This is a genomic window from Micromonospora sp. NBRC 110038 (assembly GCF_020884815.1).
GTDB classification, from domain to species: Bacteria; Actinomycetota; Actinomycetes; order Mycobacteriales; family Micromonosporaceae; genus Micromonospora; species Micromonospora haikouensis.
Genome location: NZ_BBOL01000008.1, coordinates 274,095 through 331,765, shown reverse-complemented (window position 1 = coordinate 331,765; position 57,671 = coordinate 274,095). Strand labels below are relative to the sequence as shown.

Annotated in this window: 40 protein-coding genes (1 of these 40 only partly in view); 18 read left to right on the top strand and 22 right to left on the bottom strand. The window is 74.8% G+C overall.

The window, feature by feature from the left end:
- Positions 1-1,472: part of an amino acid adenylation domain-containing protein coding region (locus LPU61_RS25525; protein ID WP_229406387.1), annotated on the bottom strand (this coding region is incomplete at its 3' end). 1,183 nt of the annotated region lie to the left of the window's left edge; the window shows 1,472 of its 2,655 annotated nt.
- 117 nt (positions 1,473-1,589) lie between these two features.
- On the bottom strand, positions 1,590-5,261 hold the full coding sequence (locus LPU61_RS25520) for a non-ribosomal peptide synthetase (protein WP_229406386.1): 3,672 nt from the start codon (positions 5,259-5,261) through the stop codon (positions 1,590-1,592).
- Positions 5,262-5,981: 720 nt separating this feature from the next.
- Here LPU61_RS25520 and LPU61_RS25515 point away from each other — a divergent pair.
- A complete protein-coding gene (locus LPU61_RS25515) occupies positions 5,982-7,148 on the top strand; it encodes an ATP-grasp domain-containing protein (protein ID WP_229406385.1) in 1,167 nt (388 codons plus the stop codon).
- A gap of 119 nt (positions 7,149-7,267) precedes the next feature.
- Here LPU61_RS25515 and LPU61_RS25510 read toward each other — a convergent pair whose 3' ends face one another.
- The 3 genes from LPU61_RS25510 to LPU61_RS25500 form a co-directional block, all read right to left on the bottom strand.
- Complete coding sequence (locus LPU61_RS25510; RefSeq protein ID WP_043963328.1) at positions 7,268-8,080, bottom strand: ABC transporter ATP-binding protein; 813 nt, start codon at positions 8,078-8,080, stop codon at positions 7,268-7,270.
- 96 nt (positions 8,081-8,176) lie between these two features.
- Positions 8,177-9,202: an iron chelate uptake ABC transporter family permease subunit gene (locus LPU61_RS25505; protein ID WP_043963329.1), complete on the bottom strand. Its 1,026-nt coding sequence runs from the start codon at positions 9,200-9,202 to the stop codon at positions 8,177-8,179.
- Positions 9,199-10,308, bottom strand: a complete 1,110-nt coding sequence (locus LPU61_RS25500) for an iron ABC transporter permease (RefSeq protein ID WP_043963330.1) — start codon at positions 10,306-10,308, stop codon at positions 9,199-9,201. The genes LPU61_RS25505 and LPU61_RS25500 overlap by 4 nt, the downstream gene beginning before the upstream one ends.
- A 68-nt stretch (positions 10,309-10,376) precedes the next feature.
- Between LPU61_RS25500 and LPU61_RS25495 the strand changes: the two genes are divergently transcribed.
- From LPU61_RS25495 to LPU61_RS25475, 4 genes are read left to right on the top strand one after another with little or no spacing between them, the layout of a single operon-like run.
- On the top strand, positions 10,377-11,405 hold the full coding sequence (locus LPU61_RS25495; protein ID WP_043963331.1) for an ABC transporter substrate-binding protein: 1,029 nt from the start codon (positions 10,377-10,379) through the stop codon (positions 11,403-11,405).
- 4 nt (positions 11,406-11,409) lie between these two features.
- Positions 11,410-12,900: an aspartate aminotransferase family protein gene (locus tag LPU61_RS25490; RefSeq protein WP_229406384.1), complete on the top strand. Its 1,491-nt coding sequence runs from the start codon at positions 11,410-11,412 to the stop codon at positions 12,898-12,900.
- 45 nt (positions 12,901-12,945) lie between these two features.
- Complete coding sequence (locus LPU61_RS25485) at positions 12,946-14,238, top strand: lysine N(6)-hydroxylase/L-ornithine N(5)-oxygenase family protein (RefSeq protein ID WP_229406383.1); 1,293 nt, start codon at positions 12,946-12,948, stop codon at positions 14,236-14,238.
- Positions 14,235-16,628 (top strand): GNAT family N-acetyltransferase, encoded by a 2,394-nt coding sequence (locus tag LPU61_RS25475; RefSeq protein WP_308102609.1) that lies wholly within the window; start codon positions 14,235-14,237, stop codon positions 16,626-16,628. The genes LPU61_RS25485 and LPU61_RS25475 overlap by 4 nt, the downstream gene beginning before the upstream one ends.
- Before the next feature lie 83 nt (positions 16,629-16,711).
- Here LPU61_RS25475 and LPU61_RS25470 read toward each other — a convergent pair whose 3' ends face one another.
- From LPU61_RS25470 to LPU61_RS25430, 9 genes are all read right to left on the bottom strand, one after another.
- Positions 16,712-18,154 (bottom strand): arabinofuranosidase catalytic domain-containing protein, encoded by a 1,443-nt coding sequence (locus tag LPU61_RS25470; RefSeq protein WP_043963334.1) that lies wholly within the window; start codon positions 18,152-18,154, stop codon positions 16,712-16,714.
- A gap of 168 nt (positions 18,155-18,322) precedes the next feature.
- Positions 18,323-19,018: an aspartate/glutamate racemase family protein gene (locus tag LPU61_RS25465; RefSeq protein ID WP_229406382.1), complete on the bottom strand. Its 696-nt coding sequence runs from the start codon at positions 19,016-19,018 to the stop codon at positions 18,323-18,325.
- Positions 19,019-19,053: 35 nt separating this feature from the next.
- On the bottom strand, positions 19,054-20,364 hold the full coding sequence (locus LPU61_RS25460; RefSeq protein WP_229406381.1) for an FAD-binding oxidoreductase: 1,311 nt from the start codon (positions 20,362-20,364) through the stop codon (positions 19,054-19,056).
- Positions 20,365-20,373: 9 nt separating this feature from the next.
- Complete coding sequence (locus LPU61_RS25455; protein WP_043963336.1) at positions 20,374-21,249, bottom strand: family 3 encapsulin nanocompartment shell protein; 876 nt, start codon at positions 21,247-21,249, stop codon at positions 20,374-20,376.
- Positions 21,250-21,304: 55 nt separating this feature from the next.
- Positions 21,305-22,150, bottom strand: coding sequence for a methyltransferase domain-containing protein (locus LPU61_RS25450; protein ID WP_043963338.1), 846 nt, complete (start codon positions 22,148-22,150; stop codon positions 21,305-21,307).
- A 57-nt stretch (positions 22,151-22,207) separates the two neighbouring features.
- On the bottom strand, positions 22,208-23,038 hold the full coding sequence (locus tag LPU61_RS25445) for an SDR family NAD(P)-dependent oxidoreductase (RefSeq protein ID WP_043963339.1): 831 nt from the start codon (positions 23,036-23,038) through the stop codon (positions 22,208-22,210).
- A 5-nt stretch (positions 23,039-23,043) separates the two neighbouring features.
- Positions 23,044-23,985 (bottom strand): sulfotransferase, encoded by a 942-nt coding sequence (locus LPU61_RS25440; protein ID WP_229406380.1) that lies wholly within the window; start codon positions 23,983-23,985, stop codon positions 23,044-23,046.
- A complete protein-coding gene (locus LPU61_RS25435; RefSeq protein ID WP_229406379.1) occupies positions 23,982-25,232 on the bottom strand; it encodes an MFS transporter in 1,251 nt (416 codons plus the stop codon). Before LPU61_RS25435 ends, LPU61_RS25440 begins: the two co-directional genes overlap by 4 nt.
- Positions 25,229-26,605 carry a DegT/DnrJ/EryC1/StrS aminotransferase family protein gene (locus tag LPU61_RS25430; protein ID WP_043963342.1) on the bottom strand — a complete coding sequence of 459 codons (1,377 nt, stop codon included), beginning with the start codon at positions 26,603-26,605 and terminating at the stop codon, positions 25,229-25,231. The genes LPU61_RS25435 and LPU61_RS25430 overlap by 4 nt, the downstream gene beginning before the upstream one ends.
- Positions 26,606-27,500: 895 nt before the next feature.
- On the opposite strand from LPU61_RS25430, the gene LPU61_RS25425 reads away from it, so the two are divergent.
- The 7 genes from LPU61_RS25425 to LPU61_RS25395 all read left to right on the top strand — a co-directional run bounded on the left by LPU61_RS25425 (position 27,501) and on the right by LPU61_RS25395 (position 37,381).
- Positions 27,501-28,250 (top strand): lytic polysaccharide monooxygenase, encoded by a 750-nt coding sequence (locus tag LPU61_RS25425; RefSeq protein ID WP_043963343.1) that lies wholly within the window; start codon positions 27,501-27,503, stop codon positions 28,248-28,250.
- The gene (locus LPU61_RS25420) at positions 28,235-28,912 is read left to right on the top strand and encodes a DUF305 domain-containing protein (RefSeq protein ID WP_052503794.1); all 678 of its coding nucleotides are present in this window, start codon (positions 28,235-28,237) and stop codon (positions 28,910-28,912) included. Before LPU61_RS25425 ends, LPU61_RS25420 begins: the two co-directional genes overlap by 16 nt.
- Before the next feature lie 58 nt (positions 28,913-28,970).
- Positions 28,971-29,429 carry an ATP-binding protein gene (locus LPU61_RS25415; protein WP_229406378.1) on the top strand — a complete coding sequence of 153 codons (459 nt, stop codon included), beginning with the start codon at positions 28,971-28,973 and terminating at the stop codon, positions 29,427-29,429.
- Between the two features lie 176 nt (positions 29,430-29,605).
- Positions 29,606-34,126, top strand: coding sequence for a HAMP domain-containing protein (locus tag LPU61_RS25410; RefSeq protein WP_229406377.1), 4,521 nt, complete (start codon positions 29,606-29,608; stop codon positions 34,124-34,126).
- 372 nt (positions 34,127-34,498) lie between these two features.
- Entirely contained in the window at positions 34,499-35,854 is a 1,356-nt protein-coding gene (locus LPU61_RS25405; RefSeq protein WP_229406376.1) for a hypothetical protein, read from the top strand.
- A 200-nt stretch (positions 35,855-36,054) separates the two neighbouring features.
- Positions 36,055-36,660, top strand: a complete 606-nt coding sequence (locus LPU61_RS25400; RefSeq protein WP_043964638.1) for a LuxR C-terminal-related transcriptional regulator — start codon at positions 36,055-36,057, stop codon at positions 36,658-36,660.
- A 94-nt stretch (positions 36,661-36,754) separates the two neighbouring features.
- Positions 36,755-37,381, top strand: coding sequence for a response regulator transcription factor (locus LPU61_RS25395; RefSeq protein ID WP_228986855.1), 627 nt, complete (start codon positions 36,755-36,757; stop codon positions 37,379-37,381).
- Positions 37,382-37,418: 37 nt separating this feature from the next.
- Here the strand turns inward: LPU61_RS25395 and LPU61_RS25390 are convergent, their stop codons facing one another.
- From LPU61_RS25390 to pgi, 6 genes are all read right to left on the bottom strand, one after another.
- Entirely contained in the window at positions 37,419-39,191 is a 1,773-nt protein-coding gene (locus LPU61_RS25390; RefSeq protein ID WP_229406375.1) for an ABC transporter ATP-binding protein, read from the bottom strand.
- Complete coding sequence (locus LPU61_RS25385) at positions 39,188-40,909, bottom strand: ABC transporter ATP-binding protein (protein WP_043963345.1); 1,722 nt, start codon at positions 40,907-40,909, stop codon at positions 39,188-39,190. Before LPU61_RS25385 ends, LPU61_RS25390 begins: the two co-directional genes overlap by 4 nt.
- 77 nt (positions 40,910-40,986) lie before the next feature.
- Positions 40,987-41,106 (bottom strand): SapB/AmfS family lanthipeptide, encoded by a 120-nt coding sequence (locus LPU61_RS25380; RefSeq protein WP_043963346.1) that lies wholly within the window; start codon positions 41,104-41,106, stop codon positions 40,987-40,989.
- A gap of 39 nt (positions 41,107-41,145) precedes the next feature.
- On the bottom strand, positions 41,146-41,265 hold the full coding sequence (locus LPU61_RS25375; RefSeq protein ID WP_074476205.1) for a SapB/AmfS family lanthipeptide: 120 nt from the start codon (positions 41,263-41,265) through the stop codon (positions 41,146-41,148).
- Between the two features lie 6 nt (positions 41,266-41,271).
- Complete coding sequence (gene lanKC, locus LPU61_RS25370; RefSeq protein ID WP_229406374.1) at positions 41,272-43,938, bottom strand: class III lanthionine synthetase LanKC; 2,667 nt, start codon at positions 43,936-43,938, stop codon at positions 41,272-41,274.
- A 218-nt stretch (positions 43,939-44,156) separates the two neighbouring features.
- Positions 44,157-45,794, bottom strand: a complete 1,638-nt coding sequence (pgi, locus tag LPU61_RS25365; protein WP_043963349.1) for a glucose-6-phosphate isomerase — start codon at positions 45,792-45,794, stop codon at positions 44,157-44,159.
- A gap of 308 nt (positions 45,795-46,102) precedes the next feature.
- Between pgi and LPU61_RS25360 the strand changes: the two genes are divergently transcribed.
- From LPU61_RS25360 to LPU61_RS25340, 5 genes are read left to right on the top strand one after another with little or no spacing between them, the layout of a single operon-like run.
- The gene (locus tag LPU61_RS25360) at positions 46,103-46,609 is read left to right on the top strand and encodes a hypothetical protein (RefSeq protein ID WP_043963350.1); all 507 of its coding nucleotides are present in this window, start codon (positions 46,103-46,105) and stop codon (positions 46,607-46,609) included.
- The gene (locus LPU61_RS25355; protein ID WP_229406373.1) at positions 46,609-48,018 is read left to right on the top strand and encodes a hypothetical protein; all 1,410 of its coding nucleotides are present in this window, start codon (positions 46,609-46,611) and stop codon (positions 48,016-48,018) included. Before LPU61_RS25360 ends, LPU61_RS25355 begins: the two co-directional genes overlap by 1 nt.
- The gene (locus LPU61_RS25350; protein WP_082106334.1) at positions 48,015-49,514 is read left to right on the top strand and encodes a VWA domain-containing protein; all 1,500 of its coding nucleotides are present in this window, start codon (positions 48,015-48,017) and stop codon (positions 49,512-49,514) included. Before LPU61_RS25355 ends, LPU61_RS25350 begins: the two co-directional genes overlap by 4 nt.
- Positions 49,515-49,526: 12 nt before the next feature.
- Positions 49,527-50,639, top strand: coding sequence for an AAA family ATPase (locus tag LPU61_RS25345; RefSeq protein WP_043963352.1), 1,113 nt, complete (start codon positions 49,527-49,529; stop codon positions 50,637-50,639).
- Between the two features lie 38 nt (positions 50,640-50,677).
- Positions 50,678-53,650: a hypothetical protein gene (locus tag LPU61_RS25340; RefSeq protein WP_374199714.1), complete on the top strand. Its 2,973-nt coding sequence runs from the start codon at positions 50,678-50,680 to the stop codon at positions 53,648-53,650.
- A 258-nt stretch (positions 53,651-53,908) separates the two neighbouring features.
- On the opposite strand, the gene LPU61_RS25335 is transcribed toward LPU61_RS25340, so the two are convergent.
- Positions 53,909-55,102, bottom strand: a complete 1,194-nt coding sequence (locus LPU61_RS25335; RefSeq protein WP_229406372.1) for a helix-turn-helix domain-containing protein — start codon at positions 55,100-55,102, stop codon at positions 53,909-53,911.
- Positions 55,103-55,203: 101 nt separating this feature from the next.
- On the opposite strand from LPU61_RS25335, the gene LPU61_RS25330 reads away from it, so the two are divergent.
- The gene (locus tag LPU61_RS25330; protein ID WP_229406371.1) at positions 55,204-56,862 is read left to right on the top strand and encodes an FAD-binding dehydrogenase; all 1,659 of its coding nucleotides are present in this window, start codon (positions 55,204-55,206) and stop codon (positions 56,860-56,862) included.
- Positions 56,863-56,951: 89 nt separating this feature from the next.
- Here the strand turns inward: LPU61_RS25330 and LPU61_RS25325 are convergent, their stop codons facing one another.
- Positions 56,952-57,512: a hypothetical protein gene (locus LPU61_RS25325; RefSeq protein WP_043963354.1), complete on the bottom strand. Its 561-nt coding sequence runs from the start codon at positions 57,510-57,512 to the stop codon at positions 56,952-56,954.
- Between the last annotated feature and the right edge of the window lie 159 nt (positions 57,513-57,671).

Sequence of the window (57,671 nt, the reverse complement as noted above, 5' to 3'; positions counted from 1 at the left end):
GCCATCCGGGGCGGCACCGGCTCCCCGGCGAGCGTCAGGCACGACATGCTCGGGCAGTCGGCCGGGTCGACGGCCGCCAGGTTGGTCGGCGGGCAGAACGCGTGGGTCACCTGCTGCTTGGCGATCAGGTCGGTGAGGCGGCGGGCGTCGAGCAGCTCGTCGCGGGAGCAGACGACGACGGTCGCACCGGAGGTGAGTGCGGTGAAGATCTCGCCCAGGGCCACGTCGAACACGGGCGTGCAGCTGTGCAGCATTCTGCTGTCGGGGCCGATGGCGCACTCGTCGGCCATCCAGGCCAGGAAGTTCGTCAGCTTCTCGTGCGTCAACACCACACCCTTCGGGGTGCCCGTCGACCCCGACGTGTAGATCACGAACGCCGGCCCATCCACCCCCACCGTCGGCAGGTCCACCGGACCGGCAGCCTCGATCTGCGGCCACTCCTCGTCCAACGCCACCACCCGCACCCCACCCGGGCACGGCACCCGCGACACCACCTCACCCACGGTCAACACCACCCGCGCACCATGATCAGCCAACAACACCCGCATCCGCTCCGCCGGCCACGCCACATCCATCGGCGTATACGCCGCACCCGCCCGCAACACCCCCAACGCCGCCACCAACGTCCACAAACTCCGATCCAACGCCAACGACACCACATCGCCCACACCGACGCCCGCCGACCGCAGAAACCCCGCCAGCAACCCCGACCTGCGCTCCAACTCCCCGTACGTCAACACCTCACCACCCGCCACACCCGCCACCGCCTCCGGCGACCGCTCCGCCCACCCCACCACCAACTCATGAATCGGCACGGTCGGCACCTCCCGCACCGGACCCCGACCCCACCCCAACAACCGATCCCGCTCCGCCGCCGACACCAGCGCCAACCCCGACAGCCCTCGGTCGGGCTCACCCGATCCCGCCGTCATCACCGTCACCACCGCGTCCACCAGCCCCCGCACCCAACCGTCCGAGAACTCCTCCACCGCGAAGTCCACCCGCAGACCCGAACCGTCCCCGGCCACCCACACCATCAGCCCCGCGTCCACGACGTCCGGCCCCACCTCGGCCACCGGCCCATCGGCCAACCCCACCACCACCGGACCCACCGACTCCGCAGCCGTCACCGACAACGGAGCCGCCAACGCCGCAGCCACCCGACCGAGCAGGTCACCGAACCCCGGATCACCGGCCACGTCCACCCGCAGCACGCCACCCGAGGCCAGCCCGAGGACCACCTCTACCTGACCCGTGTACCGCGCCAACACCCCCACCAGCCCCGCCACGACGGCAGCGCCCGACGCCGCCGCGCCGGCCGGCCATTGCACCGCCCGCCACACCGAGCCCGCCCGCGCCGGCCACCCCACCGGCCGACGCAGATCACCCACCAGATCGAGGGCCTCGAAGTCGGTGCCGGGGCCGGCGAGCCCCGGAGCCTGGGCCTGACCACCAACGGACCCGACAGACATGAGCCAAACCTCCGATCAGGACCGGCGTACCCGCAGGCACGGCCGGTTCGGCAGAACCAGGAACCCGGTGGGCGCGGCCGTCCGCGCCCACGGCACGAGAAGGGGTACGACGTTCGATCAGTGCCCAAGGGGCGGCACGGGACCGGCCTCGAGGAAGCGCAGCATGTGGCCGTTCAGCTCCTCGGCGAAGCGGTACGGCAGGTAGTCGGTGCGGATGGTGACGCGCAGGAGGGCGTGGTCGGCGCGGGGCAGCACCTCCACGGTGAGGCCGTTGGACACCTCCCGGGCGTACGGGTCGACGACCTCCTCGGTGCGGCAGCCGGGCAGGTCCAGCGGGAGCACCACGTTGTCCTGGTAGACGAAGGTCGGCAGGCTGGCGACCACCTCGCTGGAGAGCCCGGCCGCGGGATCGTCGGCGGTCTCCGCGAAGGGCACGTCCTGCGCCCGCATCAGGTCGGCGACCGTCTCGTGGACCCGCAGGACGAGCTTGTCGTCCTGCGGCCCGTCGAAGCGCACCCGCACGCAGTTGAGGTTGAGTCGGGTGGTGAACGCGGAGTCGAGCACCCGGCTGCCGCGCTTGGCGACCACCATCAGCAGGCCGATGTCGTCCTGGTGGTGGACGGCGCGCAGGGCGGTGGCGAAGGCGGCGACGAAGTAGCTGGAGCGGCTGAACCGGTGCTCCCGGGCGGCCCGGTCCCACCGCTGCATCACCTCGGGCGGCACCGTCACGGTGTGCCCGGCCTTCGGGCCCCAGGCGAGGGCCTGCTCCAGCGACACGGTCGGCCCACCGTCGCCCTGCCGGGGTAGGCCGTGGAGCTGGCCACGCCAGTATGCGCGTTGGGCGGGCAGGTCGGCGGCGTCGCGGAGCCGGGCGTACTCGTCGTGGATCTGGCGGAGGGTGGGCGCCGGATGGTCCCAGGTGGGTGACTGTCCGGCCTTACGAGCGGTGTAGGCGTGGGTGAGGTCGTGGACGAGGAGGGTGTGGGACCAGCCGTCGAAGGCGATGTGGTGGATGCCGATGCCGAGGAGGGTGCGGTTGGTGGAGCGGTCGCGGATGATGGCGGTGCGCCAGTTGCGGCCTTGGGTGTAGTCGAGGGGTTGTTGGACGGCGTCGGCGAGTTGGTCGAGGGCGTCCTGGGTGGTGGTGGCGTCGGTGAGCAGGAGCAGTTGCGGCATACCCGGGTTCGCCGGGACCAGCGCCACCGGCGGCTCCACCCGTCGGTAGCGGGCGTGCAGGGCCTCGTGCCGGCGGTGCACGTCGCCGAGCGCGGCCATCAACGCCCGCAGGTCGAGGTCGCCCTCGACCCACCAGCTCACCGGGACCACGACCTCCAGGGGCGACATCAGGCACTTGGCCACCTGCTGCGCGAGGGGCACCGGCCCGGGACGCTGGCGGCCCTGGCCGGCGGCCGGGGTGGTGCCCGTACGCCGCGGCGCGGTGGCGAGCCACGCGGCGAGCGCGTGCGGGGTCGGGGTGCGGTGGATCTGGGACACGGGGACGACCACGTCGGCGGCCTCGTCGATGCCGGTGGCCACGGCCGCCGACTGCAGGGACGTGCCGCCGAGGTCGAAGAAGCTGTCGTGGACGCCGACCCGGTCGATGCCGAGGACGGTGGCGAACACCGTGGCGACGAGTCGCTCGTGCTCGGTGCCAGGTGCGACGTAGTCGACGCCGAGATCGGGGCGGCGGCCGTCCGGGGCGGGGAGCGCAGCCCGGTCGATCTTGCCGGTGCCGCCGACGGGGAACCGGTCCAGGACCATGACGACCGCCGGGACCATGTAGGACGGCAGGATGGCGGCGGCATGCTCGCGCAGCGCCTCCGGCGTGGGGGTACGTCCGTCGCGTCCGGTGACGTAGGCGATGAGGCGGGGGGTGTTGTTGTCGTCGCGGCGGGTGACGATGGCGGTGGTGACGTCGGGGTGTTGTTCGAGGGTGGTTTCGATTTCGCCGAGTTCGATGCGGATGCCGTTGATTTTGATCTGGTGGTCGATGCGGCCGAGGATTTCGAGGGCGCCGGTGGTGTTCCAGCGGGCGAGGTCGCCGGTGCGGTAGGCGTGTTGGCCGGTGTGGGGGTCGGTGACGAATCGTTGGGTGGTGAGTTCGGGGCGGTTGAGGTAGCCGTCGGCGATGCCGTGGCCGGTGATGAGGATTTCGCCGGGCATGCCGGCGGGGACGAGGTTGAGGTGGGTGTCGACGATGTGGATCTGTCGGTTGGGCATGGGCCAGCCGATGGGTACGTAGGGTCCGCCCCAGCCGGTGGAGGCGTCGTACCAGGTGCACGCCACGGACGCCTCCGCCGGCCCGTACGCGTTCAGGACCCGGGCGCCCGCCGCCAGCCAGCGCTGGACGAGTTGCGGCGGTGCGGCCTCGCCGCCGAGGACGACGCAGCGCAGGCTGGGGCAGGCCGTCGGGTCGAGCGGGGCGACGTTCGTCGCGGGCCCGAAGGTGTGAGTGACGCCGTGCCGCTCGATGAGCCCGGTGAGCCGGCGTACGTCGAGCAGGTCGTCGCGGGAGCAGACGACGACCTGGCCACCGGAGATGAGCGTGGCGAAGACCTCCCCGAACGCGGCGTCGAAGACCGGCGCGGCCGAGTGCAGCATTCTGCTGTCGGGGCCGATGGCGCACTCGTCGGCCATCCAGGCCAGGAAGTTCGTCAGCTTCTCGTGCGTCAACACCACACCCTTCGGTGTGCCCGTCGACCCCGACGTGTAGATCACGAACGCCGGCCCATCCACCCCCACCGTCGGCAGGTCCACCGGATCGGCAGCCTCGATCTGCGGCCACTCCTCGTCCAACGCCACCACCCGCACCCCACCCGGGCACGGCACCCGCGACACCACCTCACCCACGGTCAACACCACCCGCGCACCATGATCAGCCAACAACAGGCGCATCCGCTCCGCCGGCCACGCCACATCCATCGGCGTATACGCCGCACCCGCCCGCAACACCCCCAACGCCGCCACCAACGTCCACAAACTCCGATCCAACGCCAACGACACCACATCGCCCACACCGACGCCCGCCGACCGCAGAAACCCCGCCAGCACCGAAGACCGCCGCTCCAACTCCCCATACGTCAACACCTCATCGCCCGCCACACCCGCCACCGCCTCCGGTGACCGCCGTGCCCAGCCCACCACCAACTCATGAATCGGCACGGTCGGCACCTCCCGCACCGGACCCCGACCCCACCCCAACAACCGATCCCGCTCCACCGCCGACACCAACCCCAACCCCGACAACCCCCGCCCAGGCTCACCCAACCCCGCCACCACCAGCGTCACCACCGCATCCACAAACCCCCGCACCCAACCGTCCGAGAACTCCTCCACCGCAAAGTCCACCCGCAGACCCGAACCGTCACCGGCCAGCCACACCACCAGACCGGTATCCACCACACCCGGCCCCACCTCGGCCACCGGCCCATCCACCAACCCCACCACCACCGGACCCACCGACGCCGCATCCGCCGCCGACAACGGAGCCGCCAACGCCGCAGCCACCCGACCCCGCAACTCACCAAACCCCGGATCATCCGCCACATCCACCCGCACCACACCACCCGAGGCCAGCCCGAGGACCACCTCCGACTGACCCGTATACCGCGCCAACACCCCCACCAGCCCCGCCACCACCACGACACCCGAACCCGCCACACCCACCGGCCACGACACCACCCCCGACACCGAACCCGCCCGCGCCGGCCACACCACCACCCGCCGCAGATCACCCGCCAGGTCCAGACCCCCGGCGTCCACCGCGCCATCAGCGAACCCAACAGGCATGAGCCCAACCTCCGAGTGAATGGGGACGACCGGGAGAGGCGCGGGCCGAGGCGGCCGGTCGGCCGTGGTGCCGTGGGGCGGACGTACCGCAGCACGACAATGCCGTGGCGGGGACGTGTCGTGGGTGGACGTACCGCAGGGTGCCGGGCCACCGCCGAACGACCCGCCCTCGCCATGTTCCGGTCGCGGGCGGGCCCACGATCGCCCACATCCGTTCCCGGTCCGGTGCGGTGCGGGGGAACGACGACCCGACGGGGCCCGACGCTACGGAGCCTGGCCAAGCGGCGTACACCCCTAGAATTCGGGTGGGGTGGACCCCTAGCGCGGCGGTGGCGAAATGGGCCGGTCCCACTCGGCTGTCCGGCCCATCCGCGCGCCCGCAGGGCGCTGACTATGCTTCACCGATCATGATGTCGATCATGACGCAGTCGGTGACTGGTTGATCACACATCGGCTGCTGGTGTGCATCGCGCCGGCGCAGCGCTGACCACAAGCCAGCCGCTACCTGACCGGCCCAGCCCGGATCCGTCCGGCCGGTGCACGCGGCACGCCCGACTCTCGCGGCCGAGCGGCCTCACCAGGACCGGTACGCCATGCCTCACCCGCCACGTGCTCCGCAGCTCGCGGCCGTGGCGTACCGGGCTTCTCGCCACACCCCGAGGCCCCCTGTGCGGGGCCGGCATGTCAGGAGATCCAATGGATGGGCCTATCCAAGTACAGGTGTTCGCGCACGACGGGGTGGTCCTGGCCCGGCCGCCCAGCCCGGTGGAGACCGCCGGCAGCCGCTATCTGACCAGCGCGGGCGCGGGCCTGCACAACGGGTTGGACATGGTCACCGGCCTCCACCTGACCCTGCCGCACCAGTCGGCGGTCATCTGCAGCAGCGGGGCCAGCGCCGACAAGTCGCTGCGCCTGCTCAGCCGGTGCGGCCTCAAGACGCCCAGCGACCTGCGTGAGTATCGCTCCGGCGAGCAGGCGGTGCGGCTCGCCCGGGAGGCCGCCGGGCGGGGCGAGCTGCTGGAGTTCCAGTTTCCCCCGCAGGACCCGCAGCTGCGGGCCGCGCCGGCCCGGGTCGCCCCGGACCTGCTGGCCCGCCTCAACAACAAGACGGTCCTGGAGACCCTGATCGCGCCGGACTACCTGCCGCGCCGGCAGGTGGCCACCCCCGCCGAGGTACGGCAGATCGTGCGGGCCGACCGCCGGCCGGCGGTGCTCAAGCCGGCCGGCACCGAGGTGTACAGCGGGATCGCGATCTTCACCCGGAGGTTGCAGGACCGGCTGAACCGGTCGCTGTTCCACCAGCTGGAGCAGGTGAGCGACCAGTGGATCGTCGAGGAGGAGGTTCCCTTCCAGACGGTCTGGGGCCTCCAGTTCGGCGTGACGGAGAGCGGTTCGGTCGAGTACTTCGGTGCGTCCGTGCACCTGCCGCAGCCCACCTCGACGTGGGTCGGTTGCGTGCTCGACGACGACCAACCGCCGGCGGAGCTGGTCGAAGCGCTGACGGCAGGGGTCCGAAAGGCCAGCGCCCTCGGGTACCGGGGGTACTGCTCGTTCGACGCCGGGGTCGGCCGAAACGGCGAGCTACGGGTCATCGACCCGAACTTCCGGGTCAGCGCGGCCACCACGTCGGTGCTGCACCGCAGCTCCCTGCTGGGTCAGCACCCGTGCGCCATGACCACCTTCTTCACGCTCGCGCCGGGCCTCGACGTCGAGCCGGTCCTCGCCCCGTTCATCGACCGCGGGGAACTCGTCGTGTTCATGCACTACGACCCGGCGGAGACGGACAACGGCCCGCATCCGGCGACCATTCTCGGCATGGTGGGCGCGGCCGACCGCTACGCCTGCGGCGTCCTGATCTCCCAGATCCAACGCGCCCTCCCCACCTGACGGCTTGCCGCCAGGCGTGCGTTGACCAAGAGGTTTGCGTCATCTTCCGGCCCCGCCGTGACGCAAACCTCTTGATCACGCGGGGCGGGCGGTGGCCAGGGGGTCCGGGGGAGTGGGGGTCAGGGGCGTGGGGTCGGTACGCGGCGGGCGGCCGGGACCACCAGCGGCGAGCCGGTCTCCGGGTCGTCGATGACCCGGCAGGGCAGCCCGAACACCCGCTCGACCAGGTCGGCGGTGACGATCTCCCGGGGCGGGCCGGCGGCGACCACCTGCCCGTCGCGCATGGCGATGAGGTGGCTGGCGTACCGGGCGGCCTGGTTGAGGTCGTGCAGCACCGCGACCAGGGTGCGCCCCTGCTCCTCGTGCAGCGTCGCGCACAGGTCGAGCACCTCGATCTGGTGGGCGATGTCGAGGAACGTGGTGGGCTCGTCGAGCAGCAGCAGCTCGGTCTGCTGGGCGAGGGCCATGGCGATCCACACCCGCTGCCGCTGCCCGCCGGACAGCTCGTCGACGAGGCGGTCGGCGAGGTCGGCGACGCCGGTGGCGGCCATCGACTCGCCGACGATCCGCTCGTCGTCGCGGGACCACTGCCGCAGCAGCCCCTGGTGCGGGTAGCGGCCCCGGGCCACCAGCTCGGCGACGGTGATGCCGTCGGGGGCGATGGAGGTCTGGGGGAGCAGGCCGAGGGTGCGGGCGACGCGGCGGGCCGGCTGGGCGTGGATGTCACGCCCGTCGAGCAGCACCGTGCCGGCGGTGGGCCTGAGCATCCGCGCGAGGGCCCGCAGCAGCGTGGACTTGCCGCACGCGTTCGGGCCGATGACCACGGTGAACGACCGGTCGGGGATGGTCACGTCGAGCCGCTGGGCGATGGTCCGCTTGTCGTACGCGAGGGTCAGCCCATCGCCGCTGAGCCGGGGGGTGCCGGGCCGCATGGGTGGTGCTCCGTTCTCTGTCGGGGAGAGGTGGGCCGGGCGGGTGTTGAGAAGGGGCCCTTCCTCTACAGGATGCGTCAACAAGGTGCCCTCCTTTCACAGCCGGCCGGCGCGGCGTTCGGTGGCCAGCAGCCACACCAGGTAGCCGCCGCCGAGCGCGCCGGTGACGACGCCGACGGGGAGTTGGTGGCCGGGGAAGCCGCGCTGGGCGATCAGGTCGGCGGCGACCAGCATCGCCGCGCCCAGCGCCATGGCGGCGGCCAGGTTGGGGCCGGGCGCGCGGGTGAGCCGGCGGGTCAGGTGCGGCGCGGTGAGCGCGACGAAGTTGACCGGCCCGGCGGCCGAGGCGGCGACGGAGACCAGCAGCACCGCCGCGACCAGCAGCGTCGTGCGCAGGCCCCGCACCGGTACGCCGAGCGCGGCGGCCGTGTCGTCGCCCAGTTCGGTCATCCGCAGCGCCGGCCCGCAGGCGAACAGCACCACCGGCACCGCCACGGCGAGGGTGACGGCGACGGGCACCGCCTGCGCCCAGCCGCGCCCGTCGAGGCTGCCGGTGAGCCAGAGCACGGCGCGGGCGGCGTCCATGAGCTGCGCGCGGGTCAGCAGCCAGCCGTTGACGCCGGTGAGGATCGCCGCGACGCCGATGCCGGCGAGGATCAGCCGGTGCCCGTGCGCGCCGCGCGCCCACGCCACCGCCCACAGCAGGACGCCGGTGGCCAGCCCGCCGGCCACGGCCGCGCCGGCCAGGGCGAGGGTGCCGCCGCCGACGACCACGACGAGGAGCGCGCCGGTGGCCGCGCCCTGGGTGACGCCGAGGATGTCGGGACTGCCGAGCGGGTTGCGCACGAGGGCCTGGAAGACCGCGCCACCGAGGGCGAGGGCGGCCCCGACGAGCAGGGCGGTGACGAGCCGGGGCAGCCGCAGCTCGCCGATGATGAAGTCCTCGGCGACGGTTCCACCGCCGGCGAGGGTGCGCAGCACGTCGGCGGGGCTCATCGGGTAGTCGCCGCCGCCGATCGACGCGACGCCGAGCGCGCCGGCGGCCAGGGCGCAGCCGAGCCCGACGAGCAGGGCGCGGGCCCGGAACCGCACCGACCAGCCTCGGACGCGTACGACGCTCACGCGCGCACCGCCCGGGTGCGGGTGACCAGGTGCAGGAAGAGCGGGCCGCCGAGCACGGCGGTCATGATGCCGACCTGGAGTTCGCCGGGGCGGCCGAGCACCCGGCCGGCGACGTCGGCGCCGAGCAGCAGCACGGGGGCGAGCAGCGCGCAGGCCGGCAGCAGCCAGCGCAGGTCGGGCCCGGTGAGGGTGTGCACGAGGTGTGGCACCAGCAGCCCGACGAAGACCAGCGGCCCGCAGGCGGCGGTGGCCGCGCCGCAGAGCAGGGTGACGGCGACGATGACGGCGGCGCGGACCACGGCGGGGTTCGCGCCCAGCGCGCGGGCCTGGTCGTCGCCGAGGGCGAGGGCGTTGAGCGGGCGGGCCGCGGCCAGGGCGATCGCCAGGCCGACCACGACGAACGGCAGCACCCGGGCCACCGTGGCGAGGTCGGCGCTGGCCAGCGAGCCGACGGTCCAGAACCGCATCTTCTCCAGCGAGGCCGCGTCGAGCAGCATCACCGCGCTGACGTAGGAGTAGAGGGCCGCGTTGAGGGCCGCCCCGGCGAGGGCGAGGCGGGCGGGGGTGGCGCCCCGGCCGCCGCCGACGGCGTAGACGAGGGCGGTGACGGCCGCCGCGCCGGCGAGGGCGAACCAGACGTACCCGCCGACGGTGGCGACGCCGAGGAACGCGGCGGCGCTGGCCACGGCGGCGGACGCGCCGGCGTTGATGCCGAGCAGCCCGGGGTCGGCGAGGGGATTGCGGGTGACGGCCTGCATGACCGCGCCGGCCACTCCGAGGGCGGCCCCGGCGAGCAGGCCGAGCAGGGTGCGCGGCAGCCGCATCTGCTGCACCACCGCGTGGGCGGGGGAGGCGGGGTCCCACAGACCCGCCCAGACCTCGGCGAGGCCGAGCTGCCGCGCGCCGACGGCGAGGCTGACCGCGCACACGGCCGTGAGCAGGGCGAACGCGGCCAGCAGCCCGGCGATCCGGGCCGCGGGCCGGCCGCGTCGCGGCGGCGGGGCGGGGGGCGTCGCCGGCGGCGCGGGTGCGGTCGGCGACGAGTCGGTGACGGACAGCGGAAGCTCCTGTGTGGTGGGAATCGATCGCTGAGGGCTGTTGACAATAACTTAGGTTAGGGTAACTTAACCTCGCCCTTGGTCATCGGACCACCCCGGAGCGGAAAGAAGCCGTCATGCCCGTACCCGTGTCCCGCCCGCGCCTGACCCGCCGTGGCCTGCTCTCCGCCGGCGGAGCCCTCGCCGTCGGTGCCCTGCTCGGCGGTTGCGGCGGCGCCGACGACTCCGCCTCGCCGGCCGCCACCAGCGGCCCCTGGTCGTTCACGGACGACCGGCCCGAGAAGGTGACCCGGGACGCCACCCCGACCCGCGTGGTCGCCTTCACCGGCGTGGCCGCGGCGTTGGTCGACTTCGGACTCGACAGCCAGCTCGTCGGCGTGTTCGGCGAGACCACCCGTTCCGACGGCTCGAAGGAGCCGCAGGCCGGCGACCTCGACGTCGGCAAGGTGACCGTGCTCGGCAACGTCTGGGGCGAGTTCAGCATCGAGAAGTACGCCGCCCTGCGCCCCGAGCTGCTGGTCACCCACATGTACGACCCGGGCGCGTTCTGGTACGTCCCCGACGAGAGCAAGGACAAGATCCTCGCCCTCGCGCCCACCGTCGCCATCCAGACCGCCCGGGTGCCGATGAACCGGCCCATCGAGCGGTACGCCGCCCTGGCCGCCGCCCTCGGCGCCGACCTCAACGCCAAGAAGGTCACCGACGCGAAGGCCCGGTTCGAGGCGGCCGCCGAGAGCGTGCGGCAGGCCGTCAAGGCCAACCCCGGCATCAAGGTCCTCGCCGCGTCCGGCAGCCCCGACGTGTTCTACGCGTCCAACCCGAAGGTCAGCACCGACCTGATGTACTTCGCGGAGCTGGGCGTCGACATCGTGGTGCCGACGAAGCTGGAGCAGGGCGACTACTTCGAGGCCCTGAGCTGGGAGAACGCCGACAAGTTCCCGGCCGACCTGATCCTGCTGGACAACCGCACCACCGCCCTGCAGCCGGCCGACCTGGCGAAGAAGCCCACCTGGGCGGCGCTGCCGGCGGTGAAGGCCAACCAGGTCACGCCGTGGGACGCGGTGCCGCGCTTCTCCTACGCCGGGGCCGCGCCGCTGCTGGAGAACCTGGCCAAGGCCATCGCCGCCGCGAAGAAGGTGAGCTGACGCCGTGGCGGGCACTCCCCGCGCCTACCTGTTGACCACCGGCACCGCCGAGGACTACCGGCGGGTGCTGGCCGAGGGCATCGACCGGGTCGGCACCCGCATCGCCCGCACCGACCGCCCGTTCACCGGCGTCAGCCCGGCCGCGCTCGCCCCGGCCGTGGCCGCCGTCGACCTGGACCGGCCGCTCGCCGACGCCACCGCCGCCCTCGACGAGCTGGAGGAGGTGTACCTGCGCGACGCCGTCTACTTCCACCACCCCCGCTACCTGGCCCACCTCAACTGCCCGGTGGTGATCCCGGCGCTGCTCGGCGAGGCCGTGCTCACCGCCGTGAACTCCTCCCTGGACACCTGGGACCAGAGCGCCGGCGGCACCCTCATCGAGCGCCGGCTCATCGACTGGACCGCCCGGCGCATCGGCCTCGGGCCCGCCGCCGACGGCGTCTTCACCAGCGGCGGCAGCCAGTCCAACCTCCAGGCGCTGCTGCTGGCCCGGGAGGAGGCGTGCGCCCGCAATCCGGCCCCCCGCCGCGAGCTGCTGCCCCGGCTGCGGGTGCTCACCTCCGCCGCCGGGCACTTCAGCGTGCAGAAGGCCGCCACCCTGCTCGGCCTCGACGCCGACGCCGTGCGCACCGTGCCCACCGACGCCGACCGGAGGATGTGCCCCGACGCGCTGCACGCCGAGCTGACCCGCTGTCAGCGCGACGGGCACATCGTGATGGCCGTCGTCGCCACCGCCGGCACCACCGACTTCGGCTCCATCGACCCCCTCGACGCCATCGCCGACCGGTGCGCCGCCGCCGGGGCGCGGCTGCACGTCGACGCCGCGTACGGCTGCGGGCTGCTGGTCTCGCCCACCCGGCGGCACCTGCTCGCCGGCATCGAACGCGCCGACTCGGTGACCGTCGACTACCACAAGTCGTTCTTCCAGCCGGTCTCCTCCAGCGCCCTGCTGGTGCGCGACGGGCAGGTGCTGCGGTACGCCACCTACCATGCCGACTACCTCAACCCGGCCCCCCGCGCCAGCGGGGAGCAGCTGCCCAACCAGGTCGACAAGAGCCTCCAGACGACCCGCCGCTTCGACGCCCTGAAGCTGTGGCTGACCCTGCGGATGATGGGCCCCGACGCGGTCGGTGAGCTGTTCGACGAGGTGATCGACCGGGCCGACGGGGCGTGGCGGCTGCTGGCCGGCGACCCCCGCTTCGAGGTGGTCACCCGGCCCACGCTGAGCACCGTCGTGTTTCGCTACCTGCCGCCCGCCCCGGCGGGCCACCTCGCCGACGACGCCAACCGGCACGCCCGCCGCGCCCTGGCCGCCTCCGGGGCGGCCGTCGTCGCCGGCACCCGGGTCGACGGCCGGCAGTACCTCAAGTTCACCCTGCTCAACCCGGAGACCACGCTCGACGACGTGGCGCACGTCGTCGACCTGATCGCCGGGCACGCCGACCGGTACGTGGGCGAGCGGGCCGCCGCCGTCGCCCCCTGTGCGGTCGGCTGACCGGCGACCGTGCCCACCACCCGACCCCGCGCAGAAAGCGACCGCATGCCCACCCGTGACGTCGTCGCCGTCGGGCTCGGCCCGTACAACCTGGGCCTGGCCTGCCTCACCGAGCCGCTGTCCGACCTGGACTGCCTGTTCCTGGAGGCCCGCGACACCTTCGACTGGCACCCGGGGATGCTGCTGGAGACCGTCCGGTTGCAGACCCCGTTCCTGGCCGACCTGGTCACCCTCGCCGACCCCACCTCGCCGTTCTCGTTCCTCAACTGGCTCAAGGAGACCGGTCGGCTGTACCCGTTCTACATCCGCGAGCGGTTCCACCCGCTGCGCAGCGAGTACAACGCGTACTGCCGGTGGGCGGTGCAGAAGCTGGCCAGCGTGCGCTTCGGCCAGCGGGTCACCGCCGTCACCCACGACCCGGCCGACGACGTGTTCGCGGTGACCGCCACGGTCACCGCCACCGGCGAGACCGTCACCCATCATGCGCGCAACCTGGTGCTCGGCACCGGCACCCCGCCGCACGTGCCGGCGGCCTGCGCCGGGCTCGGCGGCGACGGCGTCGTGCACTCCTCCGACTACGTGACGCACCGCGACGCGCTGCGCCGCCGCCGCAGCGTCACCGTCGTCGGCTCCGGGCAGAGCGCCGCCGAGATCTACCAGGACCTGCTGGCCGACATCGACACGTACGGCTACCAGCTGAACTGGGTCACCCGCTCGCCCCGGTTCTTCCCCCTGGAATACACGAAGCTCACCCTGGAGATGACGTCGCCGGACTACGTCGACTACTTCCGCGCCCTGCCCGAGGCCACCCGCTACCGCCTCGAAGCCGAGCAGAAGGGCCTGTTCAAGGGCATCGACGCCGACCTGATCAACGACATCTTCGACCTGCTGTACGCCAAGAGCGTCGCCGGCCCGGTGGACACCCGGCTGCTCACCAACACCGAGGTGACCGGCGCGGAGCACACCGACGGCGGGTACGCGCTGCGGCTGCGCCACGTCGAGCAGGGCGGCGAGTTCGACCTGACCACCGAGGGCCTGGTGCTGGCCACCGGCTACCGCTTCCAGGTGCCGGACTTCCTCGACCCGGTGCGCCACCTGCTGCGCTTCGACTCCCACGGCCGCCTCGACGTCGCCCGCGACTACCGCGTCGACCACGCCGGCCGGATCTTCCTGCAGAACGGCGGCACCCACACCCACAGCGTCACCTCGCCCGACCTGGGCATGGGCCCGTACCGCAACTCGGTGATCATCCGGGAGCTGCTGGGCCGCGAGCCCTACCCGGTGGAGCGGCGCATCGCGTTCCAGGAGTTCGGCGTGCCGGCGGGGGTGGGGGCGTGACGGAGATCGTCTACACCCGCACCGACCCCCGGCTCGGCGAGTTCGCCCTGCGTACCCTCGACCCGGCCGCGGACGCCGCGCTGCTGCACTCCTGGGTGACCCACCCGAAGGCCGCGTTCTGGCTGATGGGCGACGCCGACGTGGCCCAGGTCGCCGCCGAGTACGCCCGCATCGCCGCCGACCCGCACCACGACGCGTTCGTCGGCCTGTGGCGCGGCGAGCCCGCGTTCCTCGTCGAACGCTACGACCCGGCGCGCGTCGAGCTGGCCGGGCGCTACCCGGCCCGCCCCGGCGACGTGGGCATGCACTTCCTCTGCGCGCCCACCGACACCCCGGTCTCCGGCTTCACCCGCGCGGTCATCACCACCGTGATGGCGTGGCTGTTCGCCGACCCCGCGCACCGCCGGGTCGTCGTCGAGCCAGACGTGCGCAACACCGCCGTGCACGCCCTCAACGCCGCCGTCGGCTTCACCCCCGCCGGCACCGTCGCGCTGCCCGCCAAGACCGGCCTGCTCTCCTTCTGCACCCGCGCCCGGTTCGCCGCCGCCACCGCAGCTCAACCCCAAGGACCGGACACCGTGGACCCGCAGGACGCCGTCGCCCACCTCACCCCCGACACGTGGGCGCGCGCCAACCGGCTGCTGGTGCGCAAGGCCCTCGCCGAGTTCTCCCACGAGCGGCTGCTCACCCCCGAGCCCGGCGGAGCCGCCCCGGCACCCGGCGCGTCCGCCGACTACGAGGTGACCAGCGACGACGGCACCGTCACCTACCGGTTCGCCGCCCGCCGGCTCGCCCTCGACCACTGGCACATCGACCCGGCCAGCATCACCCGCCGCCGCGACGGCGTGGAGCTGCCCCTGGACGCCCTCGACCTGTGCGTGGAGCTGCGCGGCGCGCTCGGCCTCACCGACCGGGTGCTGCCGGTCTACCTGGAGGAGATCACCTCCACCCTGGCCGGCTGGGCGTACAAGCTGGACCGGCCCGAGACCCCCGCCGCCGAGCTGGCCCGCGCCGACTTCCAGACGGTCGAGACCCGGATGACCGAGGGCCACCCCGGCTTCGTCGCCAACAACGGCCGCATCGGCTTCGGCATCGACGAATATCACCGGTACGCCCCCGAGGTGGGCCGGCCCGTGCGGCTGCTCTGGCTCGCCGCGCACCGCGACCACACCACCTTCACCTGCACCGCCGACACCGACGCGGACGCCCTGTACCGGGCCGAGCTGGGCGACGCCACGCTCGCCGGGTTCGCCGCCACGCTCACCGGGCTCGGCCTCGACCCGGCCGACTACCTCTACCTGCCCGTGCACCCGTGGCAGTGGTGGAACCGGCTCGCCGTCACGTTCGCCGCCGACGTGGCCGAGCAGCGGCTGGTCTGCCTCGGCCCCGGCCCGGACGAGCACCTCGCCCAGCAGTCCGTGCGGACGTTCTTCAACGTCACCCACCCCGAGCGGCACTACGTCAAGACGGCCCTGTCCGTGCTCAACATGGGCTTCGTGCGGGGCCTGTCGGCGGCGTACATGGAGGCCACCCCGGCGATCAACGACTGGCTCGCCGACCTGATCGACCGCGACGAGGTGCTCGCCTCGACCGGCCTGACGATCCTGCGGGAGCGGGCCGCGATCGGCTACCGCAACCGCCGCTTCGAGGCGGCGACGGACCGGTACTCCCCGTACCGCAAGATGCTGGCGGCGCTGTGGCGGGAGAGCCCCGTGCCGGGCCTGGAGCCGGGGCGGCGGCTGGCCACCATGGCGTCGCTGCTGCACGTCGACTCGGCCGGCGGGTCGTTCGCCGCCGCCCTGGTCGCCGAGTCGGGGCTGCCCGCGCCGGTGTGGCTGCGCCGCTACCTCGACGCGTACCTCACCCCGCTGCTGCACTCTCTCTACGCCTACGACCTGGCGTTCATGCCGCACGGCGAGAACGTCATCCTGGTGCTGCGCGACGGGGCGGTGGAGCGGGCGATCTTCAAGGACATCGCCGAGGAGATCGTGGTGATGGACCCGGACGCCGACCTGCCCGAGGCGGTGCACCGGGTCCGGGCGAACATCCCCGAGGGCGAGAAGATCCTGTCGATCTTCACCGACGTGTTCTCCTGCTTCCTGCGCCACCTCAACGTGGTCCTGCTCGACGCGGGGCTGCTCACCGAGGAGGAGTTCTGGCGTACGGTCGCCGACTGCGCGTCCGACTACGCCGCCCGGGTGCCGCACCTGGCCGACCGGCTGGCCCGCCACGACCTGTTCGCGCCGGAGTTCGCGCACTCCTGCCTCAACCGGCTCCAGTTGCGCGACAACCAGCAGATGGTGGACCTGTCCGACCCGTCGGCGGCGCTCCAGTTCGCCGGCACCCTGGCCAACCCCATCGCCCCGTACGCCCGGCGCCGGACTGCCTGAGTCTCGGCGGGAAGCGGCGCGCCGGCGGGCAGGCCCTGGTTGGCCTGCCCGCCGGCGCCCGGCGAGCGGGTGTCGCGGTGCGCTCAGCTACGTGTGCTCCACTGCTGGTTCTGTTGTCCGTTGCAGGACCAGAGGATGAGCTTGGTGCCGTTGGCGGTGCCCGCGGCGTTGGCGTCGAGGCAGAGCCCGGACTGGGCGTTGGTGAGGGTGCCGTTGGCGTTGAGGTTCCACTGCTGGTTGGTGCCGCCGTGGCAGTCCCAGATGATCACCTGGGTGCCGTTGCTGGTGCCGGCGCCGCTGGCGTCGAGGCACTTGGTGCCGTACACCTGGAGTTGTTTGGCGGCGGTGTGGGTCCAGCGTTGGGCGGTGCCGCCGGTGCAGTCCCACAGCTGGGTCTGGGTGCCGTTGGTGGTGCTGGCGTTGGGCACGTCGACGCAGCGGCCGGACTGGCCGCCGACGAGCTGGACGTTCTGCTGGGGGGTGCCGCCGCCGGCCGGCGCGTATCCGGCGGCGGCGATGTTGGCCTGTACGGCGTCCTCGGTCGCGTTCGACGGGTAGCCCGAGGTCAACACGCCCTCGAAGAAGGTGCCGCGACCGGAGACGCTGTTGTCGCCGCCGATGCCGAGCAGGATCGCGCCCTCCTTCTTCATCGGGTGGTAGCCGTTGGGACGCCGCCCGTCGAAGTAGTTCGTCAGGCCGCCGGACTGGGCGTTGCCGCCCCGGATCGCCCAGTGGTTCGGCTCGCCCTTGACCATGGCGGTCACGAAGCGGTGGTTGATCGGCGCGAGCTTGTTGTAGCCCGCGTTCACCCCGGAGAACAGCCCCCACTCCAGGTCGGCCATGATCCAGGGGCCGGCGCCGTCCCCGTAGCCCCACTGCTTGTTGGCGCCGAAGTAGACGGTCTCCATGATGGCGGGCGAGTCCGCCTGGCCGTCGGTCTGCGCGTTGCCGTAGTCGAAGCAGCACCACTGGTTGTAGTGGGTGCCGTCGACGACCGCGTAGATGCCCTCCGGCTGGTCGCCGGTGGCGACGCCGTTGGTGTTGTTGTTGCGGTAGCCGGTGCCGGGCGCGATGTAGACGCCGTACGCCTTCTGGCCGCCGACGGTGATCGGGGCCGCCTTCGCGTCGGCGAGGTTGTCCCAGCCGCCGGGAGCGGGACCGGGCCAGTAGCCGGGGGGCGCCTGGGTGAGGCGGTTGTTGCGGCCGGACTGGTCGTAGATGATCGTGATGACGCAGGTCGTGTTGGCGCAGAACGTGTCCTGGGTGGCGGCGTTGGCGTAGCCGCCCGCACTGAGCACGCCGACGTCGCGGGTGGTGTTGTCCGACGCGCGCCGGACCTGGTAGAGCGGCCCGTTGTACGCGCCGTACAGCGCGCGGGTGGTGCTGTGCGCGGCCACGCACGGCGTGCCGCCGGAGGCGTAGATGTCACACGGGCCGGTGGTGGCGGCCCGCGCCTGCGGCGCGTCCGAGAGCACGTAGCTGCCGGCGCCGACGACGAGGACCACCAGGGTCCCCGCGACGGTCATGAAGCGACTCAGCCTTCCTTTCACGTTCGTCGGTCCTCTCCTGGGGTGGGGTGTGGTGTGGTACGCATGGAGACGTCATACGTCACACCCTTGACATTAATGTCAATCGATGAGGTGCGCTACCTCTCGACGGACCCCACCAGCAGCGGGCCTCCGGTCAGCGCCTCGTCACGCGGCCGGGAATGGGCGACGGGTCAGCGTCGCGTGCAGCATGGTCGTGAGCGTCACGATGTCGAACACCGGCAGGCCGAGCCGGGCCTGGATGGCGTGCGCGAACGGCACCAGGTCGGTGCACTCGATCACCAGCGCCCCGAGGTCCGGGTGCGCCTCGGCGAGCCGGTCGACGCGGTCGAGCACCTCCCGTTCGAGCCTGTCGGCGTCGAGGGCGTCGCGGCGGCCCTCCAGCATCACCTCGGTGAACTCCGGCTGCCCGGCCATGCCGGTCACCCGCACCGGCACGTGTTCCGCGCCGATCGCGGCGAGGTGGCGCGGCGTGAGCGCGGCCTCGTCGGCGACGAGCAGCCCGACCGGCCGGTCGACCATCCGGTGCACCAGCGGAAGCTGCAGCAGGCTGGACGACCACAGCGGCACCGACACGGCGGCCGCCAGTTCGGCCTGGAACAGCACCAGGAACCCGCACGCCCCGGTGATCCCGGCGACCCCGGCGGCCTCCAGGTCCCGGGCCGCCGCCACGAACGGCTCCAGCAGCGTCGGGTCGGCCTCCCGCACGAGCCGCTGCGGCGTGGCCCCCTCGACGACCCGGTAGACGACGGGGAAGTCGAAGGTGGCCGGGTTGCGGATGTGCCCGGGGATCTTCTCGAACGAGGTGTCCAGGCAGAGCACGCCGATCGGGGCGTCGGTCATCGGTTCCTCCGCGAGTCGGTTGCGCCGCGACGGCATCATCGGTTCCTCCGGGCGAACGGGCGACGCCGCCACCGGTCCACGGCGAACGGCGCGAGGTCCAGCTCCGGGCGCTCGCCGCCGACGAGCTGGGCGACGAGCCGGCCGCCGGCCGGGGCCAGGCCCATCCCGATGTGCCCGTGGCCGGCGGCGACGACCACGTTGCGGTACGCCCCGGGCCGGCCGATCAGCGGCAGGCTGTCCGGGGTGCAGGGGCGCAGCCCGCTCCACACCCGCACCCGCCGGTCGACGCCCAGCCCCGGCAGGTACGCCGCGACGGTGCGCACGATGCCGTCGATCCGGCGCGGCGAGACGCTGGTGTCCATCCCCACCAGCTCCAGGGTGCCGGCCAGCCGCAGCCGGTCGCCCAGCGGCATGACGGCCACCTTCCCCTCGCTGAGCAGGATCGGCAGCCGGGGCGGGTGCGCGCCGGCGGCGACGTCGACCGCGTACCCCTTGGCGGGCTGGAGCATCAGGTCGACACCGAGCCGGCGGGCGCAGGCCACCGACCAGACCCCGGCGGCGAGCACCACCTCGGCGGGACGCAGGTCGCCGCCGCTGGTGCGCACGGCCCGCACCCGGTCGCCGGCCACCTCGAAGTCGCGTACCTCGGTGTGGGTGCGGATGTCGACGCCCGCGGCCCGCAGCGCGTCGGCGAACGCGACCAGGAACGCGGGGATGCGCAGCGCGGCCCCCTCGGCGTTGAGCAGGGCCCCGGCCACGTCGAACGCGACGCCCGGTTCGAGGGCGGCCAGCTCGCCGGGGTCGAGCACCCGCAGCGGTACGCCCCGGGCGACGGCCGCCGGCACGGAGGCGCGGGCCGCCGCGAAGCCCTCCGGGGTCCTGCAGGCCAGCAGCATCCCCTGGGCGGTGAGGGTGTCGGCGAGCGGGCCGGTCGCGCACACCTCGCGCAGGATGGCGAGGCTGCGCTGCTTGAGGGTGAGCAGCACGTCGAACGCGGCCCGCGCGTGCTGCTCGGTGCAGCGGCGGCGGAAGTGCCACAGCCAGGCCAGCAGGGCCGGGTCGGGGCGGGGCCGCACGTGGAACGGGCTCTCCGGGTCGAGCAGGTAGCGCAGCCCCTTCGCGGGCACGCCCGGCTCGGCCAGGGGAGCGGCGCCCTGGGTGCCGACGAAGCCGGTGTTCCCCGACGAGCAGGCCGCCGGGTCTCCTATCTCGCCCCGGTCGACGACGGTGACCCGGTGCCCGGCGCGGGCCAGGAACCAGGCGCAGAACAGGCCGACGACGCCCGCGCCGACGACCAGCACGTCGGGGTCGTCGCCGGGTGGGCGCGGCGCGGGCGGCGTCGGCATCGCGGCGGCCTAGAGGCTGACCACGAAGAAGCAGGTGGGCAGGTTGAGCACCACCCGCTCGTAGATCTCGGCGGTCAGCGCCACCCCGGGCTCGGCGAACGTGCCCGGCGGCGGCTCGGCGAAGGAGATCATCGACCGGCCGGCGTCGAACAGCAGCGCGCCGTGGCCGAAGTCGCCGACGATCGCCGTGCCCGGGTCGACCAGTCGGGTCCGGACGATGAACACGCCGTTCTCCTCGACGTCGCGCATCAGGGTGCCGGAGCCGAGCAGCCGGTAGTAGTCGGCCGGGTTGATGATCAGCCCGTCGGCGGTGCTGCCGTTCTGCTCCACCTCGTTGCAGGCCGACAGGATGGTGGAGCCGAACGGGCCCGGGTCGGTGAGCCGGGCGATGTCCGGCATGGTCAGCAGGCCGCCCTCGCCGCGCAGGATGGTGACGTTCTCGGCGGTGGCGAGCCGCACCACCAGGCGGTAGTTGATGAACTCGGCGAAGCTGGTCGGGTCGTCCCACAGCCCGTCGGGCACCTGCACCCACGCCTTCGTGGTGTGAAGCGGCGGGATGGGGGACCGGTGGAAGTGGTTGGCGGCCTCCCGCCGCAGGTCCGCGCCGTCCACGGCCGGGTCGCCGGGACGGGCGGGGCTCTCGTGCCAGTAGAACTCCTGCGGGTCGCGGGACAGGTCCACCACCTTGAGCATGTTGCGCGACGGGTAGCGCGGCTTGCGCCGCGAGCTGGTCAGCGAGTCGGTGATGGTGACGTCGTAGTCGACGCGGGTGTCGAAGCCGCCCTCGGCGAAGGCGTCGACGAAGACCTGCCCCGGCGAGAGCTGCTTGCGGCGGTCCTCGACGACCTCGGCGATGGTCCGTTTGATGACGTCGGTTCGTTGCATCGGGCGCACACCTTCCGGTCGGGGTCGGGTCGTCACTGCGCGGTGGGGCGGGTCGTCACTGTGCGGTGGGCTTGCGGGCGACGAACATGCCCCAGCCGAACTCGCCCCGGTCGATGGCGGCCTGGATCTCGCCGCAGGACGCGGCGAAGCCGAGGATCCACTCCCGGGCGGCCGGGTCGTCGGTGGTGGCGGCCCGCTGCCGGGCCGTCTCGCCGAGCACCCGGTACGTCTGCCGGATGTGGGTGTCGAGGCTGCGGGCGGTCAGCACCTCGAAGCCGGCGGCGGTCAGGGCCTCGGCGTACCCGTCGAGGGAGTAGCCGCCGCTCCACCGCACCCGGTCGTAGACGTGCCGGCGGGCGGCCTCGCCGATGTCGGTGGTGGGCTGCAGGAAGTCGGTGACCGCGAGGATCCCGCCGGGGGCGAGGACCCGGTGCATCTCGGCGTGGCTGCGCGGCTTGTCCGGCACCAGGAACAGCGCGTCCTGGCTGACCACGTGGCTGAAGGTCGCCGTGTCGTACGGCATTGCGGTGGCCGAGCCGTGCCGGAAGGTGACCCCCTCGGTGCCCCGCTCGGCGAGCTTCGCCTGGGCGAACCGGACCCGCTCGATGCTCAGGTCCAGGCCCTCGCCCCGGCAGCCGGTCTGCCCGGCGAGCCGCAGGAGGAAGTTGCCGCAGCCACAGCCGACGTCGAGCACCGTCGACGCGGCGTCGATGCCGGCCTCGGCGGCCAGCAGGTCCGAGGTGCGGTCGGCGGCGGCGTGGTAGTCGGTGTCGGCGTCGTCGGCGAAGTAGCCGGTGTGCAGCACGCCCTCGCTGTCCCAGAAGCTGAGGTACGTCTGGGTGGTCTGGTCGAAGAACTCGGAGACGTCCCGCTCGGTGAACGTGGGGCTGGTCGTGGACATCGCGCACTCCTCCGTGCTGTGCCGCCGGCCGGCGAGGCCGCCGCCGGGATGGGGATCTCAGGCGTAGGTGTCTTTCCGGACGCCGGTGAGGTGCGGCAGGTCCGGGCCGGTGGCGCTCGCGCCGCCGTCGACCAGGTGCACCCCGGCGGTGACGAACGAGGCCCGCTCGCTGGCCAGGAACGCGGCCACCGCCGCGACCTCCTCGGGGCGGGCCAGCCGGCCCAGCGCGCTGTGGTGGCCCATGGCGGCGAGCTGCCGCTCGACGTCGCCGTCGTCGCCGGCGAGCCGGGCGGCGGCCCGCTCCATCGGCGGGGTGCGCACCGAGCCGGGGGCGAGCACGTTGACGGTGATCCCGTCGCGGCCCACGTCCACGGCGAGGCCCTGGGCGAAGCGGACCAGCGCGGCCCGGGTGACCCCGGACAGCAGCAGCGGGGCGATCGGCACGGCGGCGGTCTCCGAGGCGACGAAGAGCAGCCGCCCCCAGCCGGCGGCGCGCAGGTGCGGCAGCGCCGCGAGGGCCAGCCCGACGGCCGGCAGCAGCACCCGGTCGACGGCGGCCCGGTAGTCGGCCGTCTCGAACAGGCTGGCCGGGCCGATCGGCGGGCTGCCGCCGCTGACCAGCAGGACGTGCGCCGCGCCGAGGTCGGCGGCCACCCCGTCGACCCAGCGGCGGGCCGCGTCGGCGTCGGTGACGTCCACGGCGGTGGCGCTGACCCGGCCCTTCGCCACCCCGGCCAGCTCCCGCTCGGCGGCGGCGAGCCGGCCGGGGTCCCGCCCGCAGATCGCCACGTGCGCCCCCTCGGCGGCGAACTCCTTCGCGCAGGCCAGCCCGATGCCGCTGGACCCGCCCGCGACGAGCGCCACCCGTCCTGTGAGCCCCAGATCCACGTCTCCTACCTTCCGCCGGTCGGTGACAGCCGGCCCGCCCCGGCCGACCGGTAGCCGTAGCGGGTGAACAGGGGCTGGGCCAGGGCGGTGGCGGCCAGCCGGTCGGCGGCCGACAGGGTGCGCCGCCACGCCTCGTCGCTGTCGCGGATCACGGTCGGGCCGCTTCGGAACCGGTCGGGGTTGCCGGTCACCGTGTGGTTGGTGCCCAGCTCGACGGTGCGCCCGCGCACCGGGTTGCCGGCCGGGTCGGCCCCGCACAGCCGCAGCAGCGCGTCGATCGTCCCGGCCGGGTCGGCGGTGAACGACTCGTAGCGCAGCAGCGTCGACCGCTGCGGGTGCCGCCGGGTGATCGCCGCCGAGGCCAGGTTGAACCCGTGCCAGTACGCGGTGCTGCGCGCCGCCGACATCGCGTACACGTACTGCTTCGGCTCCCGCCAGGAGTGCGCCACGGCGCGCGGGTCGCGCACCAGGTGCACGTAGTAGGGGGTGATCCCGGGCAGGTGCGCCAGCAGCGCCGCCTCCCCGGGGATCTTCGTGGTGTCCACGATGGTGTGCGCGCCGGTGCGTTCGGCGACCGCCCGGTAGACCCGGCCCATCAGCTCGGCGTGGGCGCGGATCTCGCCGTCGTGCAGGCCCCGGCGCAGCACCCGCCAGGTGTGCCGGGTGCGCACCCGGGACCGCTGGCGGGCGATCACCTGCGCGGCGTGCGCGTCGGCCGACAGGCCGGCGGGCCGCCCGACGGGCAGCACCCGCGACCAGATGTCGCAGGCCGTCAGCTCCCGGCCGCAGCCGCACAGCCCGTTGACGCCCCGGCCGGTGGAGTTCTTCCACAGGAAGTGCAGCTCGCCGACGTGGAAGAAGCCGGGCACCTCGTTGAGGACGTTGCCGATGATGGTACTGCCGTTGCGGCACCAGCCGGTGACGCACAGGATCGTCAGGTCGCTCATGCCGCGCGGGCCTCCGTCCGTTCGCTCCCGGGCCCCCCGGGGCTGCCGGTGCCGCCGTGGCCGCCCGCCGGGCGGCCGATCCAGGCCGCCATGGCCGCCGCCGCGACGGCGCAGGCCGCCCCGACGCCGAACACGGCCGGGTAGTCGAGGGTCGCGGCCACCAGGCCCGTCACCGGCCCCCACACCGCGAGCCCCAGATCCCAGAACGAGGTGTACGCCCCGATCGCCGCCCCCTGCCGCGTCGGCTCGGCCCGGTTCATCACCATCAGCGCCAGCGACGGGTGCAGCAGCGAGAAGCCGACGCCGGTGACCACGCCGCCGGCCACGGCGACGGGCAGGTTCGGCGCGAGCGCGACGATCGTCAGGCCGACCGCCTCGCCGGCCGCCGACCAGGCCGCCACCCGGCGGGGGCCCAGCTTGTCGGGCAGGTGGCCGATGACCAGGCGGGTGCCGGCGTACACGGCGCTGAAGCAGCTCAGCACCAGCACGCCGGAGCCGATGCCGCGCGCGTCCAGGTGCAGCACGACGAACGCGGCCAGGCCGGCGTACCCGGCGGCGCCGAGGGCGAGCGCCGTGCCGGGCAGCAGCGCCGGGCGCAGCAGCAGCCCGCCGCCGCCCCTGGATTTCCCTTGCGCGGTGGTCCCGGGTTCCCGGGGCGCTGCGGTACCGGGTTCCCCGTGCGGCACCGGGACCAGGGCGATCAGGGCGGCGGCCAGCAGGGGAGCGGCGGCGGCGAGCGCCCAGACGGCGGTGAAGGAGACCTGTTGCAGGGTCGCGCCGAGGAAGGTGCCTGCGGAGATGCCGCCCCACATGCTCACCCCGTACAGGCCGATGAGCTGGCCCCGGCGGTGGTGCGGGGCGAGCGCCACCGTCCACACCGCCCCGGCGGTGAACAGGGCGGCCTCGCCCGCGCCGAGCAGCAGCCGCACCGCCACCAGCGCCGGCACCGCGAGCGGCAGGAAGTAGAGCAGCCCGCCGAGGGCCGCGACGAGCGCGCCGGTGAGCATCACGGTGCGGTGGCCGTACCGGTCGGCGAGCGCGCCGGCGACGGGCCGCACGAGCAGCGCCGTCCCGGCGGTGACCGTGACGACCAGCCCGACGACCAGGTCCCCGGCGGCGTGCCGGTCGCGCAGGAACGCCGGCAGCACCGGGATCACGGCGGTGAGGCCCAGGTAGCCGGCGAACAGCCCGCCGAAGATGCCGACCAGGGCGGGGCGCGGCACGGCGCGGGCGGGGTGGTCCGTCATCGGCCCACCGGCTCCGCCGCCCCGGCCGGCGCGACCACGGGCCCTGCCGGCCCGTCCGACGGCGGCCCGGCGGGTGCCGCGTCCCGCGCGGCGGCCACCTTGCGCACCGCCCGCACCAGGTCGTCGCAGTCGTCGGGGGTCAGGTTCGACGACAGCGGCACGTCGACGGCCTCGCGCAGGTAGCCGGCGGTGCGCGGCAGCATCGCCCGGATCGCGTCCACGTCGTCGGTGTCGTACGCGAACCGCCAGTTCCAGAACGCGCGGACGTTGAGGTCGTCGTCGGCGCCGATGTTGCGCGCGTCGATGCCCTCCCGGCACAGCGCGCGGGCGAACCAGCCGGCGTCGCCGCCGGGCACCCGGAACACGAACGCCTCCCCGAGGTACGCCCCGGGGGCGACCGGCCGGCGGATCGCGATGCCCGGCACGTCGGCCAGCGCGGCGGCGACCCGGTCGTAGTTGCGGTGGAACAGCCGCAGCCGCTGCGGCAGGCGGGCCATCTCGGCGCGCAGCAGCGCCGCCCGGATCTCGTCCATGCGCAGGCTGAGCAGGGGCAGGTCGAGGCCGGTCAGCGGCGGCTCGGCGTCGGGGAAGTGCCGCCGCAGCCGCCCCTCGTACGCCCCGGACAGCGCCACCGCGCGGGCGAACAGCTCGGTGTCGTCGGTGACCAGGAAGCCGCCCTCGCCGCAGTTGAGCGCCTTGTCCGACTGGGTGCTGAACGCGCCGGCCGCCCCGAACGTGCCGAGCTTGCGGCCGCGCAGCTCCGCGCCGAGCGCGGGCACCGCGTCCTCGATCAGCGGCACGCCCATCTCGGCGGCGAACGCGGCGAGGGCCTCGGCGTCGGCGGCGAAACCGCGCATGTGCACCACGAGGATCGCCCGGATCCCCGGCTGCCAGCGGCGGCGCAGGTCGTCGAGGTCCATCCGCAGGTCCTCGTCCACCTCGACGAGGAACGGCTGGCAGCCGGCCATGACGATCGCGCTCGGCGTGGCGACGAACGTGAACCCGGGGCAGGCGACCAGGGAACCCGGGGGCACCCGCGCCGCCATGATGGCCAGGGCGAGCGCGGCGGTGCCGCTGGACACGGCGAGCGCGTGCCGGGTGCCGAAGAAGCGGCACAGCTCGTCCTCGAACCGGCCGCACTCGGTCTCGTGCTGGGGGCGGTGGTCGTAGCGGAAGTAGAGGTGGCTGCGCACGGCCCGGCAGGCGGCCTCCTCGTCCTCGGGGTGGACGAAGACGGCACCCTTGTCGTACGTGGGCCAGGGGGTGTGCCGGACGGGTGCGCCGCCGTGCAGGGCGAGGCGGTCCTCCGGTCGATCAGGGCGCGCCGCCGGCAGTGGCCGGGGCGGCGCGGGAGCTTCGTCGTTCCCGTTCACCGGCGGACTCCTCGCTCGTTCCTGACGGGTGTTCCGCCGGCTTTTCTCCGACCTGCGGAACGGTGGCCGGCGCGCGTCGTGCGGACAGCACGAATAGCCCCACTGACGTGGGAGAATTCGTCGATCCGGAATCGCGTCAATCGCCGCCCAGTGACAGTCATGATTGCCTTGGGGGTGCGGCCCGTCAACCCGTGTCTTCGGTTTCCGGCGGGTTCCGTCCGGTCGTCGACGAGGGGTCCGGTGACCGCCGGTCGTCGACCGTGTCGCAGTCGGCCGCTGGTACGTCGTTGAGCTGGGCGGACCTCCTCCGCCACGCCCTCGCGGTGATCACCCTCGGTAAGGGCTTCCCGGCGGCATTGCGTGGCGGCCGGAATGTCGACCCCGCAATTCCAATTCCCTAGTGGATAGGCAGCCTTTTCGCCTTCGGTGGGGCGCAAAGCTGGTCAACAGCCATCAATGGCGTGTTGTCCGAGCGGAACCGACTATCTGTCCCCACGGTGGCATCCGTATGAATTGCCCGAACGGCACACCCGACCAATGCCCCACCCTGTTCCACCCCCACCCCGCCCTGGCCCGCCCCGCCTCTGCCTGGCCCCGCCCCCACCCACCCCGCCCCCACCCACCCCGCCCCCACCCACCCCGCCCCCACCCACCCGCCCCGCCCCCGCCCGGCTCGCGCCGGTGATCAAGAGAAAAGCGTCAGAGTTGATCTCCGTGTTGACGCAAACCTCTTGATCGCCGGGGTGGGGGAGGGGCGTGAGGGGGCGGGGAGGGGCAGGGGGTGGGGTTTACTGTTAAGAAAGTTTAATTTATGTTCATCGCATGCCTCCGGCGGGCGTGTCGGCCCAGCTCGGTGCGCTGCGCCGACGCCTGCCCCGAAACGAAGGAGCGTCACATGCGTCGAAGAATCGCCCTTCCGCTGGCGTCGGCGGGTGCCGTCGTCGCCTCCCTGGCCGTCGCGGTGCCCGCCCAGGCGCACGGCTACGTGTCCGGACCGCCGAGCCGGCAGGCGCTCTGCGCCCAGGGTCGCGTCCCCGACTGCGGCCAGATCAAGTACGAGCCGCAGAGCGTCGAGGGCCCGAAGGGGCTGCGCAGTTGCAGCGCCGGTATCGGCCAGTTCGCCGTCCTCGACGACGACGCCCGGGGCTGGCCGGCCACCCAGGTCGGCAGCTCCGTCACGTTCACCTGGACCAACACCGCCCGGCACGCCACCAGCAACTGGGAATACTGGATCGGCGGCACCCGGGTCGCCGTCGTCGACGGGGGCGGGCGGCAGCCCGACGCCACCGTCTCGCACACCGTCAACCTGGGTGGCTGGTCAGGCCGGCAGAAGGTGCTCGCCATCTGGAACATCGCCGACACCGCCAACGCCTTCTACTCCTGCGTGGACCTCCAGGTCGGCACCGGCGGCACCCCGACGCCCACCCCCACCCCGACGCCGTCCCCGACGAGGACGGCCACCCCCGCGCCGACCACCCCGGCCCCGACCACCCCCGCGCCTGGCGGCACCTGGACGGCCGGTCAGGCGTACCGGGTGGGCGACCAGGTCACCTACGGCGGCGCGACGTACCGGTGCGTGCAGGCCCACACCGCCCTACCCGGCTGGGAGCCGCCGAACGTGCCCGCCCTGTGGACCCGGCTCTGACCCGCCGGCGGGTGCGGCCCGGGCTCCCGGGCCGCGCCCGCCGTGCGGCGCTGGCGCTCGCCGCGCTCCTGGCCGCCACCGGCTGCGCGGCGGACCCCGGCCCGACAGCCCCCACCCCGACCGCCCCGCCGACTGCCTCGGCGCCGACGCCCGGCGGGGACTGCGCACGCTGCGCGCCCGCCCCGGCGGACGTGCCGTTCCTCCGGGCGATGGTGGCCCACCACGACCGGACCCGGGTCGTCGCCGCGGCGGCCACCGGCCGGATCACCGACGTCGAGCTGCGCACCCTCGTCGCCGCCGTCGACGTGACCGAGGCCGACGAGCTCGCCACCATGCGGCGCTGGCTCGCCGCGGCCCCCGACGGCGGCGCAACCGGACCGGCGGGCCACCATCCGCACCACGACGCCCACCACGACGTCCAAGGCACCCAGGGCGCCGCGGCGACCGCCGATCCCGACCTGGCGCGGCTGCGTGCCGCGCCCGCGGGCCGGTTCGACGCCGTACTCGTCGAGGTGCTCACGGCCCACCAGCGGGCGGCCGTCACGCTGGCCCGGGCCCACCTGCCGGTGGCTGAGGGTCCCGAGGTACGCGATCTCGCCGACCGCATCGCCCGCTCGCGCGCCGCGCAGCTCCGGCTGCTGGCCGGGCTCCCGGCGGCCTGACCGGCGGCAAAGCGCCCGGGCCCGCCCACGTCACCTGCGGGGCGTGTACGGTCCGGCCATGAGCAGCGGTGGGGGTGACGGCGGCGGCGCGGGGGCCGGCGCGTCCCGTGGGGATGCCGGGGTGACGCTGTTGGCGGAGGCCATCCGGGCCGACGGGGTGACGGCGCTGCGCCACGCCGTCACCGCCGCGGCCGGCGCGGCCGGGCTGGCCGACGTCGCCCTGGAGGACTTCGTGCTGGCGGTGCACGAGCTGGTGACCAACGTCGTCCGGCACGGCGGGGGCAGCGGCCGGCTGCGGCTGCGGCGCGACGGCGACCTGCTGACCTGCGAGATCAGCGACGACGGCCCCGGCCTCGGCGACGTACACGTCGCCCTGCCCGCGCCCCACGAGGTCGGCCACCGTGGCCTGTGGCTGGCCCAGCAGCTCACCGACGGCCTGGAGATCCGGGCCGACGGACGCGGCACCACCGCCTGGGTCAGCGCCCGCCTGCCGACCCCGGCGGCCGACCGCCGCTGACGACCCACCGGCCGCCCCCGATGCGGCTTGGGTGACCTTCCGGGCATACTTGCGCGGGTTTGGTGTCGCTGCCGGGCGGGCGGGCCGTCGGGCGGGTCGCGGTGCGGGGGGTTGCGATGGTCGAGCGGTCGGCGGCACGGCACGGTGGCGCGGCGCCCCCTACGCCCCCCGGCCCGGTGACCGATCCCGGGCTGCGGCAGTTGCTGGCCGGCCTGACCGCGGTCCGCGACGGCGACTTCGGCACCCGGCTGCCGGAGGACGGCGACGGCCTGCTCGGCGAGATCGCCACCGTCTTCAACGGCATGGTCGACCAGCTGTCGCTGTTCACCTCCGAGGTGACCCGGGTGGCCCGCGAGGTGGGCACCGAGGGTCAGCTCGGCGGGCAGGCCGAGGTGCCGGGCGTGTCGGGCACCTGGAAGGACCTCACGGACTCCGTCAACGCGATGGCCGGCAACCTCACCGACCAGGTCCGCGACATCGCCGAGGTGGCGACGGCGGTGGCGCGGGGCGACCTGTCGCAGAAGATCACCGTGGACGTGCGCGGCGAGATCCTGGAGCTGAAGGTCACGATCAACACGATGGTGGACCAGTTGTCGTCGTTCGCCGACGAGGTGACCCGGGTGGCCCGGGAGGTCGGCAGCGAGGGCCGCCTCGGCGGGCAGGCCGAGGTGCCCGGGGTGGCCGGCACCTGGCGGGACCTCACCGACTCGGTGAACTTCATGGCCGGCAACCTGACCAGCCAGGTCCGCAACATCGCGCAGGTGACCACGGCGGTGGCGCGGGGCGACCTGTCGCAGAAGATCACCGTGGACGCCCGGGGCGAGATCCTGGAGCTGAAGAGCACGATCAACACGATGGTGGACCAGTTGTCGTCGTTCGCCGACGAGGTGACCCGGGTCGCCCGGGAGGTCGGCACCGACGGCCGCCTCGGCGGGCAGGCGCAGGTCAGCGGCGTCGCCGGCACCTGGCGGGACCTGACGGACTCCGTCAACTCGATGGCCGGCAACCTCACCGACCAGGTCCGCAGCATCGCCCAGGTCGCCACGGCGGTGGCGCGGGGCGACCTGTCGCAGAAGATCACCGTCACCGCGCACGGCGAGATCCTGGAGCTGAAGAGCACGATCAACACGATGGTGGACCAGTTGTCGTCGTTCGCCGACGAGGTGACCCGGGTCGCCCGGGAGGTAGGCACCGAGGGCCGCCTCGGCGGGCAGGCCGACGTCAAGGGCGTCTCCGGCACCTGGAAGGACCTCACCGAGTCGGTGAACGTCATGGCCGACAACCTCACCGCCCAGGTGCGCAGCATCGCCGAGGTCACCACGGCCGTGGCCAAGGGCGACCTGACGCAGAAGATCCGGGTCGACGCCCGGGGCGAGATCCTGGCCCTGAAGGAGACCATCAACACGATGGTCGACCAGCTCTCCGCGTTCGCCGACGAGGTGACCCGGGTGGCCCGGGAGGTGGGCACGGAGGGGCGGCTCGGCGGGCAGGCCCGGGTGTCCAACGTCGGCGGCACCTGGAAGGACCTCACCGACAACGTCAACGAGATGGCCAACAACCTCACCAACCAGGTGCGCTCGATCGCGCTGGTGGCCACGGCCGTCGCGCAGGGCGACCTCAGCCGCAAGATCACGGTGGAGGCGAAGGGCGAGGTGGCCGTGCTCGCCCAGACCATCAACACGATGGTGGACACCCTCGGCGCGTTCGCCGACGAGGTGACCCGGGTGGCCCGGGAGGTGGGCACGGAGGGGCGGCTCGGCGGGCAGGCCCGGGTGCCCAATGTGGCCGGCACCTGGAAGGACCTCACCGACAACGTCAACTCGATGGCCAACAACCTCACCGGCCAGGTCCGCAACATCGCCCAGGTGACGACGGCCGTGGCCCAGGGCGACCTGACCCGCAAGATCGACGTGGACGCCCGGGGCGAGATCCTGGAGCTGAAGACGACCATCAACACGATGGTGGACCAGCTCTCGTCGTTCGCGGCCGAGGTGACCCGGGTGGCCCGCGAGGTGGGCAGCGAGGGCCGGCTCGGCGGGCAGGCCGAGGTCGAGGGCGTCTCCGGCACCTGGAAGCGGCTCACCGAGAACGTCAACGAGCTGGCCGGCAACCTCACCCGGCAGGTCCGCGCCATCGCCGAGGTGACCAGCGCGGTGGCCACCGGCGACCTGACCCGCTCGATCACCGTCGACGCCTCCGGCGAAGTGGCCGAGCTGAAGGACAACATCAACTCCATGGTGGAGTCGCTGCGCGAGACCACCCGGATGAACCAGGAGCAGGACTGGCTCAAGACCAACCTGGCCCGGATCTCCGGCCTCATGCAGGGCCACCGGGACCTGGAGGTCGTCGCGGGGCTGGTGATGGACGAGCTGGCGCCGCTCGTCTCCGCCCAGCTCGGCACGTTCCTGCTGGTCGAGGACGGCGCCGGGGAGCCCACCCTGCGGGTGGTCGGCGGGTACGGTCACCGCGCCTCCGGCCGCCGCTTCACCCTCGGCGACTCCCTCGTCGGGCAGGCCGCCGCGAGCCGGCGGGCCATCGTGGTCGACGCCGTGCCGGCCGACTACGTCACCGTCTCCTCCAGCCTCGGCGCGGCGGTGCCCCGGCACCTGGTGGTGCTGCCGATCCCGTTCGAGGACCAGGTGCTCGGGGTGATCGAGCTGGCCAGCATGAGCCGGTTCACCGAGACGCACCGCAACTTCCTCGACCAGTTGATGGAGACCATCGGCGTCAACGTCAACACCATCGTCGCCAACGCCCGCACCGACGTGCTGCTCACCGAGTCCCAGCGGCTCGCCGCCGAGCTGCGGGCCCGCTCCGAGGAGTTGCAGGCCCGCTCCGAGGAACTCCAGCGCTCCAACGCCGAACTGGAGGACAAGGCGGCGCTGCTGGCCCGGCAGAACCACGACATCGAGACCAAGAACTCGGAGATCGAGCAGGCCCGCCAGGAGCTGGAGGCCCGCGCCCAGCAGCTCGCGCTGGCCTCGAAGTACAAGTCGGAGTTCCTGGCCAACATGAGCCACGAGCTGCGTACGCCGCTGAACTCGCTGCTCATCCTGGCGCAGCTGCTGGCGCAGAACCCCAACCGCAACCTCACCGCCAAGCAGGTCGAGTACGCCACCGTCATCCACTCCGCCGGCACCGACCTGCTCCAGCTGATCAACGACATCCTCGACCTGTCCAAGGTCGAGGCGGGGAAGATGGACGTCAACCCGGAGACGTTCGCGCTGAGCGAGCTGCGCGACTACGTCGACGCGACGTTCCGGCCGCTGACCACGCCGCGTGGCCTGGAGCTGGACATCAGCACCGGCCCGGACGTGCCGCAGTGGCTGCACACCGACGAGCAGCGGCTGCGGCAGGTGCTGCGCAACCTCGTCTCCAACGCGGTCAAGTTCACCGAGCAGGGCCGGGTGCAGCTGCGCATCGAGCGGGCCCGCCCCGACGAACTGCCCGAGGGGTTCACCCCGGGGGAGACCGTGCTGGCGTTCCGGGTCGTCGACACCGGCATCGGCATCGCCGAGCAGCACCTCACCGCCATCTTCGACGCCTTCCAGCAGGCCGACGGCACCACCAGCCGCCGCTACGGCGGCACGGGGCTGGGCCTGTCCATCAGCCGGGAGATCGCCCACCTGCTCGGCGGCCGGATCACCGCCCGCAGCGTCCTCGGCCGGGGCAGCACCTTCACCCTCTACCTGCCGGCCACGCTCACCGGCCCGGTCGCCCCCGGGTCCCCGCCCGCGTCCCCCGCCCCGCCAGTCGCCGCGTCCTCCGCCGCGTCCCTCGCCGCCCTCGCCGGCCGCGCGGGGCTCGACCTGGCGGCGGGGCCGCACCCGGTCGCCGCGCCGGCCGGGGAGCCGCCGGCCGGGCCGCGGCGGGTCCTGGTCCTCGAACACCACGACAAGGGGCTGCTGACCATGCTGGTCCACGGCGTGACGGCCGGGCTGGCCGGTCCGCCGGTCGAGGTCGCCACCGCGCTGGACGCCCCCGCTGCGCTGGAGGCCGTGGCGCAGCACCGGCACCAGTGCCTGGTCGTCCACCTCGACCTGCCGGACGACAGCGGGGCGGTGCTCCTGCGGGCGCTGCACGACGCCCCCGCGCACCGGGGCGTGCCCGTGCTGGCGTACCACGCGCGCCCGCTGGCGGCCGGCCAGGAGGCGCTGCTGCGGGCGGTGGCCGGCGACCGTCCCCTGGAGATCCTCGGCAGCCTGGACGACCTGCGGGAGCGGATCGTCCTGCACCTGTCGGCGGACGCCGCCGGCCACGTGGTGCCCCTCGCCCGGCCCCTGCCTCCGGCCGCCGCACCCGGGGAGGGCTTCGGCGTCGGCCTCGCCGGCCGCAAGGTGCTGGTGGTCGACGACGACGCCCGCAACGTCTTCGCCCTGACCAACATCCTGGAACTGCACGGCCTCGACGTGGTCTACGCCGAGAACGGCCGCAAGGGCATCGAGACGCTGATGCGCCACGACGACATCGACCTCGTGCTGATGGACGTGATGATGCCCGAGATGGACGGGTACGCCGCCACCGCCGCGATCCGCGCCATGCCGCGCTACGCGGACCTGCCGATCATCGCCGTCACCGCCAAGGCGATGCGCGGCGACCGGGAGAAGAGCATCACCTCCGGTGCCAGCGACTACGTCACCAAGCCGGTGGACGCCGAGGACCTGCTGCACTGCATCCACCGCTGGCTCGACGGCTGACCACGCCCGGTGCTCCCGCCGCCGCCGGGGGACGCCTGGCCGGGGGCGCCGGGCAGTCGCCAGGCGTGGCGAGAGCCCGTCCGGCGGGGCGCTGGGCCGGCGGTGGGTCGCGCGTGCGGGGTTGCGCGCCGGTTCGCCGACATGGCGGCATCCGGGCGCCGGGATACCGCCACCTCGCCGACATCCGCGCGATGCGACCCGGCCAACCCGTCGTACCTCACCGTCGCCCAGTTCGCCGCGCTCCGCGACCACCTTCCGCCCCACTGACTCTCCCGCCCGGTCAGTCGGAAACCGGACGCGCGACGAAGATGCAGCGCGGTGACGGCGTGGCTACCATGTGTCGACGCCTTCCGAGCAGAGAGGTCGGCCCGCGTGCGTTGTCCCGCTGTCCGCTCCGTCCCGGCCGTGGTGGCCGTGGCGTCGCGGCGTGCCGGGGTCCCGCCGAACCCGGGGGCGGCCCGACTGTGGCGGCGGGCCGGGCTGCTGCTGGCGGCGGTGGGCGCGGGCGTCGTCACGGCGGTCCTGTTCTCCGGCCCCGCGGCGGCAGACGAGGGCCCGGGGTCACCCCGCCACGCCGACCCGTCCGTCGGCGCTCTCGCCCCCGGCGACACCGACCGGGTGGGCCTCGCGTCGCGCGACGGGCCGCGTCCCGGTTCGTCCCTGCGGGATCCCGCGCGGCCCGACCGGGAGCGTCCCGGCCCGCTCCGGGGGGTGCTCCGGCCCCCGCCGACCCCGGTCCCGTCCACCCCCGGCCCGTCGAAGCCCGCCCCGGCCGATCCCGAGCCGTCCGCGCCGTCCCCGCCGGGTGCGCCCTCCGAGCCGGGTGAGCCGAGCAGACCCTCCGAGCCGGGTGCGCCGTCCGAGCCGTCCGCGCCGTCCGCGCCGTCCGGGGCTGTGCCACCCGGTCCGGCTGAGCCCGGGCCGGCGGCGGACCGGCCCGACGCCGTCGACCCCGTCCCCGGCGGCCCGGCTGGTCCGGGCACGTCGCCCGGCGGGGTGGCGGTCACGCCGGGCGGACCGGCCGCGCCGGACGCCGCACCGCAGCACCCCGCCGTCCCGCCCGCCGGCTCGCTTCCCGCGCTGCCGTCCGGGGAGCCGGGGCGGGGCGGGGACGGGCGGCTCGCGCACTGCCTGCCGCACGTCGTCGGCGACCTGACGAGCTCCCTCGGCGCCCTGCTCGCCTCGACCCTCTCCGGGGTCAACCAGCATCTCGTGGCCCCGATCCTGGGCCTGGTGGGCAACCTGCTCTCGCCGGTGCTGCCGGTGCTTCCCCTGGTCCCGTCCGATCCCGCCGACCCGACGGGGTCGGCGCCGCCGCGCGCGGGGCCGACACCCGGGGGCGGGCCGGTCGACCCGGTGGACGCCCCGGCGGTCGTACCCGGTGGTGAAGCGCCGTCCGCGTTCCCGCCCGTGCGGTCCGCCGTCGCGGCCGAGGCCCCGATCGGGACGTTCCTGGCCGCGTGGCCGGCCGTCCCGGCCGGTGCGTCGTCGGATTCGTCGTCCGGGTCCGTCCGGGCGGCGGCGGGGCCGACGTCGGCGGGTGGCCCGAGCCGACCCGTGTCGCCCACGGACGACCGCGCCGACGACCCGCGCACCGGGTCCGGGCCCACGCCCGCAGCGGCCGAGGCCCCGCGCTCGCCCGTGAGCGCGGTCGGCCGGCACCGCACCACCCTCCCGCCGGCCTCGGCCCACGGCCGGGCTCCGGGAGTCGCCGCCCGTCCCGGCTGAGTTCTCGGCAGGGCCCGTCCCGCGGTCGCCGGCTCTGTGCCGTGCCGCACCGCCGACGTGGCCGTACGGGGCCTGTGGGCGTCCACCAGGGACCGCCTCGGGCCGACGCTGCCCGTTCCGCGCACACCGACCCCGCCCCGCCCGCCCCGAGCCGGCGTGGCCGGGCCGGCGTGCCGCGTACCCGAGATCGGAGATCCGTGGTGATCCACGTCGTCGTGGCCGAGGACATGGGACTGCTGCGCAGCGCGCTGTGCGCCGCGCTGGCGAGCGAGGAGGACATCGAGGTGATCGCCGACGCCGCCGACGTCGGCGACCTGTGGGCGGTGCTGCGCCGGGAACGTCCCGACGTGCTGGTGCTGGACCTGAAGCCGGAGCTGCCCGAGTCGGCGGAGGTGGTGGCCAAGGTGGTCGCCGAGGCGCCGGGGACGGCCGTGCTGGCGATGAGCCACCGGTGGAGCCCACCGCTGGTGGAGGCGGCCCTGGCGGCCGGGGCGCGCGGGCTGGTCAGCAAGGACGTCGCGCTGCCGGAACTGGTCCGCGCCGTCCGCACGACCGCCGCCGGGGAACGGGTGATCGACCCGTCCGCCGCGGTCGCGGTGCTCAGCCCACCGGTCAACCCGCTCACCCGGCGGGAGCGGGAGGTGCTGCGGGAGGCGGCCGAGGGCGTACCGCTCAAGGAGATCGCCCGCCGGCTCTTCCTGGCCCACGGGACGGTGCGCAACCACCTGTCGGCCATCCTGCACAAGACGGGTGCCCGCAACCGGATGGAGGCGGTCCGCCTGGCGCAACGGGAGGGATGGTTGTAGACGTGCCGAACGGGGTACCGGCGAAGCGATCCGGTACCCCGTTCGCTCGTCGAGCGATGCATAGTGATTCGTGTTTGAATGTTCACGATCTGTGATGCGCCGAGACGCCTGGGAGAGGTCCAACGTGATCCGTACCCTGCTCGCCCTGGACGGTGCCCTGGTCCGGGGCGCGTTGTCGCTCGTCCTCGCAGCCGAGGAGGACATCCACGTGGTGGGGGAGGTGGGCCGCGGCGACGCGGTCGACCAGGCCGTCCGTGCCGGCCGGCCGGACGTCGCCGTGGTGGATTTCGATCTGATCAACGAGGGCCGGGCGATGGTGGACCCGGCGACGGCACAGCCGTGTCCGCTGCTGGTGCTCGCCGATCCGCGCCGCGCCCGGGGCCTGCACGGGGTGTTCGCCCCGGGGCGCACCGTCGGCATCCTCGCCAGCGACGTGGCGCCGCAGCGGGTGGTCGACGGGGTCCGTCGCCTCGCCCGCCGGGAGTCGGTGGTCGACGCCGAACTCGTCATGGCGGCGCTCGCCGCCGACTGCCCGCTGACCGCCCGCGAGACCGAGGTGCTGCGGCTGACCGCCGCTGGCGCACCGGTCGCCGAGGTGGCGGGGTCGTTGCGGCTGTCCTGCGGCACCGTCCGCAACCACCTCGGGCGGATCGCCCGCAAGACCGGGGCCCGCACCCGGATCGAGGCGGTCCGGTTCGCCCGCGAGTCCGGCTGGATCTGAGGCACGCCGCCGGCCGGCCGGCGGCGGCCCGGGGCGGTCAGCTCCGGGCGGCGGCGGCCGGCCGGTCGTCCCAGTGGCCGACGAGCTCCCGGTACGTCGCCGACCGGGCCAGCAGCTCCTCGTGGGTGCCGATCACCGGCCGCGCCCCGTCGAGCACCAGCACCCGGCGGGCCCGGACGGCCGAGCTGATCCGGTGGGCGATCACCACCAGCGTGCCGGGTCGCCGGGCGAAGGCCTCCTCGACCCGCGCCTCGGTCGGCGGGTCCAGGTGGCAGGTCGCCTCGTCGAGGAGCACCAGCGGGGCGGGGGAGAGGTACGCCCGCACCGCGGCGATCAGCTGCCGTTCGCCGGCCGAGAGCGCCGCCGGCGTCACCTCCCCGGCCAGCCCGCCGAGCCGGGCGGCGAGCGGGCCCGCGCCGAGGGCGTCCAGGGCCGCCGCGACCGTGGCGTCGTCGGCGTCGGGCCGCAGGTAGCGCAGGTTGTCGGCGAGCGATCCCGTGAAGACGTACGCCTCCTGGGGCACCAGCACCCGCAGCCGGGCCTGTGCCTCCGGCGGGGCGTCGGCGACCGGGACCCCGCCGAGGCGGACGGTGCCGGCCTGCGGCGCGAGCAGCCCGGACAGCAACGCGGCCAGGGTGGACTTGCCCGCCCCGCTGGGCCCCACCACCGCGAGGTGCTCCCCGGCGGCCAGCGTCACGCCTGCGTCGTCGAGCACCGGCCGCGCCGCGACGCCGTACCGGAAGGTCAGCCCCCGGGCGCAGACGGCGGGCGTCCCGGCGTCGGGCGGGACGGGCGCGGCGTCGGGCGGCCCCACGGGCGGCTCGCCCGCCTCGTCGGGGCAGGTCCGCAGGATGCGGTCGAGGGTGACCACGTAGCGCAGGCCGCCGCCCCCGACGCCCTGCACCAGCGCGTGCAGGGCGGGCTGGAGGCCGGTGGAGACGTACACCAGGGCCCCGAGCACCGCCCCGGCGGTGAGGCCCCGGTCGACGAGCCAGGGCGCGGCGAGCAGCAGCACCGCCAGCGGCAGCCAGCCGCCGAGGCCGAGGCTGAGGCTGCGCACGGCGGCCATCCGGGCCAGCGTCCGCTCGGCGGCGGCCTGGTCGGCCACCCGCGCGCCCACGTCGGCGACGACCCGCCCGGCCGCGCCGCAGGCCCGTACGTCCCGGTGCCCGGCCAGCGCGGCGGAGGCGGCCCGGCCCAGCTCCTCCCCGGCGCGCACGTACCGGCGCTGCTGCCCCGCCATGGCCGGGAGCGCGGCGAGGAACACGACCACCCCCGCGACGAGGGGCGCGGCCACCAGCGCCGCGACCACCGGGTCGAGGGCGAGCAGCCCGATCAGGGCCGCGCCGGCGGCGAACAGGAACCCCCGGGTCACCATGAGCAGGCCGGCGAAGGTGTCGCGGACCAGCTCCACCTGGTGGGTGAGCCGGGCCGCGGCGGCGCTGTCGGGGCGTCCGCCGGGCCGGGTCGCGTCGTGCAGGGCGGCCCGGACCACCCGGGCGGCGAGGTCGTCGCGGAACGGTTCGACCACCGCGCCGAGGCTGCGGTACGTCCGGCCGGTCGCCACCGCACCCACGAGCATCGCCGCGCCCAGCGCCGCCAGCCAGCCGAGCCCCGAGCCGAGCCGACCGGCCAGGAAGCCCCCGTCGACGGCCCGCGCCACCAGGGCCCCCGACAGCAACGCCGGCAGCGCCTCCACGGCCGACCAGCCGGCCAGCCGCGCCACGGCCGCGCGCCGGGCGCTCAGCGCCGCCCACGTCGCCCGTCCCACCCCGGACGTGCCCCCGGCGGCGCGGCCCCGCGCGCTCACCCGGCCTCCCCGTCCGCGCGGAAGACCGCCCGGTAGGCCGGGTCCGCCCAGAGCCGGGCGTGCGGGGCGACGGCGCGCAGCCGGCCGCCGTCGAGCCACGCCACCAGGTCGGCCGCCGCCGCCGTGGCGGCCCGGTGGGTGACCACGAGGCGGGTACGCCCGCCCGGCCGTCCCGTCACCGCCCGGGAGATCCGGTGCTCGGTGACGGTGTCCAGGCTGGACGTGGCGTCGTCGAGGATCAGCAGCCGCCGCGCACCGGCGAACGCCCGGGCCAGCCCGAGGCGCTGCGCCTCGCCGCCGGAGAACGGCGCGTCGGCCAGCGGGGTGCGGAATCCCTGCGGCAGCCGGGCGACGACGTCGTCCACGGCCGCCGCCTCGGCGGCCCGCCGCACGGCGACCGTCGCGGGGGAGCCGTCGGCCGGGGGCGCGGCCTGCTGCGGGGGCAACGCGAGGCCGACCGCGTCGTGCACGGTCGCGCCGACCAGGGCGGGGCGGTCGAAGGCGTACCCGACGGCGCGGCGCAGTTCGGCCGGGTCGAGCCGGGGCAGCGGCACCCCGTCGAGCCGCACCTGACCGGCGTCGGGGTCGTGCAGCCGGCCGGCGACGGCGGCGAGGGTGGACTTGCCGGCACCGGAGGGGCCGACCACCGCCACCGTCGCGCCGGCCGGCACGTCCAGGTCGACGCCGTCGAGGACGGGGCGGCCGTCGTCGCCGTGCACGGTCACGCCGTGCAGCCGCAGCGCCCCCGCGCCGGGCGGCAGCGGGGCGTCGCCGTCGGCCGGTGCCGGCAGGGCCAGCAGCTCGCCGACCCGGGCGGCACCGGAGCGGCTGCGCACGAGCCGGTTCAGGGTGGCCAGCACCGCACCCAGCCCGGCCCCGGTCGCCGCGTAGCGGACCGCCGAGACGAGCTGCCCGGGGGTGAGCCAGCCGGCCGTCAGGGCGTACCCGCCGACGGCGACCACGGCCAGTTGCAGCAGCGGCGCCACGGCGGCCGTGCGGGCGCTGGCCCGGGCCAGCAGCTCCCAGCCGCGCCGGCCGTGCCCGCCCAGCTCCGGCAGGGCCGCGAGCACCCGCGCCTGCTCCCGCCGCCGGGTCCCGGCGGCGGCGATGGTCCGCGCGCCCGCGAGCGACTCCAGCAGCCGGCCGGCGATCCGGTTCAGGGCCTTCTGGTAGCCGGCGGTGGCCGCCGACGCGTCGGTGACGAACGCGCGCATCAGGCCACCGAGCAGCAGGAGGCCGGCGAGCAGGGTGACCCCCAGCGCCGGCTCGATCAGGGTGAGCGCGACGACGCTGCCCAGCGGGGGCAGCAGCGCGATCGCGCCCAGCACGACGGTGTTGCCGGCCTGACCGGCGTCGGCGGCCTGCCCGACCAGCCGGCCCACCAGGTCGCCGACCGGATACCGGCGGGCGGCGCGCACGTCGAGGGCGAACAGGTGCCGCAGCAGCCGGCCGCGCAGCCGGGCGGTGGCGCGGGCGGCACCGTAGCCGGCGGCCAGGTCGCCGAGGGTGTCGGTGGTGACGAGCACGGCGACCAGGGCACAGACGGCCACCGGCCACCAGCGGCTGCCGCCGGTCAGGGCGGCGTCGACGGCGAGCCCGAGCGCCGCCGGCAGCAGCAGCTCGGCGACGGCACCGGTCAGGGTGACCGCGCCCAGCGCCCAGGCCCAGCCCCCGGCGTCGCGGGCGGCCTGGCGGAACGGCCCGTCGCCCCTGCGCATCGGCGCCTCCCCGCGAAACGGCGGGCGGCCCCGGGTGGACACGTCTGTCCACCCGGGGCGCCGCGGAACGGTCTGGGTCAGTTGCAGGTGGTGACGGAGAGGCCGCTGTCGCCGCAGAGCAGCAGGCTCGCGCTGGAGCCGCCGCCGGTGCGGTCGGCCGGGGCCATCTCGAGGCCCTGCAGGTCGAGGAGCGCCATGTCGATCAGTCCTTTCGGGGGGTGGTGCGGTGGATGGGGTCAGTTGCAGGTGGTGACGGAGAGGCCGCTGTCGCCGCAGAGCAGCAGGCTCGCCCTGGAGTCGCCGCTGGTGCGGTCGGCCGGGGCCAGCTCGAGGCCCTGGAGGTCCAGGAGTGCCATGTCGAATCACCTCCTCCCGTCGGTTGGCGGGTCGTGGTCGCCCCCGCCGCTGCGGGGGAGTTCGGGCGCGCCGGCCAGCGGCGCGAGGAAGGGCAGGGTCGCCGGCTCGTCGTGCCGCGCGCAGGCCAGCGCGAGCAGCACCCCGGCGGCGCCGGTGCCCAGGTCCATGGAGAGGCGCAGCAGCTGCTCGCCGGGGAAGGCGGTCCCGCCGCCGTACGGCAGGGCGTGCCAGCCGAGCCGGCGCAGCTGCGCGTCCAGCTCCCGGCGGCTGTCCGCGTCGGGCAGCGTCGCCAGGTACGCGATGATCCCGGCCCGCCCGGCGAAGAGGCCGGACTGGGCGTAGAACGGGGACCGGGCGGCCCGGCGTGCCCCGGCGCTGGCCTCGGCGAAGCGCTCGTCGGCGCGGTGGCGCAGGTACTGGTCGAGCACCAGGCCGATGCCGACGCCGCCCTGCCCGAGGTACGGCATGGTGCGCCAGCCCTCGTTGACCTCCAGCGCCCCGTTCGGGCGGAGCACGCACCGGCGCAGGTCCTGCCGCAGCGCGGTGGCGGCGTGCTCCAGCAGCGCCGGGTCGCCGGTCAGCTCGTGCATCCGCACCAGCAGCAGCGCCGCCCCGGTGCGCCCGCGCAGCAGCCCCGCGTACGGGTGCCGGCCGCCGCTGATGTCCGGGCCGGGGTCGTCGCCGAGCCGGTCGAGCACGGCGGCGGTGATCTCGTCGGCGGCGTCGCGCAGCGCGGTCTCCCCGGTGCGTCCGGCCAGCTCGGCGAGGTTCAGGGCGATGCCGGACAGCCCGTTGGCCAGGCTCAGGTCCAGCTCGGCCCACGGCTGGCGCAGGCAGACGTCGAGGACGTCGAGGGCGTCGGCACGCCGGCCCAGGTGTTCCAGCGCGTAGGCCACCCCGTGCAGGCCGTCGTAGAAGCCGATCCGGGTGCCCGACGCCGGGGCGGTGGCCCGCCGCACGAGCCACTGTTCGTGCTCGGGGAACCGGCCCGCGCCGCTGACGGCGAGGGCGTGCAGCACCCCGGCCGCGCCGTGGGCCAGGTTGAGCCCGCCGCTGCGGAACTGCTCGATGTCGCCGGGGAAGAGCCGGTCGTCGCGCTGTGGCGTGGTGCTGGCGAGGATCGCGGTGGTGATCCGCCGGCGCGTGCCGGGCCAGTCGCCGGTCACGTCGATGGTGTCGCCGCCCTCCGTCTGGTCGCGGCCGGTGGCGGTGTCCCCGTCGCCGCCGGTGTCCTCCCGTCGGGCGGTGCCGGTGTCCTCCCGTCGGGCGGTGCCGGTGATCTCGGCGACCGCCTCGGCCAGCCACTCGTGGGGCACCGGGAAGTTCTCGGCGACGACGTCGGCGAGGCGGGCGGCCTTGCCCGGGGCGAGCCGGACGAGCTGGGTCAGTGGGAGGAACAGCGCCAGGCGCAGGCAGGCCAGCGCGTACCGGTCGACGGCGGGGCCGGTCCGGTCGTTCGGCGCGGCGAACCCCTGGTTGCGCAGGCCGGGGCGGCGGTGCCCCTCGATCGGGGCGGTGACCTCGAAGTCGACCAGGGCCACCCGGTCGTCGGGGCGGACCATGATGTTGAACAGGTGCAGGTCGCCGTAGACGAGGCCGCGCTCGTGGATCGCGGCGACGATCGCCTCGACCTGCGTCAGGACGTCGCGCGCCCAGCGGGCGTACTCGGCCCGGTCGGCGGCGGTGGCGTCGGCGTCGATCAGCGGGTACTTCTCGACGACCACCTTGTTCAGCGACCGGCCCTCGACGAACTCCAGGGCCAGGAACCGGTGGTCGCCGATGGCGAACTCGTCGTGCACGGCGGGCACCTGGGGCAGGTCGGCGAGCCGGCGCAGCGCGGCGGCCTCCCGGGCGAGCCGGGCCACCGCGTCGTTGCCGTCGGCGTCGAGGCCGGCGTGCGGGCGGGCCTCCTTGAGCACCACCTTGGCGTCGGTGCGCAGGTCCCGGCCCACGTACAGGCCGCCGCCGTTGGAGAAGTGGATGACCTTCTCAATCTTGTACGGCACCTCGGTGGTGCTGGTGGCGTTGCGGGCGGCCAGGTGTGGGGCCAGGAAGTCCGGCAGCGGCACCCAGTCGGGCAGGTGGAACACCGGGTCGCGGCGGTCGGGCACGAGCGTGCCGGAGGCGTCGGCGATCGCGGGGACGACCTGGCCGTCGGGGGAGAGGCAGTAGCGGCGGGCGAAGCCGCCGTAGCGCACGTGCACCGGCCCGGCGCCGTAGCGCAGGTCGCTGAGGATGTACGGCCCGGCCTCGCCGGCGAGCAGCGCGTCGAGCTCCTTGCAGGCCAGTTCCAGCTCGGCGGTGTCGTGCGGGTAGATGGTGACGAACTTGCCGCTGGCCGACCGCGAGGCGTACTTCGAATTGCGCAGCAGCAGGGTGCGCGGCCCGCGCAGGAACTTGAACGACAGCCCGCGCGGCACGCAGTAGTCCCACACCGCGTCGAGCACCCGCTCGGCGTTGTCGAGGGTCGCCGACACGTGGATCTTCCAGCCCTGCTGGGGCAGCGAGCCGCCCTCCGGGGCGTGGATCAGCCAGTCGTCGAGCGACTCGCGACGCCAGCCGGCCGGCACGTCCCGCTCGGTGGCGGCGAACGCCGGCTGCGCGACCGCGCTGCCCAGCGAGTCGTAGAAGAGCCGGTCCGCGGCGCAGTAGTTGTCGTAGCGCTCGTCCACCGTGGCCCCCTCCGCGATCTCGGCCGGTTCCGTTGCCCGGCGACGGATATGAGTCTCGTGGACCGGACCCGCCCGCTCCCAGTGCAGTAAGTCATGACCATGGATGCGGGCCGCACGGTCCGCGATGACAAAAGTCACCGGCGACCCGTGCCGCCTCGAAAGAAAGAACCGGCCGACGCCGCGGGGGCGTCGGCCGGTTCCGGGAAACCGCGGGCCGGTCAGTCGGTGGCGTGCCGCTGCGCCCGGTAGCGGGCGATCAGGGCGCGGGTCGACGAGTCCAGCCCGGACAGGTCGGCGTCGCCGCCGGTGAGCAGCGGCGCGAGCTGGTTGGCCATCACCTTGCCCAGCTCCACCCCCCACTGGTCGAACGGGTTGATGTCCCAGATCGCGCCCTCGGTGAACACGATGTGCTCGTAGAGCGCGATGAGCTGGCCGAGCACCGCCGGGGTCAGCTCGGCGGCGACGATCGAGGTGGTCGGGTGGTTGCCCGGCATCACCTTGTGCTCCGCCAGCTCCGCCGGGGTGCCCTCGGCCTCCACCTGCTCCCGGGTGCGCCCGAACGCCAGCGCGGCGGTCTGCGCGAAGAAGTTCGACATGAACAGGTCGTGCATGTCGCCCAGGTCGTGCCGGGGCCGGCTGAACCCGATGAAGTCCGCCGGCACCAGCCGGGTCCCCTGGTGGATGAGCTGGTAGAAGGCGTGCTGACCGTTGGTGCCGGGCTCGCCCCAGAAGATCTCCCCGGTGTCGTACGACACGCGCGTGCCGTCCAGCGTCACCGACTTGCCGTTGCTCTCCATCGTCAGCTGTTGCAGGTACGCCGGGAACCGGTGCAGGTACTGCGAGTACGGCAGCACGGCGTGGGTCTGCGCGCCCAGGAAGTTGGTGTACCACACGTTGAGCAGCCCGAGCAGCGCCGGCACGTTGCGCTCCACCGGCGTGGTGCGGAAGTGCTCGTCGACGGCGTGGTAGCCGGCCAGCAGCTCCCGGAACCGCGCCGGCCCCACCGCCAGCATCACGGACAGCCCGACGGCCGAGGGCAGCGAGTAGCGCCCGCCCACCCAGTCCCAGAAGCCGAACATGTTCGCCGGGTCGATGCCGAAGTCGCGTACCCGCTGCTCGTTGGTGCTGACCGCGACGAAGTGCCGGGCCACCGCCGAGGCGTCGCCGCCCAGGCCGGCGAGCAGCCAGTCGCGGGCCTGCCGCGCGTTGGCCAGGGTCTCCTGGGTGGAGAACGTCTTCGACACCACCACGAACAGGGTGCTCGCCGGGTCCAGGTCGGCCGTCGCCTCGGCGATGTCGGTCGGGTCGATGTTGGAGACGAACCGGCAGGTGATCCCCGCGTCCCGGTACGCCTTCAGCGCCTCGTACGCCATCACCGGCCCGAGGTCGGAACCGCCGATGCCGATGTTGACCACCGTGCGGATCCGCTCACCGGTGTGCCCGACCCACTCGCCGGAGCGGACCCGGTCGGCGAACGCCGCCATCCGGTCCAGCACCGCGTGCACGTCGGCCACCACGTCGCGGCCGTCCACGGTCAGCGCCGCGCCCGCCGGGGCGCGCAGCGCGGTGTGCAGCACCGCCCGGTCCTCCGTGGTGTTGATGTGCTCCCCGGCGAACATGGCCGCGATCCGGTCGGTCAGCCGGGCCCGCCGCGCCAGGGCGGCGAGCAGGGTCAACGTCTCGTCGGTCACCAGGTTCTTGCTGTAGTCGACGTGCAGGTCCGCCAGCTCGCCGGCCAACCGCTCACCGCGGTCCGGGTCGGCGGCGAACAGGTCGCGCAGGTGCGCGTCCCGCAGCTTCTCCGCGTGCGCCGCCAGCGCCCGCCACTCGTCGGTGGTGGTGATCTCCTCGGCCATTCCGGCTCTCCTCCCGCACCTGCTCACAACCGTTGCGCGGCCGTAACCGTACTGCGTGCGCCCGGCCGCCCGGGCCAGCCTGCCACCAGCCGGGACGTGTCGCACCCCCGGCGCGCGCATCGCCGCCGCCCGTCCGGCCCGGCGGCGAACCTGTCGTACCCCGGGGGCATGATCTTTCCCAGGACGGGCGCTGCGGGGCCCGGTTCCGGTGGGCCACCGTGCTCCGCCATCCCCCTGTCGTCGTGCGCCGGCCCACGGCCGGCGCCCCAGTCGGCGCGCCCGCGGGCGCACCGGTTACGGAGGTCGCAGTGCCCCAGACGCAGCACGCACCGTGGGAGCGGCGCAGCCTCGCGCCGGTGCTGCCCGCGGTGCGTCCCCGCAAGCTGGCGAAGGTCCCCTTCGTCGAGCTGGCGGACGGCCGGTTGCAGGGGGTGGTGTCCAGCGGCTCCGACATCGAGCGGGTCTACGTCTCCTCGATCGCCGCCGGCAGCCACGCCTTCCACTGCTCCACCAACAACAACCGGCCCTGCGGCGGCCTGCGCGGCGCGCCCTGCAAGCACCTGCACGCCCTGCTCGACGAGGCCGTCCTGCAGTACGGCGTCGCCCGCGTCAGCCGCTACCTGCGCATCGACGCGCCCGACGGGGCGCAGACCGGCGGCGACCTGCTCCGGGGGATCGACGGCCACCACGAGCCCACCCCGGCGGCGGTCGTGTTCAGCCGGTTCCTGCGCCACCTGGCCTACCTGGAGCTGCCGGTGGCCGACGGGCCGCTGCCCGAGCTGCACTGGTTCCCGGCGACCGGGGCGGGCCGCTGATGCGCGGGGCCCAGCTCACCGCGCTGGTCGACGCCGCGCTGGCCGGCGTCGACGCGGCCCTCGACGTGGTCGCCGGCCTCGACGACGCCCTGGTCGCCGGCCTGGCCCGCCCCGGCGAGGCGCAGCTCGCCGGGCTCGGCGACGTCGCCACCGCCCTGGCGGTCACCCCGCTGGGCGGCCGGGTCGCCGAGGCGGTCGCGCAGGTCACCGCCGGGGCGCCCGCCGCCGAGCACCTCGCCGCCCTGGCCGGGGCCCGCGCCGCCCTGCTCGGCGCGGCCCACGACGCCCTGCTCGCCGCCGCCGACGCCGCGCTCGGCCGGGAGCGCGCCGCGCTGTCCGTCCCGGCGGCCGCGCCGCTGCCGGACGGGGCCGCCGCCCCGCTGGCCGCCGCCCGCTCCTGGCTGACCGAGCTGGCCATCACCGGCTGGCGCGGGGTCGGCCACGACCTGGCCGCGGCCGGGGGCCGGCCGGTCGAGGCGACCCTCGCCGTCGCACCGCTGCGCCGCCTCGCCGTGCTCCTCGACGGCCTGGCCGGCGAGCTGGCCGCGTCCTGCCCGGTGGCCACCATGCCGGCGGTGCCGGCCCGGCGCTGGGCCGACCTGTGGGCCCGCGCCGTGCTGCTCGCCCAGGACACCGCCGGCGTGGCCGACCCGGCCGCCGCCGAGCGGGTCTCCGGCCGGCTGCTGGTGCTCGGCGTCGACGTGCACGAGCACGCCACCGCCGTCCAGGTGCAGGTGCACGGCGTCCTCGAACCGTCCGGCGGCGCCCCGGCGCGGCTGGTCCGCACCGCCGTCGCCGCGACGAAGGCCGACACGATCGTCGGCCCGGCGCTGTGGCGGCTGCTCGCCGACCACCCCGTCCTGCTGGCCGCGCTGGCCGAGCGCCGGGCCCTGGAGGTGACCGACCTGCCGCTGGCCGGCGGCGACCTGTGGTGGCGCGACGGGCAGGCCCGCGCCGGCGAGCCCGCCGACCCGTTCGCCACCGCCCGGGTGCTGCTGCCCGCCGCGCTGGCCGCGCCGACGCCGCCGCTGGACCGGCACCCCGTTGCGGTCGCCGAGCCGGTGCTGCTGGAGGGCTACGCGGTCGACACCGCCGGCGACGACGTCCGGTTCACCATCGACGGGGCGAGCGTCGCGGTCGACGTCGACCGGCTGCCGACCTGCGGCCCGCTCACCCCCGCCCTGGTCGCCGCCTCGACGGCCTGCCTGGGCCTGCTGCGCTGGGACGCCGGCCGGTGGACGGTGCAGCCGCTGGCCGTGCAGAGCACCGTCAAGCGGGCCACCGTCGCCGCGCACACCGGCGACTGGGCGCAGGGCCCCACCGACGCGAAGGTCGCCAAGGCCGAGGCGAAGGCCGGCGACTCCGTCGCCGTGCTGCGGGAACGCGCGGGACGGCTGCTGCGCCGATGACCACGACCCCCGACACCCCGCAGGGCACGCCCGCTCCCGGGCCCGGCGACGCCGCGGCGGGCCTGCCCGCTTCCGGGCCGGGCGACGCCGCGCGCCCGCCCGTGAACCCCGACGCCAACCGCCGGCAGGTGCTCTACTGGCGGCTGCTGGCCCGGCTCTTCGACCCCGAGGAGCAGCCGGCGCTGGAGGCGGCGAGCGTCGCCGTCGTCGACGACCTCGGCCTGCCGGCCGCGCTGCTGGACCCGTCGGTCTCCGTCGACACCGTCGTGCAGCGCTTCCCCGACCTGGCCGGCGAGCTGACCGGCCTGCTCACCCCGCCCGAGCCCTCGCCTGGTCCCGAGCCTGCGGCGGGTGAGGGGGCCGCCCCGCCCGCGGATGAGGCGGTGCCACCGGGCGACGGGCCCGCCCCGCCGGCCGGCGACGCGGAGGTGCGCCGGGCCGCGCTGGTGTCGAAGCTGCTGCTCAACGTGTTCGCCACCGGCGGCGGCAGCGTCAGCGCCACCCAGCTCGCCCGGTGGCAGTCCGACGCCGGCTGGTTCGAGCGGGCGCTCGGCTGCGAGCCCGGCGAACTGCGCCGGCAGGCCGGCAACGGGCGCGACGGCGGCGGCCTCGGCGGGGTGCTGGCCGGCCTGGAGGGCGACCTCGTGCGCCGGATGCACCTGCGCGAGGTCCTCGCCGACCCGAAGCTGGCCGCGAAGCTCACCCCGAGCATGTCGCTGATCGAGCAGCTGCTGCGCGACAAGTCGAACCTGTCCGGGGTGGCGCTGGCCAACGCCAAGGCGCTGATCCGCCGGTACGTCGACGAGGTCGCCGAGGTGCTGCGCACCCAGGTCGAACAGACCAGCGTCGGCACGATCGACCGGTCGGTGCCGCCGAAGCGGGTGTTCCGCAACCTCGACCTGGACCGCACGATCTGGAAGAACCTCACCAACTGGAGCCCGGAGGACCAGCGCCTCTACGTCGACCGGCTCTTCTACCGGCAGACCGCCCGGCGCACCACCCCGGCCCGGCTGATCGTGGTCGTCGACCAGTCCGGCTCGATGGTCGACTCGATGGTCAACTGCACGATCCTGGCGTCCATCTTCGCCGGCCTGCCCAAGGTCGACGTGCACCTCATCGCGTACGACACCCGGGCGCTGGACCTGACCCCGTGGGTGCACGACCCGTTCGAGGTGCTGCTGCGCACCAAGCTCGGCGGCGGCAACGACGGCCCGGTGGCGATGGCCATGGCCCGGCCGAAGATCACCGAGCCGCGCAACACCGTGCTCGTCTGGATCTCCGACTTCTACGAGTTCGACCGCTCCCAGCCGCTGTTCGACGGCATCGAGGCGGTGCACCGCTCCGGGGTGAAGTTCATCCCGGTCGGCTCGGTCAACAGCTCCGGCACCCAGATCGTCAACCCCTGGTTCCGGCAGCGCTTCAAGGACCTGGGCACCCCGGTCATCTCCGGCCACATCCGCAAGCTCGTCTTCGAGCTGAAGAACTTCCTCACCTAGGAGACCCCTGACATGTCCGAGATGTTGCGCGCCCCCGCCGAGGTCACGTTCGCCGAGGAGCTGGCCTGGCTGGAGTCGGTCGACACCGACCCGAAGCCGTTCTCGTGGCGGCTGAGCCCCCGGATGGTGCGGCTGTTCGTCCTCGGCTCCGAGCGGGCCGACGGCCTCGACCGGGAGGTCGCCCAGAAGTGGTTCGGCGACCGCAGCTTCGTCGAACGCGCCATCGTCACCCTCGCCTCCGACCGGGGCCTGCTGCTCATCGGCGACCCGGGCACCGGCAAGAGCTGGCTCGCCGAGCTGCTCGCCGCCGCGATCTGCGGCAACTCCACCCTCGTGGTGCAGGGCACCGCCGGCACCACCGAGGACCACATCAAATACTCGTGGAACGTCTCCATGGTCATCGCCAGGGGGCAGTCCCGCGAGTCGATGATCCCGTCGCCCATCATGACCGCGATGGAGCAGGGCGTCATCGGCCGCTTCGAGGAGCTGACCCGTTCCACCAGCGACGTGCAGGACGCCCTGATCTCCATCCTGTCCGAGAAGTACGTCGCCATCCCCGAGCTGGACGCCGACAACATCGTCTTCGCCAGGCCCGGCTTCTCGATCATCGCCACCGCCAACAGCCGCGACCGGGGCGTCAACGACCTCTCCTCGGCGCTGAAGCGGCGGTTCAACTTCGTCCGCATCCCCGTGGTGACCAACAAGCGCAGCGAGGCGGAGATCGTCCGGTTCCGCACCGAGGAACTGCTGCGCCGGCACCGCATCGAGCTGGACGTCCCGCCCACCCTGCTGGACATCCTGCTGCAGAGCTTCGCCGACCTGCGGGCCGCCGCCGCGTCGGCGACCAGCGACGACGAGAAGCTGGAGTCGGCGCTGTCCACCGCCGAGCAGATCGGCGTGCTGGAGGACGCCATCCTGCACAGCCAGTTCTTCGGCGACCGCACCCTGCGCGCCGAGACCCTCGCCGGCTCGCTGGTCGGCTCGCTGGCCCGGCGCAGCCCGGAGGACCTGGCGATCCTCAACAAATACCTGCACGGCGTGGTGGAGCCCCGGGCCAAGGCCGACGGCGGCCCGTGGGAGGGCTTCCTCGACGGCGGCCGCCAGGCGATCGCCACCCTGTCGTGACCGGCCCGACGACCACCCCGCCCGGCGCGGCCCCCGGGGTGCACCCGCCCGGCGTCGTCGCGCCGACCCCCGCCCGGGCACCCGGCGGCCCCGGCGCGTTCGACGCGCTGCGCGGACAGCTCACCGACGCCGCCGCGGCCTTCGCCGGCAGCCCCGGCGCGCTCGCCGAGATCCTCACCGGGATGATCGACGACGTCGACCGGGCGCTCGGCGAGCGGTTGGAGATCTTCCCGGTCTGCCACCACTCGCCGGCCTCCGCCCTGGCGATGGCGCGCCGGCTGCGCGCCAAACGACCGAAGGTGATCTACCTGGAGCTGTGCGAGGACCTGCAGCCCCTGCTGGGGGAGCTGCGCAACTGCCGCCTCCCGGTGGCCGTGCAGGCGTACGCGTCGAAGCTCGACGGTTTCCCCGCCGAGTGGGCCCCGCTCAGCGTCGTCGCCCCGATCACCGAGGCGTCGGCCGAGTACCAGGCCATCGCGTACGCGCTGGAGACCCCCGGCGTGGAGCTGGTGCTGGTGGACCGCTCGGTCGACCACGTCTTCCAGTGGGCGCCCCGCGACCCGGCCGAGGGGCCGGCGGGCACCCCCGACGCTCCGGCCGCGGCCGAGGAGGAGGCCGCGCTGCACGGCGACGCCGTCGGCGTGGAGATCGGCGACCTGCGGCCCCGCTTCGCCGAGCTGGAGTCCTACCTGCTGCACCACGGCAAGGTCCGGCACTGGTCGGAGTGGTGGGACCAGTACGTCGAGCAGCCCCTCGTCGCCGCCGACCACGAGACGTACCGGCAGGTGATGGTCCTCATCGGCAGCCTGTTCCGGCGGCTGCGCCCGGCCGACGCCGACCGCCTCGACCGCGACGCCGACCGCGAGCGCTACATGTGGACCCGGATGCGGCAGCACCTCGCCGCCTCCGGCGTCGACCCGACCGACTGTCTCTACGTCTGCGGCGCGTTCCACGCCGCGAGCCCCGTCGAACAGTTCGGCACCGGGCCCGACGCCGCGCCGTACGAGATCAGCCCGCGCACCGCCACCCGCTGGCTGTACGGGCTGATCCCGTCCAGCCACTCCGCCATCGAGGCGCAGTTCGGGCTGGCGCCCGGCTCGGTCTCGATCGCGGCGGCCACCTGGGCCAAGGCGGTGTCCCGTTCCGGGGTGACCCCGTTCCGGCTGGCCGGGCAGGCCGGCGGCAGGGCGGCGAAGGGCCGGGCCCGCAGGGCTGCCCCGGCCGAGGCCGCCGACGAGCCCGTCACCGATCGACTGTCGGGGTTCCTCGCCCGGCCGCCGGTCCTCGACGAGCTCGACGAGGCGGAGCTGCGCGGCTGGTGCGTGGACATCGTCCGGCTGGCCCGACGCAACGGCTACCTGGCCAGCACCGCCGACGCGATCGCCGTGTTCGAGACGTCGATCCTGCTCGCCGGGCTGCGCAACCGGGCCCGACCCACCCCGTACGACTTCGCCGACGCGGCCGTGACCTGCATCGAGAAGGACGTGGTCCCGGGCCGGCGCGACGTGCGCCGGCTCTGCGAGATCCTGCTCGGCGGCGACCGGATCGGCCAGGTCGGGTACGACGCCCTGCCCCCGCTGGCCCGCGACGTGCTCGACCGGCTCGCCCCCCTCGGGCTCGACCTGGACAAGCGCACCATCCAGCGGGCCCTGCTGGACCTGACCGCCGACCCGGCCGTGGCCGGCTGTTCGGACCTGCTGTGGCGGCTGCGCCACCTGCTGCCCCGCGACGCCGTCCGCCCGATCATGGGGGAGCGCCGGCTCGGGGAACGGTCGACGCAGGAGAGCTGGGACCTCGCCCTCGGCCGCAACCAGCGCGCGCTGATCGAGCTGGGCTATGAGGGCGTCACCGTCGAGCAGGTCCTGGAGCAGCGGCTGCGCCGCTGGGCGTGGGGGCCCCGGGCCACCGCCGCCGTCGCCCTCGAAGCCGTCGAGGACGCGCTCCTGCTGCTCGACGGCCGCCGGCTCGTCGACGAGCTGGGCACCCGGGCGGTGGAGCTGCTCGCGGCCGAGCGCACCGTCGACGAGGCCCCCGAGGTGCTGCGCCGCATCCGCCGGCTGCTGGCCCACTACCGGGCCACCGAGCCGACCCTGCCGCCCTGGTGCGCCGCGTTCGTCACCACCGGGTACGCCCATTACTGCACGCTGCTGCCCACCGCGTTCGTCGACGCGGAGACCGGGGTGCGGCAGGTGGGCGCGATGCTCGGCTTCCTGTTCGGCATGGAGAGCCTCGCGCTGTCCCTCGGCTGCGACCGTACGCAGCTCGAACTGGCGGTGCGGCAGTCCCGGCCGGAGGCGCCGGCCCGGGTGGCGCTGCACTGGGCCGCCCAGCACCACCTCGGCCTGCTGCCCCTGGCGCAGCTGCGCGCCCGCAGCGCCGAGCTGCTGGCCAACCCGCTGGTGGTGCCGTCCTTCCCGCAGTACCTCAGCGGTTTCGTGCAGGCCCTGGAGCCCGTGCCCGGGCTGGCGCCGTTCGTGGTGGAGGTGATGTCCACGGCGTTCGCCCGGCTGCCCGACCCGGTGCTGCTGCCGTGGCTGCCGACGTTGATCACCACGCTGCGCGCCCAGGCCGGCGAGCTGGTGCCGACCCTGGTCCGCGAGGCCGGCCGCACGTTCCCGGCGGCCCTGCCCGCCCTGGACGCCTGGGTGCCCCCGTGGGCACCCCGGCCGGCGGGCGGGTCGGCGGCGGGCGGGTCGGTCGCCCCCGGTGCGACTGTCCCGGGACCGGTGACGGCGGGATCGGCGGCTGTCGCGCCCGGCCCGCTGGTCGACCTGCTGGCGGGCCACCCGGCGACCTGCGACGCCGTGGCGGACCTGCTCGGCTGCGCGGGCGGCTGGACCCTCGACCCGGCCGTCACCGGCTCGGGCGGCCCCGGGCCGGGCGGCTCTGGACCGGGCGGCCTCGGGCCGGGCGGCCCCGGCTCGGCGGTCGCCGTCGGGGCCGGGGGGCTGCTCAGGGCGTACCCGGCCACCGCCGACGCGCTCGCGGCCCTGCTCGCTCCGCCGGCCTGACCGTTCCGGCCCGGGCGGCCCGCCCGCCGTCCGGTCCACGCCGCCCGGTCCACGCCGCCCGGTCCACGCCGCTCGGGCGACGAGCCGGATGATCGACTCCATGTCGGCGACATCGGGGCATCCCCGTCGCAGGACACCCCCATGTCGCCGACCTGGCGAGCCGCCACGCCCCGCGAGCCCGCCCCGCGAGCCGCCACGCCCCGCTAGTCCGTCCCGCGAGCCGGGCCGCCCCGGCAACAGGTGGGCCGGGGCGGGCGGTCAGGGGCGGCGGCCCAGGTGGTGGCGCAGTGCCAGGTGCAGGGCGAGCCGGGCGTCCGGGTCGTCGAGGTCCGCGCCGTAGCGTTCCCGCAGTCGGCGCATCCGGTACCGGACGGTCTGCGGGTGCGTGTGCAGCAGCCGGGCGGTCTCCACCACCTGGCCCTGGGTGTCCAGCCAGGTGGCGAGTGTCTCGGCCAGGGCCCGGCGGGCGGCCGGCCCGAGGGGTGCCAGCGGGGCCAGGGCGCGGGCGACGAGCCGGTCGGTCAGCCCCGGCTCCCAGTGGGTGAGCAGGGTGAGCAGGTGCGCGTCGCAGTCCACGACGCCGTCGGCGGGCAGCGCCCCGCCGGCGTGCAGGCGCAGCGCCCGCCGCGACAGCCGGTACGACGCGCGGGCCTGCCGCACCGGCACGGTCGGGCCGAGGGCCGCCCGCCGGCCGGTGAGGGCCCGGCGCAGCGCGGCGAGCCGGCCCGGGGCGTCCGGGTCGGGCAGCACGATCCGCACCGCGTCGTCGATGACCGTGGCCACGGCTCCGCCGCCGACGGCGCGGGCGAGGTGCTCGTCGTCGGAGCCGTCGACGCTGATCACGGCGACGGTGGGGGGCAGCGGCCAGCGGGCGGCCTCGGCGGCGGCGTGCAGCGCGGTGTCGGCGGGCGGGTCGGGCTGCACGAGTAGGGTGATCAGCCTGCGGCGGACGACGATCCAGTCGTGTGCGGCGTCGCGCTGCTCGTCGAGGTAGCCCTCGGCGGCGGCCCCGGCGAGGGTGTCGGTGTAGCCGAACAGGGCGGCGGCGATCACGTACAGCTCGTCGGCGGCCAGCCGGTCCGGTCGTTCGGGCGCGACGAGGAACGCCCAGATGGCCCGGGCTCCCACGGTGAGCACCGAGCGCAGCGCGTCGACGCGGTGCCCCTCCTGGTATTCGGTGCGGCCCAGCGCGTGGAACACCTGCCGGGTGTCGGCGAGCGGGCGGGTCGGCTCGGCGACGGCGGACACGAACGCGTCCACGGCCGTCCGTACGCCCAGGGCAAGGCCCCGGCCCTGCTTACCGGTCAGCGACCGGCCCTGCTCGCGCATGGTGGCCCGGACCGCGTCGAGGGTCCGCTCGTGCAGCGCCGCCCGGACGGCCCGCAGCCGCTCGCCGACGTGCCGGGGCAGCCCGCCGAGGCGGGGCTCCAACTCGGCGAGGCTCTCCGCCACCGCGCCGCCCCCTCGCGTTTGTCATCCGGATGACAGTTCCGGGCGCGGAACCTGCTTCCGCCTACCACTGATTTTGGCACCCGGGTCCGTAGGGTTCCGGCATGGATGCGGATGTGATCGTCGTCGGGGCCGGCCTGGCCGGTCTGGTCGCCGCCACCGAGGCCGCCGACGCGGGCCGGACGGTGCTGCTGCTGGACCAGGAGCCGGAGCAGAACCTCGGCGGCCAGGCGTGGTGGTCGTTCGGCGGGTTGTTCCTGGTCGACTCGCCCGAGCAACGGCGGATGGGGGTGCGCGACTCGGTGGAGCTGGCCTGGCAGGACTGGCTGGGCAGCGCCGCGTTCGACCGCCCGGAGGACCACTGGCCGCGCCGGTGGGCCGAGGCGTACGTGCACTTCGCCGCCGGGGAGAAGCGGTCCTGGCTGCGGTCGATGGGGCACCGGCTCTTCCCGGTGGTGGGCTGGGCCGAGCGGGGCGGCGGCGCGGCGGACGGGCACGGCAACTCGGTGCCCCGCTTCCACGTCACCTGGGGCACCGGCCCCGGCGTGGTCGAGCCGTTCGCCCTCCGGCTGGCCGCCGCGGTGGACGCCGGCCGGGTGCGGCTGCGCTTCCGGCACCGGGTCGACGGCCTGGTCACCACCGGCGGGGCCGTCACCGGCGTACGCGGGGCGGTGCTGGAGCCCAGCGACGTCCCGCGCGGCGCGCCCAGCTCCCGGGTCGTGGTGGGCGAGTTCACGTACGCGGCGCAGGCCGTGGTCGTCACCTCGGGCGGCATCGGCGGCGACCACGACCTGGTGCGGGCGGCCTGGCCGGCGCGGCTCGGCGTCCCGCCGAAGCGGATGGTCTCGGGTGTGCCCGCCCACGTCGACGGGCGGATGCTCGGCATCACCGAGGCCGCCGGCGGGCAGGTGATCAACCCGGACCGGATGTGGCACTACGTCGAGGGGCTGCGCAACTGGGATCCGATCTGGCCGCAGCACGGCATCCGGATCCTGCCGGGGCCGTCGTCGCTGTGGCTGGACGCCACCGGCAGGCGGCTGCCCGCGCCGCTGTTCCCCGGCTTCGACACCCTCGCCACGCTGCGCCACCTGCGCGCCACCGGCCACGACCACAGCTGGTTCGTGCTCACCAAGAGGATCGTCGCCAAGGAGTTCGCGCTCTCCGGTTCCGAGCAGAACCCGGACCTGACCAACCGCAGCGTCCGGCAGGTGATCGAGCGGGCCCGCGCCGGCACCCCGGCCCCGGTGGCGGCGTTCCTGGAGCGGGGCGCGGACTTCGTCGTCGCCGACACCCTGGAGGCCCTGGTGGCCGGGATGAACGACCTCGTCGCCCCCGACGGCGGCCCGACCCTGGACGCCGCGCAGGTGCGCCGGACCGTCGAGGCCCGCGACCGGGCGATCGCCAACCCTTTCGGCAAGGACGCCCAGGTCACGGCGATCCGGGGCGCGCGGGCGTACCGGGGGGACCGGCTGATCCGGGTGGCCCCGCCGCACCGGCTGCTGGACCCGGCGGCGGGGCCGCTGATCGCGGTGCGGCTCAACATCCTGACCCGCAAGACCCTCGGCGGCCTGCACACCGACCTGGACGGGCGGGTGCTGCGCCCCGGCGGGCAGCCGCTGCCCGGCGTGTACGCGGCCGGCGAGGTGGCCGGCTTCGGCGGCGGGGGCATGCACGGCTACAACTCGCTGGAGGGCACCTTCCTCGGCGGCTGCATCTTCTCGGGTCGGCAGGCCGGCCGGGCCGCCGCCGCGGCGACCCGCTGACGGGCCCGCGAGCGCTGACGGGCCGCGCCGCCGCTTCGCGCTGAGGCGGCGGCGTGCGTCCGCCGGGCGGTCCGCCTACCCGGCCGCGCTCACTCCTCTTCCTCCTCCTCGGCGTCCGAGTCGTCGAAGACGGGCTCGCCGCAGGCCGGGCACTCGATGGTGTCGAGGTCGTTGAGCAGCTCGGCCAGCTCGGGGTGGCCCTTCAGCGCGGCGGCGGTGGCGAGCAGGTAACGGGTCTCGACGTCGTCGTGCGGCCCGCCGGCCAGCGTCTCGGCGAGCAGCGGCAGGGCCTCGGGCAGGGCCCGCCGGTATGCCTCGGCGAGATCGTCGGGCAGGTCGTCGGAGACCTCCCCGTACTCCCCGGAGCACGCGACGACGAGGCCGACCACGATCAGGTACTCGTCGCGCTCACCGGGCGGGAGCTCGCGGGCGATGTCGACCAGGTGGGGGACCGCGGCGTAGGCGGCGGGCCAGGCCGTGTCCTCGGAGCACAGGTACGGCCACAGGTCGCTGAACCGTTCCTGGTCCGTGGGGTCGGCGCGCAGCGCCCGCAGCTCGTCGGGGACGGACGGGGCGTCCGGCGAACGCCGGCCCGCCGACTGGCTGCGGTGGTCGAGTTCCGACCAGCGCGGGTCATCGAGTGACAGCATGACGGGCAGCCTAGATCCACGGCAGGCGCCGGCCGCGACGCGGGGTGATCAGCGGATCAGTATGACCATGATGGATATTGACCGCTGAATCGACGCGTGTAAGTGTTTCCTTCCCTGGAACGAACGTCGCGGCGCCCCCTCGCCACGCCGCCGGACCCC

Bases quoted from the DNA above. Each gene is read 5' to 3' on its own strand.
- LPU61_RS25520 (WP_229406386.1), bottom strand. From the start codon at position 5,261: ATGCCTGTTGGGTTCGCTGATGGCGCGGTGGACGCCGGGGGTCTGGAC.
- LPU61_RS25510 (WP_043963328.1), bottom strand. From the start codon at position 8,080: ATGCGGCCCGGCACCCCCCGGCTCAGCGGCGATGGGCTGACCCTCGCG.
- LPU61_RS25495 (WP_043963331.1), top strand. From the start codon at position 10,377: ATGCCCGTACCCGTGTCCCGCCCGCGCCTGACCCGCCGTGGCCTGCTC.
- LPU61_RS25485 (WP_229406383.1), top strand. From the start codon at position 12,946: ATGCCCACCCGTGACGTCGTCGCCGTCGGGCTCGGCCCGTACAACCTG.
- LPU61_RS25470 (WP_043963334.1), bottom strand. From the start codon at position 18,154: ATGACCGTCGCGGGGACCCTGGTGGTCCTCGTCGTCGGCGCCGGCAGC.
- LPU61_RS25465 (WP_229406382.1), bottom strand. From the start codon at position 19,018: ATGACCGACGCCCCGATCGGCGTGCTCTGCCTGGACACCTCGTTCGAG.
- LPU61_RS25460 (WP_229406381.1), bottom strand. From the start codon at position 20,364: ATGCCGACGCCGCCCGCGCCGCGCCCACCCGGCGACGACCCCGACGTG.
- LPU61_RS25455 (WP_043963336.1), bottom strand. From the start codon at position 21,249: ATGCAACGAACCGACGTCATCAAACGGACCATCGCCGAGGTCGTCGAG.
- LPU61_RS25450 (WP_043963338.1), bottom strand. From the start codon at position 22,150: ATGTCCACGACCAGCCCCACGTTCACCGAGCGGGACGTCTCCGAGTTC.
- LPU61_RS25440 (WP_229406380.1), bottom strand. From the start codon at position 23,985: ATGAGCGACCTGACGATCCTGTGCGTCACCGGCTGGTGCCGCAACGGC.
- LPU61_RS25435 (WP_229406379.1), bottom strand. From the start codon at position 25,232: ATGACGGACCACCCCGCCCGCGCCGTGCCGCGCCCCGCCCTGGTCGGC.
- LPU61_RS25425 (WP_043963343.1), top strand. From the start codon at position 27,501: ATGCGTCGAAGAATCGCCCTTCCGCTGGCGTCGGCGGGTGCCGTCGTC.
- LPU61_RS25415 (WP_229406378.1), top strand. From the start codon at position 28,971: ATGAGCAGCGGTGGGGGTGACGGCGGCGGCGCGGGGGCCGGCGCGTCC.
- LPU61_RS25395 (WP_228986855.1), top strand. From the start codon at position 36,755: ATGCGCCGAGACGCCTGGGAGAGGTCCAACGTGATCCGTACCCTGCTC.
- LPU61_RS25385 (WP_043963345.1), bottom strand. From the start codon at position 40,909: ATGCGCAGGGGCGACGGGCCGTTCCGCCAGGCCGCCCGCGACGCCGGG.
- LPU61_RS25380 (WP_043963346.1), bottom strand. From the start codon at position 41,106: ATGGCGCTCCTCGACCTGCAGGGCCTCGAGATGGCCCCGGCCGACCGC.
- LPU61_RS25375 (WP_074476205.1), bottom strand. From the start codon at position 41,265: ATGGCACTCCTGGACCTCCAGGGCCTCGAGCTGGCCCCGGCCGACCGC.
- pgi (WP_043963349.1), bottom strand. From the start codon at position 45,794: ATGGCCGAGGAGATCACCACCACCGACGAGTGGCGGGCGCTGGCGGCG.
- LPU61_RS25355 (WP_229406373.1), top strand. From the start codon at position 46,609: ATGCGCGGGGCCCAGCTCACCGCGCTGGTCGACGCCGCGCTGGCCGGC.
- LPU61_RS25350 (WP_082106334.1), top strand. From the start codon at position 48,015: ATGACCACGACCCCCGACACCCCGCAGGGCACGCCCGCTCCCGGGCCC.
- LPU61_RS25345 (WP_043963352.1), top strand. From the start codon at position 49,527: ATGTCCGAGATGTTGCGCGCCCCCGCCGAGGTCACGTTCGCCGAGGAG.
- LPU61_RS25330 (WP_229406371.1), top strand. From the start codon at position 55,204: ATGGATGCGGATGTGATCGTCGTCGGGGCCGGCCTGGCCGGTCTGGTC.
- LPU61_RS25325 (WP_043963354.1), bottom strand. From the start codon at position 57,512: ATGCTGTCACTCGATGACCCGCGCTGGTCGGAACTCGACCACCGCAGC.